The 54,988-nt window shown below is 70.4% G+C and carries 61 protein-coding genes (2 of these 61 cut by a window edge); 35 read left to right on the forward strand and 26 right to left on the reverse strand.

Translation table 11 applies throughout. The features are described from left to right. On the forward strand, positions 1–1,753 hold the 3' portion of the coding sequence (locus tag BCF44_RS19390) for a right-handed parallel beta-helix repeat-containing protein (RefSeq protein ID WP_147328541.1). The gene continues 437 nt to the left of window position 1, outside the view; 1,753 of the gene's 2,190 nt are visible here — the last part of the coding sequence; its start codon lies beyond the left edge, outside the window; it ends in the stop codon at positions 1,751–1,753. 57 nt (positions 1,754–1,810) lie between these two features. Here BCF44_RS19390 and BCF44_RS19395 read toward each other — a convergent pair whose 3' ends face one another. Then, positions 1,811–2,635: an alpha/beta fold hydrolase gene (locus BCF44_RS19395; protein ID WP_211353106.1), complete on the reverse strand. Its 825-nt coding sequence runs from the start codon at positions 2,633–2,635 to the stop codon at positions 1,811–1,813. A gap of 469 nt (positions 2,636–3,104) precedes the next feature. Here BCF44_RS19395 and BCF44_RS19400 point away from each other — a divergent pair, with 469 nt between their 5' ends. The 4 genes from BCF44_RS19400 to BCF44_RS19415 all read left to right on the forward strand — a co-directional run bounded on the left by BCF44_RS19400 (position 3,105) and on the right by BCF44_RS19415 (position 9,251). Next, a complete protein-coding gene (locus BCF44_RS19400; RefSeq protein WP_116175727.1) occupies positions 3,105–4,778 on the forward strand; it encodes an NAD-dependent malic enzyme in 1,674 nt (557 codons plus the stop codon). Next, the gene (locus BCF44_RS19405; protein ID WP_116175728.1) at positions 4,775–6,271 is read left to right on the forward strand and encodes a class II fumarate hydratase; all 1,497 of its coding nucleotides are present in this window, start codon (positions 4,775–4,777) and stop codon (positions 6,269–6,271) included. The genes BCF44_RS19400 and BCF44_RS19405 overlap by 4 nt, the downstream gene beginning before the upstream one ends. 119 nt (positions 6,272–6,390) lie before the next feature. Continuing rightward, positions 6,391–7,992 (forward strand): FAD-dependent oxidoreductase, encoded by a 1,602-nt coding sequence (locus BCF44_RS19410; RefSeq protein ID WP_116175729.1) that lies wholly within the window; start codon positions 6,391–6,393, stop codon positions 7,990–7,992. A 17-nt stretch (positions 7,993–8,009) separates the two neighbouring features. Next, positions 8,010–9,251, forward strand: coding sequence for a cytochrome P450 (locus BCF44_RS19415; protein ID WP_116176009.1), 1,242 nt, complete (start codon positions 8,010–8,012; stop codon positions 9,249–9,251). A 16-nt stretch (positions 9,252–9,267) separates the two neighbouring features. Here the strand turns inward: BCF44_RS19415 and BCF44_RS19420 are convergent, their stop codons facing one another. Continuing rightward, positions 9,268–12,387: a TIM-barrel domain-containing protein gene (locus BCF44_RS19420; protein ID WP_116175730.1), complete on the reverse strand. Its 3,120-nt coding sequence runs from the start codon at positions 12,385–12,387 to the stop codon at positions 9,268–9,270. Positions 12,388–12,553: 166 nt separating this feature from the next. Here BCF44_RS19420 and BCF44_RS19425 point away from each other — a divergent pair, with 166 nt between their 5' ends. Both BCF44_RS19425 and BCF44_RS19430 read left to right on the forward strand, forming a co-directional pair. Continuing rightward, complete coding sequence (locus BCF44_RS19425; RefSeq protein WP_246015283.1) at positions 12,554–13,111, forward strand: hypothetical protein; 558 nt, start codon at positions 12,554–12,556, stop codon at positions 13,109–13,111. 88 nt (positions 13,112–13,199) lie between these two features. After that, complete coding sequence (locus BCF44_RS19430; protein WP_116175732.1) at positions 13,200–14,540, forward strand: M20/M25/M40 family metallo-hydrolase; 1,341 nt, start codon at positions 13,200–13,202, stop codon at positions 14,538–14,540. Between the two features lie 134 nt (positions 14,541–14,674). Here the strand turns inward: BCF44_RS19430 and BCF44_RS19435 are convergent, their stop codons facing one another. Beyond that, positions 14,675–15,115 carry a hypothetical protein gene (locus tag BCF44_RS19435; protein WP_116175733.1) on the reverse strand — a complete coding sequence of 147 codons (441 nt, stop codon included), beginning with the start codon at positions 15,113–15,115 and terminating at the stop codon, positions 14,675–14,677. Positions 15,116–15,377: 262 nt separating this feature from the next. Here BCF44_RS19435 and BCF44_RS19440 point away from each other — a divergent pair, with 262 nt between their 5' ends. Beyond that, positions 15,378–15,608, forward strand: a complete 231-nt coding sequence (locus tag BCF44_RS19440; RefSeq protein WP_116175734.1) for a hypothetical protein — start codon at positions 15,378–15,380, stop codon at positions 15,606–15,608. Between the two features lie 5 nt (positions 15,609–15,613). Here the strand turns inward: BCF44_RS19440 and BCF44_RS19445 are convergent, their stop codons facing one another. The 3 genes from BCF44_RS19445 to BCF44_RS19455 are packed head-to-tail and all read right to left on the reverse strand — an operon-like array spanning position 15,614 to position 17,047. Continuing rightward, positions 15,614–16,111 carry a tetratricopeptide repeat protein gene (locus BCF44_RS19445; protein WP_246015284.1) on the reverse strand — a complete coding sequence of 166 codons (498 nt, stop codon included), beginning with the start codon at positions 16,109–16,111 and terminating at the stop codon, positions 15,614–15,616. Then, positions 16,108–16,749: a YidC/Oxa1 family membrane protein insertase gene (locus BCF44_RS19450; protein ID WP_116175735.1), complete on the reverse strand. Its 642-nt coding sequence runs from the start codon at positions 16,747–16,749 to the stop codon at positions 16,108–16,110. The genes BCF44_RS19445 and BCF44_RS19450 overlap by 4 nt, the downstream gene beginning before the upstream one ends. Before the next feature lie 46 nt (positions 16,750–16,795). Then, positions 16,796–17,047 carry a DUF6412 domain-containing protein gene (locus tag BCF44_RS19455; protein WP_116175736.1) on the reverse strand — a complete coding sequence of 84 codons (252 nt, stop codon included), beginning with the start codon at positions 17,045–17,047 and terminating at the stop codon, positions 16,796–16,798. Positions 17,048–17,133: 86 nt separating this feature from the next. On the opposite strand from BCF44_RS19455, the gene BCF44_RS19460 reads away from it, so the two are divergent. After that, positions 17,134–17,988: an alpha/beta fold hydrolase gene (locus BCF44_RS19460; protein WP_116175737.1), complete on the forward strand. Its 855-nt coding sequence runs from the start codon at positions 17,134–17,136 to the stop codon at positions 17,986–17,988. On the opposite strand, the gene BCF44_RS19465 is transcribed toward BCF44_RS19460, so the two are convergent. The 3 genes from BCF44_RS19465 to BCF44_RS19475 are packed head-to-tail and all read right to left on the reverse strand — an operon-like array spanning position 17,985 to position 20,256. Beyond that, on the reverse strand, positions 17,985–18,209 hold the full coding sequence (locus tag BCF44_RS19465) for a DUF5703 family protein (RefSeq protein ID WP_116175738.1): 225 nt from the start codon (positions 18,207–18,209) through the stop codon (positions 17,985–17,987). The two genes, BCF44_RS19460 and BCF44_RS19465, sit on opposite strands and share 4 nt — an antisense overlap. Next, positions 18,206–19,264 (reverse strand): YncE family protein, encoded by a 1,059-nt coding sequence (locus BCF44_RS19470; RefSeq protein ID WP_246015285.1) that lies wholly within the window; start codon positions 19,262–19,264, stop codon positions 18,206–18,208. The genes BCF44_RS19465 and BCF44_RS19470 overlap by 4 nt, the downstream gene beginning before the upstream one ends. Before the next feature lie 35 nt (positions 19,265–19,299). After that, on the reverse strand, positions 19,300–20,256 hold the full coding sequence (locus tag BCF44_RS19475) for an aldo/keto reductase (protein WP_116175739.1): 957 nt from the start codon (positions 20,254–20,256) through the stop codon (positions 19,300–19,302). Between the two features lie 73 nt (positions 20,257–20,329). Here BCF44_RS19475 and BCF44_RS19480 point away from each other — a divergent pair, with 73 nt between their 5' ends. Together BCF44_RS19480 and BCF44_RS19485 are read left to right on the forward strand one after the other, a co-directional pair. Continuing rightward, entirely contained in the window at positions 20,330–21,376 is a 1,047-nt protein-coding gene (locus BCF44_RS19480) for an LLM class F420-dependent oxidoreductase (protein WP_116175740.1), read from the forward strand. 45 nt (positions 21,377–21,421) lie between these two features. After that, complete coding sequence (locus BCF44_RS19485) at positions 21,422–22,114, forward strand: histidine phosphatase family protein (protein WP_116175741.1); 693 nt, start codon at positions 21,422–21,424, stop codon at positions 22,112–22,114. A gap of 71 nt (positions 22,115–22,185) precedes the next feature. Here BCF44_RS19485 and BCF44_RS19490 read toward each other — a convergent pair whose 3' ends face one another. Beyond that, positions 22,186–23,757 (reverse strand): M4 family metallopeptidase, encoded by a 1,572-nt coding sequence (locus BCF44_RS19490; RefSeq protein WP_116175742.1) that lies wholly within the window; start codon positions 23,755–23,757, stop codon positions 22,186–22,188. Between the two features lie 175 nt (positions 23,758–23,932). On the opposite strand from BCF44_RS19490, the gene BCF44_RS19495 reads away from it, so the two are divergent. The 10 genes from BCF44_RS19495 to BCF44_RS19540 all read left to right on the forward strand — a co-directional run bounded on the left by BCF44_RS19495 (position 23,933) and on the right by BCF44_RS19540 (position 33,178). Further along, positions 23,933–24,673, forward strand: a complete 741-nt coding sequence (locus BCF44_RS19495) for an alpha/beta fold hydrolase (RefSeq protein WP_211353107.1) — start codon at positions 23,933–23,935, stop codon at positions 24,671–24,673. Continuing rightward, on the forward strand, positions 24,670–25,965 hold the full coding sequence (locus BCF44_RS19500) for an amidohydrolase family protein (protein ID WP_116175744.1): 1,296 nt from the start codon (positions 24,670–24,672) through the stop codon (positions 25,963–25,965). The genes BCF44_RS19495 and BCF44_RS19500 overlap by 4 nt, the downstream gene beginning before the upstream one ends. Positions 25,966–25,983: 18 nt before the next feature. Next, a complete protein-coding gene (locus BCF44_RS19505; RefSeq protein WP_116175745.1) occupies positions 25,984–27,162 on the forward strand; it encodes a macrolide family glycosyltransferase in 1,179 nt (392 codons plus the stop codon). Position 27,163: 1 nt separating this feature from the next. Beyond that, positions 27,164–28,267: a macrolide family glycosyltransferase gene (locus BCF44_RS19510; RefSeq protein WP_116175746.1), complete on the forward strand. Its 1,104-nt coding sequence runs from the start codon at positions 27,164–27,166 to the stop codon at positions 28,265–28,267. Between the two features lie 143 nt (positions 28,268–28,410). Further along, entirely contained in the window at positions 28,411–28,593 is a 183-nt protein-coding gene (locus BCF44_RS19515) for a hypothetical protein (protein WP_116175747.1), read from the forward strand. Between the two features lie 257 nt (positions 28,594–28,850). Continuing rightward, positions 28,851–29,789 (forward strand): hypothetical protein, encoded by a 939-nt coding sequence (locus BCF44_RS19520; RefSeq protein ID WP_246015342.1) that lies wholly within the window; start codon positions 28,851–28,853, stop codon positions 29,787–29,789. A gap of 35 nt (positions 29,790–29,824) precedes the next feature. Next, a complete protein-coding gene (locus tag BCF44_RS19525; protein ID WP_211353108.1) occupies positions 29,825–30,619 on the forward strand; it encodes a pentapeptide repeat-containing protein in 795 nt (264 codons plus the stop codon). Between the two features lie 134 nt (positions 30,620–30,753). Next, positions 30,754–31,860: a type III polyketide synthase gene (locus BCF44_RS19530; RefSeq protein WP_116176013.1), complete on the forward strand. Its 1,107-nt coding sequence runs from the start codon at positions 30,754–30,756 to the stop codon at positions 31,858–31,860. Beyond that, entirely contained in the window at positions 31,857–32,777 is a 921-nt protein-coding gene (locus tag BCF44_RS19535; RefSeq protein ID WP_116175749.1) for an aldo/keto reductase, read from the forward strand. The genes BCF44_RS19530 and BCF44_RS19535 overlap by 4 nt, the downstream gene beginning before the upstream one ends. Next, a complete protein-coding gene (locus tag BCF44_RS19540; protein WP_116175750.1) occupies positions 32,774–33,178 on the forward strand; it encodes a nuclear transport factor 2 family protein in 405 nt (134 codons plus the stop codon). The genes BCF44_RS19535 and BCF44_RS19540 overlap by 4 nt, the downstream gene beginning before the upstream one ends. 13 nt (positions 33,179–33,191) lie before the next feature. On the opposite strand, the gene BCF44_RS19545 is transcribed toward BCF44_RS19540, so the two are convergent. Continuing rightward, on the reverse strand, positions 33,192–33,749 hold the full coding sequence (locus BCF44_RS19545) for a TetR/AcrR family transcriptional regulator (protein WP_170217617.1): 558 nt from the start codon (positions 33,747–33,749) through the stop codon (positions 33,192–33,194). A gap of 114 nt (positions 33,750–33,863) precedes the next feature. Here BCF44_RS19545 and BCF44_RS19550 point away from each other — a divergent pair, with 114 nt between their 5' ends. Further along, positions 33,864–34,301, forward strand: coding sequence for a nitroreductase family deazaflavin-dependent oxidoreductase (locus tag BCF44_RS19550; protein WP_116175752.1), 438 nt, complete (start codon positions 33,864–33,866; stop codon positions 34,299–34,301). A gap of 35 nt (positions 34,302–34,336) precedes the next feature. After that, positions 34,337–35,242 carry a GNAT family N-acetyltransferase gene (locus BCF44_RS55545; RefSeq protein WP_170217618.1) on the forward strand — a complete coding sequence of 302 codons (906 nt, stop codon included), beginning with the start codon at positions 34,337–34,339 and terminating at the stop codon, positions 35,240–35,242. On the opposite strand, the gene BCF44_RS19560 is transcribed toward BCF44_RS55545, so the two are convergent. After that, entirely contained in the window at positions 35,229–35,714 is a 486-nt protein-coding gene (locus BCF44_RS19560; RefSeq protein ID WP_246015286.1) for an AAA family ATPase, read from the reverse strand. The two genes, BCF44_RS55545 and BCF44_RS19560, sit on opposite strands and share 14 nt — an antisense overlap. A 79-nt stretch (positions 35,715–35,793) precedes the next feature. Between BCF44_RS19560 and BCF44_RS19565 the strand changes: the two genes are divergently transcribed. The 3 genes from BCF44_RS19565 (at position 35,794) to BCF44_RS19575 (ending at position 37,661) form a co-directional block, all read left to right on the forward strand. Next, positions 35,794–36,372 (forward strand): TetR/AcrR family transcriptional regulator, encoded by a 579-nt coding sequence (locus BCF44_RS19565; RefSeq protein ID WP_170217619.1) that lies wholly within the window; start codon positions 35,794–35,796, stop codon positions 36,370–36,372. Positions 36,373–36,384: 12 nt separating this feature from the next. After that, on the forward strand, positions 36,385–37,200 hold the full coding sequence (locus tag BCF44_RS19570; RefSeq protein ID WP_116175754.1) for an SDR family oxidoreductase: 816 nt from the start codon (positions 36,385–36,387) through the stop codon (positions 37,198–37,200). A gap of 173 nt (positions 37,201–37,373) precedes the next feature. Then, on the forward strand, positions 37,374–37,661 hold the full coding sequence (locus BCF44_RS19575) for a hypothetical protein (protein ID WP_116175755.1): 288 nt from the start codon (positions 37,374–37,376) through the stop codon (positions 37,659–37,661). 106 nt (positions 37,662–37,767) lie between these two features. Here BCF44_RS19575 and BCF44_RS19580 read toward each other — a convergent pair whose 3' ends face one another. Continuing rightward, entirely contained in the window at positions 37,768–38,991 is a 1,224-nt protein-coding gene (locus BCF44_RS19580; RefSeq protein WP_116176015.1) for a CynX/NimT family MFS transporter, read from the reverse strand. A gap of 101 nt (positions 38,992–39,092) precedes the next feature. Between BCF44_RS19580 and BCF44_RS19585 the strand changes: the two genes are divergently transcribed. Both BCF44_RS19585 and BCF44_RS19590 read left to right on the forward strand, forming a co-directional pair. Beyond that, entirely contained in the window at positions 39,093–39,929 is an 837-nt protein-coding gene (locus BCF44_RS19585; RefSeq protein ID WP_116175756.1) for a helix-turn-helix domain-containing protein, read from the forward strand. A 45-nt stretch (positions 39,930–39,974) separates the two neighbouring features. Further along, a complete protein-coding gene (locus BCF44_RS19590) occupies positions 39,975–40,469 on the forward strand; it encodes a DinB family protein (protein WP_116175757.1) in 495 nt (164 codons plus the stop codon). On the opposite strand, the gene BCF44_RS19595 is transcribed toward BCF44_RS19590, so the two are convergent. The 4 genes from BCF44_RS19595 to BCF44_RS19605 all read right to left on the reverse strand — a co-directional run bounded on the left by BCF44_RS19595 (position 40,445) and on the right by BCF44_RS19605 (position 43,093). Further along, entirely contained in the window at positions 40,445–41,395 is a 951-nt protein-coding gene (locus tag BCF44_RS19595; protein WP_116175758.1) for a phosphotransferase family protein, read from the reverse strand. The two genes, BCF44_RS19590 and BCF44_RS19595, sit on opposite strands and share 25 nt — an antisense overlap. Positions 41,396–41,414: 19 nt before the next feature. Continuing rightward, positions 41,415–41,591 (reverse strand): hypothetical protein, encoded by a 177-nt coding sequence (locus BCF44_RS55550; protein WP_170217620.1) that lies wholly within the window; start codon positions 41,589–41,591, stop codon positions 41,415–41,417. Positions 41,592–41,659: 68 nt separating this feature from the next. After that, a complete protein-coding gene (locus BCF44_RS19600; RefSeq protein ID WP_116175759.1) occupies positions 41,660–41,872 on the reverse strand; it encodes an antitoxin in 213 nt (70 codons plus the stop codon). Between the two features lie 84 nt (positions 41,873–41,956). Next, positions 41,957–43,093, reverse strand: a complete 1,137-nt coding sequence (locus tag BCF44_RS19605) for a coiled-coil domain-containing protein (RefSeq protein ID WP_147328543.1) — start codon at positions 43,091–43,093, stop codon at positions 41,957–41,959. A gap of 282 nt (positions 43,094–43,375) precedes the next feature. Here BCF44_RS19605 and BCF44_RS19610 point away from each other — a divergent pair, with 282 nt between their 5' ends. The 3 genes from BCF44_RS19610 to BCF44_RS19620 are packed head-to-tail and all read left to right on the forward strand — an operon-like array spanning position 43,376 to position 45,315. After that, a complete protein-coding gene (locus tag BCF44_RS19610) occupies positions 43,376–43,618 on the forward strand; it encodes an LppA family lipoprotein (protein ID WP_170217621.1) in 243 nt (80 codons plus the stop codon). 12 nt (positions 43,619–43,630) lie between these two features. After that, on the forward strand, positions 43,631–44,170 hold the full coding sequence (gene pyrE, locus BCF44_RS19615) for an orotate phosphoribosyltransferase (protein ID WP_116175762.1): 540 nt from the start codon (positions 43,631–43,633) through the stop codon (positions 44,168–44,170). After that, entirely contained in the window at positions 44,167–45,315 is a 1,149-nt protein-coding gene (locus tag BCF44_RS19620) for a tyrosine-type recombinase/integrase (protein WP_246015287.1), read from the forward strand. The genes pyrE and BCF44_RS19620 overlap by 4 nt, the downstream gene beginning before the upstream one ends. Here the strand turns inward: BCF44_RS19620 and BCF44_RS19625 are convergent. Genes BCF44_RS19625 through BCF44_RS57640 form a run of 5 tightly spaced genes read right to left on the reverse strand, consistent with a single transcriptional unit; the run spans position 45,312 to position 50,310 of the window. Then, positions 45,312–46,580, reverse strand: a complete 1,269-nt coding sequence (locus tag BCF44_RS19625) for a tetratricopeptide repeat protein (RefSeq protein ID WP_116175763.1) — start codon at positions 46,578–46,580, stop codon at positions 45,312–45,314. The genes BCF44_RS19620 and BCF44_RS19625 overlap by 4 nt on opposite strands. Further along, positions 46,577–47,785 (reverse strand): NB-ARC domain-containing protein, encoded by a 1,209-nt coding sequence (locus tag BCF44_RS19630; RefSeq protein ID WP_116175764.1) that lies wholly within the window; start codon positions 47,783–47,785, stop codon positions 46,577–46,579. The genes BCF44_RS19625 and BCF44_RS19630 overlap by 4 nt, the downstream gene beginning before the upstream one ends. 20 nt (positions 47,786–47,805) lie before the next feature. Then, positions 47,806–48,978: an MFS transporter gene (locus tag BCF44_RS19635; RefSeq protein ID WP_116175765.1), complete on the reverse strand. Its 1,173-nt coding sequence runs from the start codon at positions 48,976–48,978 to the stop codon at positions 47,806–47,808. Next, a complete protein-coding gene (locus tag BCF44_RS19640; protein ID WP_116175766.1) occupies positions 48,975–49,562 on the reverse strand; it encodes an ArsR/SmtB family transcription factor in 588 nt (195 codons plus the stop codon). Before BCF44_RS19640 ends, BCF44_RS19635 begins: the two co-directional genes overlap by 4 nt. Positions 49,563–49,605: 43 nt before the next feature. Then, complete coding sequence (locus tag BCF44_RS57640) at positions 49,606–50,310, reverse strand: VOC family protein (RefSeq protein ID WP_116175767.1); 705 nt, start codon at positions 50,308–50,310, stop codon at positions 49,606–49,608. A gap of 56 nt (positions 50,311–50,366) precedes the next feature. Here BCF44_RS57640 and BCF44_RS19650 point away from each other — a divergent pair, with 56 nt between their 5' ends. Beyond that, positions 50,367–50,792 carry a PPOX class F420-dependent oxidoreductase gene (locus BCF44_RS19650; protein WP_211353109.1) on the forward strand — a complete coding sequence of 142 codons (426 nt, stop codon included), beginning with the start codon at positions 50,367–50,369 and terminating at the stop codon, positions 50,790–50,792. Then, positions 50,792–51,445, forward strand: coding sequence for an HAD family hydrolase (locus BCF44_RS19655; protein WP_116175768.1), 654 nt, complete (start codon positions 50,792–50,794; stop codon positions 51,443–51,445). Before BCF44_RS19650 ends, BCF44_RS19655 begins: the two co-directional genes overlap by 1 nt. Here BCF44_RS19655 and BCF44_RS19660 read toward each other — a convergent pair. Beyond that, positions 51,426–51,761, reverse strand: a complete 336-nt coding sequence (locus tag BCF44_RS19660) for a VOC family protein (protein ID WP_116175769.1) — start codon at positions 51,759–51,761, stop codon at positions 51,426–51,428. The two genes, BCF44_RS19655 and BCF44_RS19660, sit on opposite strands and share 20 nt — an antisense overlap. Positions 51,762–51,835: 74 nt before the next feature. On the opposite strand from BCF44_RS19660, the gene BCF44_RS19665 reads away from it, so the two are divergent. Next, on the forward strand, positions 51,836–52,726 hold the full coding sequence (locus tag BCF44_RS19665) for a sigma-70 family RNA polymerase sigma factor (protein ID WP_116176018.1): 891 nt from the start codon (positions 51,836–51,838) through the stop codon (positions 52,724–52,726). A gap of 10 nt (positions 52,727–52,736) precedes the next feature. Here the strand turns inward: BCF44_RS19665 and BCF44_RS19670 are convergent, their stop codons facing one another. Next, the gene (locus BCF44_RS19670; protein ID WP_246015288.1) at positions 52,737–53,936 is read right to left on the reverse strand and encodes an RNA polymerase sigma factor; all 1,200 of its coding nucleotides are present in this window, start codon (positions 53,934–53,936) and stop codon (positions 52,737–52,739) included. After that, positions 53,933–54,307, reverse strand: coding sequence for a YciI family protein (locus BCF44_RS19675; RefSeq protein WP_116175771.1), 375 nt, complete (start codon positions 54,305–54,307; stop codon positions 53,933–53,935). The genes BCF44_RS19670 and BCF44_RS19675 overlap by 4 nt, the downstream gene beginning before the upstream one ends. A gap of 108 nt (positions 54,308–54,415) precedes the next feature. Between BCF44_RS19675 and BCF44_RS19680 the strand changes: the two genes are divergently transcribed. Then, positions 54,416–54,856, forward strand: coding sequence for a YybH family protein (locus BCF44_RS19680; RefSeq protein ID WP_116175772.1), 441 nt, complete (start codon positions 54,416–54,418; stop codon positions 54,854–54,856). On the opposite strand, the gene BCF44_RS19685 is transcribed toward BCF44_RS19680, so the two are convergent. Further along, positions 54,846–54,988, reverse strand: the end of a protein-coding gene (locus BCF44_RS19685; protein WP_116175773.1) for an FAD-dependent monooxygenase. The gene runs 1,330 nt beyond the window's last position; only the last 143 of its 1,473 coding nucleotides appear in the window; the start codon falls outside the window, past its right edge — the gene reads right to left on this strand; the stop codon is at positions 54,846–54,848. The genes BCF44_RS19680 and BCF44_RS19685 overlap by 11 nt on opposite strands.

Raw genomic sequence — 54,988 nt, forward strand, 5'->3', positions numbered from 1 at the left:
CGCGACCGCCACCGGCTTCCACACCACCGACCCGTCCTTCGCCCAGGTCACCAACCAGGGCGACGTCGAGGTGGTGCAGGAGAACAAGTGGAAGCACATGCGCTGCCCGCTGTCCGCGATCACCGGTGACGCCACCGGTTCCAACCTGGTCGTGCAGCCGCAGTGCTGGCAGGACAACAACACCGCCGTGATCAACAGCCAGTTCCCGTTCAACGGCAACGGACTGCCCAAGATGGACGGCGTCAGCTGGGTGGAGAACGCCTACCAGTTCCTGACCAAGCCGGGGCAGTGGTACCTCGACAAGACCGCCGGTCGCCTCTACTACATCCCACTGCCCGGACAGAACGTCAACCGCGCCGACGTCGAACTTCCCCTGCTGGACACGCTGATCTGCGCCAACGGCACGCCCGGCCACATCGCGCCGGTCGACGACACCGCCGGCACGTACGGCGGGACCTGGCAGAACTCGACGATCCGGCAGCTCGGCGACTTCGGAGACGGCGTGCACGCCACCCAGGCCGCCGGCGCGTCGGTGAGCTACACGTTCAACGGCACCGGCGTCGACGTGCTCGGCGAGACCAACACCGACGGCGGCACGTTCACCGCAGCCGTGGACGGAAAGCCCGACACAGCAACGCATTCCGAGCACGGCGACGTGCGGCTGGCCCAGCAGGTCGTGTACTCCGTGCAGAACCTGCGCCCCGGCCGCCACACCGTCACCCTGACAAACGCCTCGGGCAACCTGCTCGTCGACGCCTTTGCCGTCACACCACAGGCTGTAAAGCCCGTGCACGACGTCAGCATCAGCGGACTCACCTTCACCGGCACCACCTGGACGCTGCCGTCCCACGTCGGCTACATCGACAACCAGGCCGGCGTGCAGTGGGCCGCGCAGGCTCCGCACGCCCCGATCCGGCCGCCGGCCGCGCTTGAGTTCCACCGTGGCAAGAACATCACCGTCACCGGCGACACCTTCACTCACCTCGGCGGCGTCGGCGTCGCCTTCGCCGACGGCACCCAGAACTCGTCGATCACCCGGAACACCATCACCGACACCAGCGCCGGGGGAGTGGCGGTCGGCGAGGTCGACGACTACTACCTCACCGATCCGTCGCGGATGACCCTGAACACCACCATCGCCGACAACACGATCTCCAACGTGGGCCAGGACTATCACGACGCCGTCGGCATCTGGGCCGGGCACGGCCGCGACACCGTCATCGACCACAACGAGATCGCCCACACCCCGTACTCCGGCATCTCGCTGGGCTGGGGATGGGGCTGGGCCTCGCCGTGCGAGCTCCAGGCCAAGCAGGGGCTGGCCGTGTGCCGGCGCGGCACCATCTACTCCGGCGACAACCACATCACCGGCAACAACGTCCACGACGTGATGCGGACCCTGCTCGACGGCGGACCGATCTACACGCTCGGCGGCCAGGACCCGACGGCCCAGAGCACGGTGATCGGCAACTGGGTGCACGACGCCCCGAACAACAACAACATGCTCTACCACGACGAGGGCAGCTCGTACTGGAACACCCACGACAACGTGGTGAGCAACCAGACCGGGCGGTGGGTCGGCATGTGGACGCCGACCATCCACGACATCACCATCCACGACAACTTCACCGACAACACCGTGGTGAAGAACCTCGGCACCAACGTGACGATCACCAACACCACGGTCGTCACCGGCGGCAACTGGCCGCCGGCCGCGCAGGCGATCATGGCGGCGTCCGGGCCTCGCAGGTAGGAGGGTGGAGTTGCCTGGCCGGCGGCGTGGTCCGGCCAGGCAACGCTCCCTCGTCGCTCAATGACTGCGGAGGAAGGTCAGCAGGTCGGCGTTGACCTGGTCCGCGAGCGTGGCGGTGAGGCCGTGCGGCGCGCCGGGGTAGTAGATCTCCTGGGCGCCGGGGATGAGCCGGGCCGACTTGCGGGCCGAGTCGTGGACGGGGACGATCTGGTCGTCCTCGCCGTGCATGACGAGCGTCGGCACCTTGATCCTGCGCAGGTCGTCGGTGAAATCCGTCTCGGAGAAGGCCTTGATGCTCTCGTAGGCGTTCTTGGCGCCGGCCTGCATGCTCCACAGCCAGAACTGATCCAGGATTCCCTGGGAGACCTCCGCGCCCGGCCGGTTCGCGCCGTAGAACTTGATCGCGAGCTCCCGGTAGAACTGGGAGCGGTCGCCGGCCACGCCCGCCCGCAGGCCGTCGAAGACCTCCAGCGGTAGGCCTTCGGGGTTGGCCTGGGACTTCAGCATGATCGGCGGCACGGCCGAGAGCAGCACCGTCTTGGCGACCCGCCCGGTCCCGTGCCGCCCGATGTACCGCGTGACCTCCCCGCCGCCGGTGGAGTGACCGACCAGCGCCGCGTCGCGCAGGTCGAGCGTGTCGATCACGGCGGCGAGGTCGTCGGCGTAGCCGTCCATGTCGTTTCCGGACGAGGGCTGGCTGGAACGGCCGTGACCGCGCCGGTCGTGCGCGATCACGCGGTGGCCCCGTTGCGCCAGGAACAGCATCTGGCCGTCCCAGGCATCGGCGTTCAGCGGCCAGCCGTGTGAGAACACCACGGTCGGGCCTTGGCCCCAGTCCTTGTAGTAGATCTCGGTGCCGTCCGCGGTGCTGATCGTACTCACGGGATCGGACCTCCTCTCCGCAGCGACGGCCTTCGCGTGAGCGATCCTCGGTCCAGGAGTCTCACGGCGACTGAATCTATCGGCAGATCCAGCCGGGCAGCTATCGGGCTGTCGGCGATTCACCATGGCCAGTCGCTGTCGTTGGCGGCGTTTGTCTCCGTAGTCATCATGCCGCGTGGGACCGCTGTTGCTCGGCGTGTGTGAAGCAGACGCTGTCGAACAAAATCCTTGTCCAGCCGGCGAGTGCGCAACCTGGACGTATCGCGCCCGGAGCCACTGTGCGCTACCGTCCGAATGGACTGACCATCGATCGCCTGTCCATAAGCGACACTCTGACATCGCTCTCGGGAACGATCCCTCTATCGCCGATGGGCAAGACAACCATTTCGACCGTGTTCGGAATCGGCGTCCTGGGCTCACTCGCCACGCCCCGACCGAGCACGGCAGCGGCTTCCCGAAGGAGATCACCATGACTGTGCCACGCGAAGCACCCGCGGCGCCGGATGTCCTGTCTGATCCTGTGCGCAATCGAGGTGTCGCGTTCACGCACTCGGAGCGGGCGGAGCTCGGTCTGATCGGACGATTGCCGTCCGCCGTGCTGACGCTGGACCAGCAGGCCCAGCGCGCGTACAGCCAACTACGCCGGCAGACCGGCGACCTGGCCAAGAACGTGTACCTCGAGCAGCTGCACGACCGCAACGAGGTGCTGTACTACCGGCTCCTGACCGACCACCTGGCCGAACTGCTGCCGGTGGTCTACGACCCCACCGTCGGGGCGGCGATCGAAACCTACTCCCACGAATACCGCCGTCCGCGCGGTGTCTTCCTGTCCATCGACCAGCCCGATTCGATTGCCACCGCGTTCGAGTCGCTGGGGCTGGGGCCCGACGACGTCGATCTGATCGTGTGCACCGACGCGGAGGAGATCCTCGGCATCGGCGACTGGGGCGTGGGCGGCATCCAGATCGCGGTCGGCAAACTGGCCGTCTACACCGCTGCCGCGGGGATCGACCCGCGCCGGGTGATCCCGGTGTCCCTGGACGTCGGCACGGACAACGAGACACTGTTGAACGATCCGCTGTACCTCGGCAACCGGCACGCACGCGTCCGCGGGGCGGCCTACGACGCGTTCATCGCCCGATACCTGGACACCGCCTCGACGCTGTTCCCCAACGCGCTGCTGCACTTCGAGGACTTCGGGCCGGGCAACGCCCGGCGGATCCTGGTCACCTACGGCGACCGGTACCGGATCTTCAACGACGACATGCAGGGCACCGGCGCGATCACCCTGGCCGCCGCGCTGTCGGCGGTGAAGGTATCCACAGTGCCGATGCGGGAGCAGAAGTTGCTGGTGTTCGGGGCCGGCACCGCTGGGGTGGGCATCGCCGACCAGCTGCGTGACGCCATGATCCGTGATGGCGCCACCGCCGAACAGGCGACAGCGCAGGTGTGGCTGGTGGACAAGCAGGGACTGCTCACCAGTGACATGACCGATCTGCGTGACTACCAGCAGCCCTACGCCCGCGACCCGGCAGAGGTCAAGCACTGGGGCGTCGACAGTGGGCCGATCACCCTGCTCGACGCGGTTCGGCACGTGAAGCCGACGATTCTGCTGGGTACCTCAACGGCGCACGGCGCGTTCACCCGGGAGGTCATCGAGACGATGAGCGCCGGCACGCGGCGGCCGATCGTGTTCCCGATCTCCAACCCGACCTCCCGGATCGAGGCCATGCCCGCCGACGTCATCGCCTGGTCGCGGGGCAGGGCGTTGGTCGCGGTCGGCATCCCGGTCGCGCCGGTGGAATACGAGGGGGTGACCTATCAGATCGGCCAGGCCAACAACGCGCTGCTGTATCCGGGGCTGGGCCTGGGCACGATCGTCGCCGGCGCGTCGAAGGTGACCGCGGGCATGCTGCTGGCCGCGGCCGAGGCGGTGGCCGGCCAGGTCGATGTCGGCATGCCCGGCGCGGCCCTGGTGCCGCCGGTGGAGAACCTGCGCGCGTCCTCGGCGACCACGGCCGTCGCGGTGGCCCGGGCCGCGGTCGCCGACGGCGTCGCGACCAAGACGCTGGACAACCCCGTCCAGGCGGTGCAGGACGCGATGTGGCAGCCCGTCTATCCCGCCGGAGGACAGACGTCATGACCGACACCGGCGATCCAGCACCGCCGATCCTGGATGTCCCCATCGGCATCGCGGCCACCGGGACCCGCAGGGAGTCCGACAGTCTCGGCGAGGTCGAGGTGCCGGCGGATCGATACTGGGGCGCACAGACCCAGCGCAGCCTGAAGCACTTCGCGATCGGTCGAGACCGGATGCCGAAGGAGGTCTATCACGCCTACGGATACGTGAAGAAGGCGGCAGCCGCCGTGAACACCAAGGCCGCGCGGCTGCCGGCGTGGCAGGGCGGGCTGATCGGCCGTGTCTGCGACGAGGTGATCGGCGGCGCCCTGGACACCGAGTTCCCGCTGTACGTGTTCCAGACCGGCTCGGGCACCCAGTCGAACATGAACGTCAACGAGGTCATCGCCAACCGGTGCATCCAGTTGGTGGGCGGCACGCTGGGCACCAAGCGGCCGGTGCACCCCAACGATCATGTGAACATGGGCCAGTCGAGCAACGACACCTTTCCCACTGCGATGCACATCGCCGCGTATTCGATGACGACGGACCGGACGCTGCCCGCCCTCCGACGGCTGCGGGACGCGATCCAGGACAAGGCCTCGAGGTGGGCGGACGTGGTCAAGATCGGCCGCACCCACCTCGAGGACGCGACGCCGCTGACCGCAGGCCAGGAGTGGTCCGGATACGCCGGCGCGCTCGACGACGCGATCGACGAGGCCGAACACGCCACCGCCGGGCTGCTGAAGTTGGCGATGGGCGGCACCGCCGTCGGGACAGGGCTCAACGCCCCGCCCGGATTCGGCGCCGAGGTCGCCGCGGAACTCGCGTCGATGACCGGCGCGCCGTTCACGACCGCGCCGAACAAGTTCGCCGCCCAGGGCACCCTGGATGCGATGGTGCGCGGGCACGCCGGGCTGAAGGCGGTGGCCGTGACCCTGTTCAAGATCGCCAACGATCTGCGGTGGCTGGGCTCGGGGCCGCGGACCGGGTTGCACGAGCTGATCCTGCCCGCCAACGAGCCTGGCTCCTCGATCATGCCCGGCAAGGTCAACCCCACCCAGGCCGAAGCCATGCTGATGGTGGCCGTCCAGGTCATCGCCGCCGACGTCGCGGTGACGATGGGTGGCGCCGAGGGCAACTTCGAGCTCAACGCGTTCCGCCCCGTCCTGATCAGCAACTACCTGCACTCGGCGCTGATCATGGCCGACATGTGCGACCACTTCCGCCAGTACATGATCGAGGGCGCGGAGCTGAACCGGGCCAGGCTGGCGGAGAACATCGACCGGTCGGTGATGATGGTGACCGCGCTGTCGCCGCTGATCGGATACGACCGGGCCTCGATCATCGCCCACCACGCCATCGACCACGACCTCACCCTGAAGCAGGCCGCGCTGGCCAATGGCGTCGGCGAGGAGTTGTTCGACCGGGTCGTCGACCCGCTGGCGTTGACTCGAGGCGGGAGCGCCGACATGTCCTCCACCCCCCGAACCGCAGGGGGCGATCCGCGTCAGTGACGTCCATGCGCCGTGCACGACGTGGCCGCGGCTGGACGCCTGGGCGGATGCTGGACTTGATCGTGTCGCGATTCGTCCGAAGGAGCGGGCGTCGTGGAGGTTCGGGATCGGAGGTCTTGATGAAGGTCATCGTGGACCTCACCCGGTGTCAGGGATACGCGCAGTGTGCGTTCGCCGCGCCAGAGGTGTTCGCCATGCGGGGGGACGAGGCGTTGCTGTACGACTCGGATCCGGGCCAGGGCCAGCGGGAGAGGATCGAACGGGCGGTGGCCGCCTGCCCGGTCCAGGCCATCCTCGTCGACCGGGAGGGCGGGCGGCACCGCCTGTCGCCCGAGACCTCGCGCGGCCTCGGCGAGGAGATGGAGCGCATTGGGCGCATCGTCATCGTCGGCGCCTCGCTGGCCGGCCTGCGGGCCGCCTCGGTGCTGCGCCGGGAGGGCTTCGCCGGCTCGCTGACCATGATCGGCGACGAAGCTCATCCGCCGTACGACCGGCCGCCGCTGTCCAAGCAGGTCCTGATCGGCCGCGCCTCGGCACAGGGCACCGTGCTGCCCCGCCATGACGAGTTCGATGTGCGCTGGCGGTTGGGGGTCCCGGCCACGGGTCTCGACCTGGGCGGCAAGCAGGTGATCCTGGCCGATGGCCAGCGCGTGCGATTCGACCGGATGCTCATCGCGACCGGGTTGCGGGCCCGCGCGTGGCCGAAGGAGACAGCGGCCGGACTCGACGGGGTGTGCACGATCCGCACCCCGGAGGACGCGGAGGGACTGCGCAGGCGACTGGCCGCCGGCCCCAGCCGGGTGCTGGTCATCGGCGCCGGGTTCACCGGCTGCGAGGTGGCTGCCGCGTGCCGCGAGCTGGACGTGCTGGTCACCATGGTCGACCGGGGACCCGCGCCGCTGGCGGGGGCCCTGGGCGCGGTGATCGGCCGTATCGCGGCCCAGATGCATCGCGACCACGGGGTCGACCTGCGCTGCGGCGTTCAGGTCGAGGCGCTGGAAGGCGACCGGGACGGGCGGCTGCGGCGGGCCCGACTGTCCGACGGCACCACGATGGAGGTCGATGTGGCGGTGGCCGCGCTGGGCAGTGTCCGCAACGTCGAGTGGCTGGAGGGCGCGGGGCTGGCGGCGGGGCCGTGGGGTGTGGCCTGCGACGCCGGCTGTCGGGCTGTCGATGCCAACGGTGTCGTCACCGACGATGTGTTCGTCGCCGGCGACGTGGCGCGCTTCCCCCATCCCGTCTACGGCTTCCAGTACCTCGCCCTCGAACACTGGGGAAACGCCGTCGCCCAGGCGGAGATCGCCGCCCACAACATGATCAGCCCACAGAGCCGGCGCTGGGCGCACCTGGCGCTGCCGGAGTTCTGGTCCACGCAGTACGACGCCGAGATCAAGTCGGTCGGCGTCCCGACCTACGCCGACCAGGTCGTCATCCCCCAGGGATCGGTGGCCCAACGCCGCTTCGTCGCCGTGTACGGCTACCGCGGGCGCATCACCGCCGCGGTCGCCTTCAACCAGTCCAAGTGGCTGGAGTTCTACGCGGGACTGATCAACCAGGCGGCCCCGTTCCCGCCGTCCTTCCGCACTGTCGACCAGCCTCCCGACGTGCACCCGGTGCCGGCCGAGGTGCCGGTGCGGCCCACCTATCAGGCCACCGTCGTGGTCACCGGCCACACCCCTGGCCAGCGGCGGGCCACGTTGGTACGCCGACCGTACCTGTGACACCGGAGATGCCGACCATGACCGGAAGCAGCGTCTGGCAGCAGATTCTCGACCACTCCCACCGCGCCGACCCGTACCCGCTCTACACCGAGCTGCGCAAGACACCCGTGCGGCAGGTCGAGGACGGCAGCTACGTGGTGAGCACCTACCCGGAGATCGTCGCCCTGCTGCACGACCCGCGGCTGAGCTCGGATCTGCGCCATCTTCCCGAGATGGGCACCGTGTCCGGCGAAGGCCCTGGGCTGCCGCCGAGTTTCATCCGGCTCGACCCACCCGAGCACGACCGGATCCGGCGCCTGCTGACGTGGGATTTCGGGCCTCCGCACCGCCCCGGTCGCGTCGACGGCATGCTGCCCGACATGCGGGTGATCGTCACCGGCCTCATCGACGACCTGGTGGGCAAGACGCGGGTGGACATCGTCGACGAGTTCGCCTATCCGTTCCCGGTCACGGTGATCTGCCGGCTGTTGGACGTGCCTCGCGAGGACGAACCGCGCTTCCAGGCGTTGTCCGACGCGCTCATCCAGGTCGCCGACCCGACCACCGGATCGATCACCGAGCGGGACCGCCAACGGAACAAGGCCATGGCGAACCTGGGGCAGTACTTCGGCGGGCTGCTCGACGCCCGCGCCGACCAGCCCGCCGGCGACGACCTGCTCTCCGGACTGTTGCGGGCTTCCGGTGGCGACGAGCCGATGACCCGCGCACAGGTGCTGGCCAACGCGGCACTGCTGCTCGTCGCCGGCCACGAGACGACCGTCAACCTCATCACCAACGGCATGCTCACCCTGCTGCGGCACCCCGAGGTGCTCGACCGGCTCCGTCGCGGCGAGGAACCCGATCTGGCCGCCCGGGTGGTCGAGGAACTCCTGCGCTACGAACCACCCGTGCACCTCCTGCCCGAAACCCGCAACACCCTCGACGACATCGAGATCGCCGGTGTCACCATTCCCGCGGGGTCACGAGTGACACTCGTGCTCGCCGCCGGCAGCCGCGACCCGGCGTTGACCCCTGACCCGGATCGTTTCGATCCGGACCGCGCGCACAACGAGCACCTGGGCTTCGGCGGCGGCGTCCACTACTGCTTCGGCGCCCCGCTGGCCCGTCCCGAGACCCGGATCGCCCTCACCGAGCTCGCGCAGCGGCTGCGCAACCCCCGACTCGTCGCCGACCCGCCGCCCTACCGGGCGAATCCCGGCCTGCGCGGTCCTCGGCACCTCTTCGTCGACATCGACGCCGTCGACCCCGCCCGGCCATGATCTGACTCGTCCGTTGTCATCGGTAGGAGACGACCAGCGGCTGTCCGGTCGACTGGGTGGGGGCGGTGACGGTGATCGTCCGCGTGGTGGCGTTCCAGGTGAAGGAACTACTCCGCCCGTTGACGGAGACGCTGCTCGGTGCCGACGCGTTCGTGAAGGCCACGGTCCACTGGCGCTGCGTGACCTGCCCGGCGAAGCTGCCCATGGCCGGCCCGATCCGGACCTGGTGCTGGCTGTCCGTGTACTGGATCGGCGTGGACGCGCTGTGCTTGGCGTCGGTGCCGTTGTCCTCGTACAAGGCAGTCTGGCCGTCGGCGCCGCCGGACGCAGTCACGGTCGCCTTGGTCAGCGGGTTCTGCACGTCGTTGGCGACGTTCGACGTGCGGGTGGTGACGATGCCGCCGGAACGCACGAACACCGGCATGGTGCTGAGGTCGGTGCTGACGTTCTGCGTCGTGCCGCCGGCGTAGGTCTTGCCGGTGAAGTAGTCCGTCCAGCTGCTGCCGGGCGGGAACCAGACCGACGTGGTCGCGGTGCTGCCCGGCGTCGTCACCGGCGCCACCAGCACATCCGGCCCGTACAGGTACTCGTTGCCGTCCTGGGCGTACGCGTCCTGCTCGTTCGGGTACTGGAGGTAGAGTGGCCGCACCACCGGCAGCCCGCTGGTGGCCAGCGTGTACGTGTACGGGACGAGATCCTCGCGCAGGTTCAGGAACTTCTCGGCGGAGTTCTTCGCGTCCGTGCCGTACTGCCAGGGCAGACGGTCGCTGTGGTTGCCGTGCAGCCGGTCGATCGGCTGGAACGTGCCGAGCTGCACCCACCGGGCGTAGAGGTCGTCGGGATCCTTGGTGCTGCCCGGTTCCGAGCCGGCGGCCTGCGTGCCGTCGTTGTTGAAGCCGCCGATGTCGTGGCTCACCGCGGAAAGGCCGGTCGCCGCCGACTCGCCGGGGGTGTAGCCGACTTCCCACTTCAGCACCGACCAGTTGGACGTGGTGTCACCGGTGAAGTGCATGGTGGTCCGCTTGTCGGCCCACGGCCCGGTCGGCAGCCCCGCCTGCCCGCTGTAGCCGCCGGCCTGGAGCGACCCGTACGCCCGGGAGAACGCGAAGCCGCGGCCGATCAGCTTGTCGCTGTCGGTGGCGTACTGCTGGTTGATCCACGCGTCCGGCGTGACGCCCGGCAGCGACGAGAAGGAGTTGTCGCAGCACCAGTCCAGCCACCAGAAGTCCGCGCCCTGCTGCTCCATCGCCTGGTGCAGGTCGAAGTAGGCCTTGAGCTGGTCGGGCTGGCCCCAGTCGAAGACGTAGGTGTCGCCGGACTTGGCGAGCCCGTTGTGGGCGGTGGCCTGTGCCTGCGCGAACTGGGGGTCGTTCGGCACGATGCTGGAGTGGATGTTGAGGGTGTTGTGCAGCCCCTGCGCCGCCGACCAGTCGAAGAAACCCTGGGGATCGGGGAACTTCGCCGGATCCATCTCCCAACCGTCCCACGTGCTCGGGGACTTGAAGTCGGTGTCGGTGACCAGCACGTCCAGCGGCACGCCGTCGGCGCGGAACTTCGGCAGGATGGTGTTCTCGTACTGGGCGGCGGTCCGGTCGTAGTACTCGGAGTACCAGACCCCGTAGGCCCAGCGGGGGAGGAGCTCGGAGGGGCCGGTCAGCCGCGCCAGGTCGGACAACCCGCGCTGGTAGTCGTGGCCGTAGCCGAAGACGTAGCCGTCCTGGTAGGGGAGCCCGCTGTGGCCGGGCCGCTGGCTGACGGTTCCGTTGCTGTACAAGGCCGACGTGGTGTCGTCGAGCAGGCTCCAGCCGTCCTGGTACAGAAGGCCGGGCGTGGTGACCGCGTAGCCGTTCACGCCGTCGAGGCCGCGGCGGTAGCCGCCGAGCGGGGCGTGCGGGGCCAGCAGCGGAGAGCCGGTGGGCGTCACCGCGACGGTGTCGATGTTCAGCTGGCAGCTGTTGGCGTCCGGACATCCGATCGCCACGTCATTTGCGCCGGCTTGAAGCGTGACCGGGGTGGCGATCGTGCGCCAGGCGTCCCAGCTGCTGGTGGTCGGCAGCGACACGGGAGTGCCCTGCACGGTCACCGGCCGCGGGGCCGGCTGGGCGTTGGAGTACCGCAGCTGCAAGGCATACGTGCCGGCTGCCGGCACGCCGGTGACGTGGATCGTGTCGCTGGCGCCGGTGCCGAGACCGGCGACGAAGCCGCTGCCGGAGAAGTCGTTGTGGTCGGTGGCCAGCGACGCCGAGCCGCCGAACGCGCCGGCCTCCGCCTCGCACACGCCCCCGTACGCGCAGGTGCTGGCCGCCGGTGGGGGAGGAGCGGGGTAGCCCGCGCCGGGGGTGACCAGCGCGAGGCTGTCGATGTTCACGTTGCCGGAGTCGTTGGGGCCACGGGCGATCGTGACGTTGTGCGTGCCGGCCGTCAGCGTGAGGGTCGTGGACACCAGCGCCCACGTGTTCCAGTCCGCAGTGGTCGGCAGGGTGAGGGTGTGCGCGACGCCGTCCGCCGAGGCGGTCAGCGTGCGGGTCGTGTTCTGCCCGTCGCCGCCGGTCGCGTTGGCGTAGCGGGCGTCGAGCTGGTAGCTGCCGTCGGACGGCACCGTCACCTGGAACGACAGCGAGTTGCCGGTTCCCTGGAAGCCGGCGGCGAAGCCGCGGCCCGTGTAGCCGGTGTGGTCGTTGGCGACGGCGATGCCATTCAGCGTCAGGTCCTCGGCCTCGCAGAGCACGCCGGGGGAGCAGGAGGGGACCACCCACGGCCGTCCGGTCACGGTCTGCGCGCCGGCCTTCAGCTGCACCTGGAGGTTGTCGCTGCTGAACGCGCCGGAGCCGGTCCTGTACCGCAGCGTCAGCGACCCCGTGTCGATGGTCAGCCAGCCGTTCGCGGTGGAAGTGCTGAACTGGGTGTTGGGGAAGCCGTCCCGGCCGATCGCGTTGAACGTCGGTGCGTCCACGAACTTCGTGTCGCCGGCGTACTCGGTGCGGATCAGCGTGGGCGAGAGGACCTCGAATCTGGCGTTGCCCGACGTCACGGCGTGCACGCGGGCGCGAGGCGCGGCTGAAGCCGCTGGTAGTTGGACGGACGTCGCGACCAGCAGCAGGGCCAGACCCGTCGCGACGCTGCGAACAGAGCTCATGGTCACTCCTCGGCGGCAGGGTTCGAGGTGACGCTCTGAATCGGTTCTACGGCCTCGACACAACGTTGTAAAGCATCTTGTCCACCATGGACACGGGGTTGACGTGGGGGAAATGTCAGGGACGTCCCGGATGCGAGGGCACGTCGCAACGGCGAAGGTGGCGGACGTGACGACATCCGATGACCAGCAGGTGGCCGAGCTCGAGGCGTTCGCGGCCGCGTACCGCGCCGCGGCGGCCGGCGTGAGCTACTCCGGGTGGCATGCCGGCGCGCGCACCGCTGGCAACAGACTGTTGGCCTATCACGACTCCGGCGCCGAGGCGGAGGTCGTCTTCCGGCCGGGGGAGCGGCCCCTGTTCAACATCATGCAGAACGGGCACCGCCGGCCCGACGACGACCGGCCGTTCACGGTGTGGAGCGTGACGCCGGCGATCTGCGGCACGGTCGAGCCGGGGGTGCGCCGGCTGGAGGTGATCAGCGGGACGGGCGCGGTCGTGCCGGCGGACATCGTGGCCCACACCTTCGCGGTGGACCTCCAGTTGGCCCCGCCGCCGGTGCTGCCGGACACGGCGTCGATCGACGACCGGCTGGACGAGGTCTGGGGCCTGAACGGGCAGGCGCACGAGCTTGCGCGGCGGCTGACGGCGCGGGTCCACGGCGACGACGGGCTGCTGTACGAGGGTTCTCTTCTGAACCTGAAGCACTATAACTTCAGTGACGACTGAAAACAGTCCGACCGGAAGGGCCGGAGCCAACAGCGGCCAGGAGTCCCGAAGATCGGGACGGGGCCGCCGCCGATGGTAGGAATGGCGGGTGAGCGAGCTCCAGAAGACGGATGACGGGTTGCGGCTGGCCGAGCGGGAAGCGGTGGAACTCGCCAGTGAGCTGATCCAGATCGACACCACCAACACCGGGGATCCCGCGACGCTGGTGGGGGAGCGGGCGGCCGCCGAGTACGTGGCGGGCAAGCTCGCCGAGGTCGGCTACGAGACGACGTACGTGGAGTCGGGGGACCAGGGGCCCGGCCGTGGCAACGTGGTCGTGCGCCTGGCCGGCGCGGATCCCAGCAGGGGAGCGCTGCTGGTGCACGGCCACCTGGACGTGGTGCCGGCGGACGCGTCGGAGTGGTCGGTGCACCCGTTCTCCGGCGCCGTCCAGGACGGCTACGTGTGGGGCCGCGGCGCCGTCGACATGAAGGACATGGTGGCGATGAGCCTGGCGGTGGCCCGCCGGCTCAAGCGGGACGGCATCGTGCCCCGGCGGGACATCGTGTTCGCCTTCCTGGCCGACGAGGAGGCCGGCGGGCAGCAGGGGGCGAGCTGGCTGGTGGACAACCGGCCGGAGCTGTTCGAGGGCTGCACGGAGGCGATCAGCGAGGTCGGCGGCTACTCGATCACGCTCAAGGACGGCGTGCGGGCGTACCTGGTGGAGACCGCCGAGAAGGGCATCGCCTGGCTCAAGCTGCGGGTGCGCGGCCGCGCCGGGCACGGCTCGATGGTGGCGGAGGACAACGCCGTCACCAAGCTGTCCGAGGCCGTGGCCCGGCTCGGCCGGCACCGATTCCCGGTGGTGCTCACGGATTCCGTGCGCGAGTTCCTCGCCGGCGTCACCGAGCTGACCGGCCTGGAGTTCCCCGAGGACGATCTGGACGGCGCGATCGCCAAGCTGGGCGGCATCTCCCGGCTCGTCGGCGCAACGCTGCGGGACACCGCCAACCCGACCATGCTCAACGCCGGCTACAAGGCGAACGTGATCCCGTCGGTGGCGGAGGCGGCCGTCGACTGCCGGATCCTGCCGGGCCGTGAGGAGGCGTTCGAGCGGGAGCTGGCCGAGATCCTGGGGCCGGACGTGGAGCGGGAGTGGCTGAGCCTGCCGCCGGTGGAGACGACGTTCGACGGGGCCCTGGTGGACCGGATGCACAGCTCGATCCTGGCCGAGGACCCGGGGGCGAAGCTGCTGCCGTACATGCTGTCCGGCGGCACGGACGCGAAGTCGTTCCAGCGGCTGGGGATCCGCAACTTCGGCTTCGCGCCGCTGAAGCTGCCCGACGACCTGGACTTCACGGCGCTGTTCCACGGCGTCGACGAGCGGGTCCCGGTCGAGGCCCTCGAGTTCGGCACCCGCGTCCTGGATCGCTTCCTTCGAGAGGCATGATAGTACTATAGCTTCAGTGGCGACTAAAACTAATCCCACTCGCCACAACACAAGCCAAACCGCTGAAGAGCGAACCCGGCCGCGTCGCACCGAGTCCCAGGCGCGGCCGGGCAGTGGAGGTCGGACTCGCCGGGTCAGAAGGTGATCTCCGCGAAGGGGTCGGCCGGGATCACACCCTCCGGCATGACGAGTCGGGCCCGCTCGGTGATCGCCTCGAAGCGGTTGTACTGGTCAAGCAGGTTCTGATGGCTGGACCAGTCGGCGCTCAGGCCGGTCACCATCTCCGGCACGGTCCGGATGATCCTGACCAGCTCGCTCAGCTGTGAGGTCACCCGCCACTGGGCGCCGAAGTCGGCGGCGGCCAGGTCCACGGCCGCCGAGTAGGCGTCGTTGTGCCGGCTCATCTCCAGCACCCACGCCTCGCCGGCGACGGGGTTGGTGCCGACCAGGGCGTGCGTGGCCTGATCCACCTGGGTCACCTGGGCGAGATCCTGGGTCGAGAGGAAGCTGAGCGCCTTCTCCTTGACGTCCAGCGTCAGCGAGCTCCACACCCGGTCCGGGTCGTTCGGGTTCACGTGTCCTCCTGGGGTCTCGGCCGTTCGGGCCGTAGCACACGTGGGGCGCGGCGCCGTCCAGATACCGGCCGGCCGAGACCACCGGGTCGGCGCCACCCGACTGGCGTCAGGGTCACGTCGGAATTCGAAATGGCGACATGGCCGACCGGTTGTCCACCGCCATTGTTCGCCCCTCGGGCAATATCGCCTTCACCATTGATCGCGCGGCGGGCGTTGTCGCGGTTGTTGAGTACGGTGATCCCTGTCGAGAGAATGGATGAGGATGACTCGGAAACTCTTCGTCGCCGGCCTGACGGCCCTGGGATTGCTGGCGTTCGCGGGCGCGGCGTTGGCCGAGGCCCAGGCCGAGCCGCCGAAGTTCATCGGGACGTACAGCCGGGCGGCCTGCATCGGGACGGCGTCGTACCTCAATCTGCATTCGGAGCCGCCGTTCGATTATTACTGCGTGAACCGGCCCGGCGGCAGGTCCGACCTCTATCGGAATCAGGGCTGAGGATTTCAGGACCAGACGCGGTCCAGATCCTCGGCGTAAAAGGTGATGGCCCGGTGGTAGCGCTGGATGTCGGGGTCGGAAGTGGTGTCGGCGAGCAGGGTGAGCAGCGACGCCACCGCCTCCTTGGCGTCGCCGGCGTTGTACCGGGCCATTGCGAGGAACACGGCAAGCGCGCGGTCGCCCGGGAACTCGGCGGCGCCGGCCGCCAGCACGCCGACGGCCTCGGCGTACATGCCGAGCGACCGGTACGTGCTGCCCAGACCGAGCGTGGCGCCGCGGCGCTCGGCGGCGGAGAGTCCGTCGCCGTCGAGCGCCCGCACGTAGAACGGGACGGCTTCGCGTTCGAGGCCGAGCAGGTCGTGCACCCACGCGGTCTGGTAGGCGACCTGGACGTGGTCGGGCGCGACCGTCGACAGGTGCAGCAGCAGGTCCCGGGCCTGGTCCAGCGAGCCGGACTCGCGTAGCGACACGGCCCGGGCCAGCTGCTCCTCGACATCGATCACACGGTGACCTTCTCACGCCGTTGGAGCAGCGCGCGCTCGGCGGCTGTCCACGCGGTGGTGGTGAGCAGGTAGATGCCGGCCGCGAGCGGCACGAACATCGCGAACACGACCGTGCCGAAGGGCAACGCCCGCAGCAGCTTGGGGCCGGTCATGCGCATCGCCGTCCACGTGGCGACGCCGGCCATCAGCGCGAACAGACAGACGGCGGCGAGGCTCGGCGAGGTGAGGAACACCGTGCTCAGGGGCGTGCCGAGCAGTGTGTGGGTGAGCAGCAGGTTGGGGTGGCCGCCGACGGTCGGCGACAGGAACAGCCGGTACATCACGGAGAAGATCGGCAGCTGGATGAGCATGGGCAGGCAGCCGGCGAACATGCCCTTGCCCTCGCCGCCGTAGAAGGCGGCCAGTTCCTGGTTGAGGCGGTCGGGGTTGTCGCGGTGTTTGTCCTGGATCTCCTTGAGCTTGGGCATGACGGCGGCACGGGCCTTCTCGCCGCGGACCTGGATGCGGGCCAGCGGGTGCAGGCAGAGTCGGATGATCATGACGAAGGCGACGATGGCGCCGGCGGTGCCGGTGAGCGGCGCGAGCCAGTTGACCAGGTGGTAGGCGGCGTCGATGAACGGGTCGAGAAAGGACAGCATGAGGGGGCCCTTCAGCGGAGGGTGAGAAATAGGTGCCTGGGGTGGGTCAGGCCGCTGAAGGTGCTCGGGATCGGGTGTGTCCGGGCGCGTCCGGGTCGAGTTGGCGCAGCACGCGGCGGCTGCGGGCCTGCTCGCGGTGGGCCAGGCCGACGGTGCGGCGGACCGCGTGGTCGGCGTGGCGGGTGGAGCAGAGGTGGATGGCCAGCGCGGCGATGAGGACGCCGGCGAGCAGGACGAGGCTCGCGAGGCCGGGGCCGGCGGTCATGAGGGTGGTGAAGGTCGTGACGAGTTCGTGCACGATCCATCCCCTCCTACGGCGCGGTCACTACTCCAGAGGGTACGACATCGGTCGCAGGTGTCCTGACTACATGACACGATCCTTGAATGGTGGACGAGCTCTTTCCGCTGGAAGACGGAGTCGGGCTGAACGTGGTTCGGGCCGGCGCTCCGGACGCACCGGTGACCGTGGTGCTGGCGCACGGTTACGCGTTGGATCACCGCAGCTGGCATCGGGTGATCCCGGAGTTGGCGCACGACGAGTTGCAGGTCGTGGCCTACGACCATCGCGGCCATGGGCAGTCGGGGCCGGCGACGCCGGAGACGGCGACGATCGAGCAGCTCGGTGACGACCTGGCCGAGCTGATCGAGCGCGGTGTCGACTCGGAGCGGGTGGTCGTGGTGGGCCACTCGATGGGTGGCATGGCGACGATGGCGCTGGTGGAGCGGCATCCGCGGCTGTTCGCGCGGCGGGTGTCGGGGTTGGCGTTCCTGTCGACGGCGGTGGGTCGGCGGGGCGAGTCGTCGCTGGCGTGGCCGCAGGCCGTCGGGAAGCTCGTGGAGGAGTTGGAGAAGGTCTTCGGGCCGGTGGTGCGGCATATCCGGGGGCGGATCGAGCCGGCGAAGGCGGCGGGCCTGAAGTGGTGGCTGTTCGGCGACGACGCGGACGAGGACGACGCGGCGTTGACCGCGGAGATGGTGGCGGAGCACTGGCCGGCGACGGTGGCGCTGTTCCGTCCGGCCTTCGACCGGTACGACCGGGAGGCGGCGTTGACGGTGGCGGCGCGGGCGCCGGTGGTGGCCGCGGTGGGGGAGAAGGACCGGTTGTGTCCTTCGTCGAACGCGCAGGCTCTGGTGAAGGCGGTGGGGGCCGGGGACGCGGTGGTGCTGCCGGGCGCCGGGCACATGCTGCCGCTGGAGCGTCCTGACGAGGTGGTGCGGTTGGTGCGGGGTCTGGTCTAGCTGATGGGGCCGGGTGCGAGGCTGTCGGCTCGGCGCTTGCGGCGGAGCCAGACCTTGCGGGTGCCGTCGCCGTAGAGCAGGACCCGGGAGAGTTCCCAGCCGGCGAATTCGGCGTGGATGGCGAGCTGGGTGGCGGCGGTGCGGCGGGAGACGCCGGGCGGCAGTCGCAGGCCGCGGTACTCCCAGTCGCCGTCGACCACCTCGTTGGTGGCTGCTGTCATGGTGTGATCACCTGGACTCCTCCGCCGTCGGCGGACGCGACGAGCACGCGTCCGGTGTTGGGGTCGGCCGCCACCGAGTCGGGTTGGCGGACGGTGTTCAGGCGGTGGCGTTCGACGGGTTCGCCGCCGGCGATGTCGTAGCCGACCACCTGGTTGGTTGCGGTGAGGGTGACCCATGCGAGGTCGTGGGCGGGGTCGTAGGCGATCCCGTAGGGCGCGCCGGGCACGGGGTAGCGCTGGAGTTCGACGAGGGTGTCGGGTTTGTAGACGAGGAGTTCGCCGCCGCGGCTGTCGGTGACGAGGACCCGGCCGTACTTGTCGGTGACGGCGTTGGTGGCGCCGTCGCCGGCGCGCAGGCCGGCGCCGATGGTGCCGGCGGCGGGGTCGAGGTCGAAGACGGCGGTGCGGAGGCGGTCGAGGACGACGGCCTTGTCGCCGACGGGCAGGGCTTGGTCGGCGCTGGCGAGGCCGGTGATGGTGCGGTCGGTCTTGTCGCCGGTGAGGACGGCGACGGATTTCGTGTCGTGGAGGGCGACGAGGGTCTGGTCGCCCCGGGTGTTGGCGGCGACGGGGCCGCCGGTGAGTGTGATCTTGTCCACGGCGCCGGTGGGCAGGGTGATGCGTAGGAGGGCGTTGGCCGTGCGGACGGGGGCCAGCACGGTGTCGCCGGAGGTGCTGAGGTTGTCGACCCGGCCGGGCAGGTCCAGCGTCTTGGGTGGGGTGTTGAGGCTGGTCAGGTCGTAGAGGCGGAGCCCGGGCGGGTTGTCGACGGCGACGACGGCGGTGTGCTGGGCGGCGTCGACGGCGATGGCCGTGGCGTGCTGGCTCAGGGGCAGCACGGTGCCGGCGGGTGTGGTGGCGGGGGCCGGTGAGTTGGCCGGGGTGGCGGCGGTGACGGTGTCGGCGACCTGGAGGTCGTCTCCGCTGTTCTGGCCGGAGGAACACCCCGTGACCAGGGCGGTTCCGGCGATCAGGACGACGGCGAGCCGGCGCAACGGGGCCTCCTCGTGGTGCTGTGCTGCCTCCAGCATCCCCGACTGGCGCTTCGTGGTCACGTGGGGGTCACTTGCGTGTCATGTACAACACTCGGTCAGCCGAGCGGTCTTTCCGGATAGCCGAGTTCGATATCGCTCACGTCGTCCAGAGCGGCACGAATCGCCGGCGGGAGGACGAGGTCCTCGGCGGCGAGGCTGGCTTGCAGTTGGCCGGTGTCCCGTGCGCCGACGACGGGGGCGACGACGCCGGGCCGGTCGCGCACCCAGGCCAGGGCGACGGCGAGGGGTGTGGTGCCGAGGCCGTCGGCGGCGGTGACGACGGCTTGCACGATTCGGGCGGCGCGTTCGCTGCGGTGGTGTTCGACGTAGGGGGCGTAGTGCGGGGAGGCGCCGCGAGAGTCGCTGGGGGTGGCGTTGCGGTATTTGCCGGTGAGGACGCCGCGGCCGATGGGGGCCCAGCAGAGGATGCCGACGCCGTGGTGGTCGGCGGCGGGGGCGACCTCGCGTTCGATGCCGCGTTCGAGCAGGGAGTACTCGACCTGGGTGGAGACGATGCGGCTGGGGCTGGTGGCGGCGGCGGTGGCGAGCTGCCAGCCGGTGTAGTTGGAGACGCCGGCGTAGCGGATCTTGCCGGCCTGCTGGGCGGCGTCCACGGCGGACAGGGTCTCCTCGAGCGGGACGGTGTTGTCCCAGGCGTGCAGCTGCCAGAGGTCGATGTGGTCGACGGCGAGGCGGCGCAGCGACCCGTGCAGGGCCGTGAGCAGGGCGCCGCGGCTGGCGCCGCCGCCGAAGGGGCCGTCGTCGCGGCGGGCGACGGCCTTGGTGGCGATGATGACGTCGTCGCGTTCGACCACATCACCCACGAGCGCGCCGAGCATTTCTTCGGCGTCGGTGTAGACGTCGGCGGTGTCGACGAGGGTGCCGCCGGCCTCGATGTAGGCGGTGAGCTGCCTGGTGGCCTCTTCGGCGTCGGTGTCCTTGCCCCAGGTCATGGTGCCCAGCGCCAGCCGGGAGACCCGAAGGCCGCTGCGGCCGAGGTGTCGATGCTGCACGGGTGCGAGCCTATTCCGATCTTGGCCGCTAGGCCTGTTGCCGTAGAGGTTACTGACCGGTAGGGTCCGGCTCGTGCGACTTGGGCTGAACCTCGGATACTGGGGCGCGGGGAACGACGCGGACAACCTGGAGCTGGCGAAGGAGGCCGAGCGCCTGGGCTTCGCGGTGGTGTGGGCCGCCGAGGCCTACGGGTCGGACGCGCCGACGGTGCTGTCGTGGGTGGCCGCTCACACCTCGACGATCGACGTGGGCAGCGCGATCCTGCAGATCCCGGCGCGGACGCCGGCGATGGCGGCGATGACCGCGGCGACGCTGGACACTCTTTCGGGTGGTCGGTTCCGGTTGGGCCTGGGCGTGTCGGGGCCGCAGGTGTCGGAGGGCTGGCACGGGGTGCGGTTCGACAAGCCGCTGGCGCGCACCCGGGAGTACGTCGACATCGTGAAGTCGGCGCTGCGGCGGGAGAAGCTGCGCTACGAGGGCAGGCACTACACGCTGCCGCTGCCGGACGGCCCCGGCAAGGCGCTGACGCTGACGGTGCACCCGGTGCGGGAGCAGATCCCGATCTACCTGGCCGCGGTGGGGCCGAAGAATCTGGAGCTGGCCGGGGAGATCGCGGACGGCTGGCTGGCGGTGTTCTACTCGGCGGAGTTCGCGTCGGAGTCGCTGGCGCAGGTGCGGGCGGGTCGGGAGAAGGCCGGCAAGACCCTGGACGGGTTCGACGTGGTGCCGACCGCGCCGCTGGTGCTGGGTGAGGACTGGAAGACCGCCGCGGACCAGGTGCGGCCGTACGCGGCGCTGTACGTGGGCGGGATGGGCAGCCGGGAGAAGAACTTCTACAACAACCTGGCCTGCCGGATGGGCTTCGAGGCGCAGGCGGCCGAGGTGCAGGAGAAGTACCTGGCGCGGGACTACGCCGGGGCGATGGCGGCGCTGCCGGTGGAGTTCCTGGACGCGACGTCGCTGCTGGGGCCGGTGGAGCGGATCGCCGACGGCATGCAGGCGCTGGCCGGGGCCGGGGTGACGACGCTGACGGTGTCGCCGATGCACTTCGACCTGGACCTGAACGTGAAGGCGCTGCGCGCGGCGGCGGAGGCGCTGGACAAGTCGGGCGTGGCCTGACGGCCTACGGACTTCACGAGCGTGACCGGACCGTAGGCTGCGCGTGTGGCGACTCTGATTCTGCTGCGACACGCGCAGTCCACCGCGAACGGTTCCGGGGTGCTGGCCGGCCGGTCTCCCGGCGTGCAGCTGGCCGAGGCCGGGCAGGCGCAGGCGGCGAAGCTGGTTGCGCGGCTGGCCGGCGTGGAGTTGGCGGCCGTGGTGTCGTCGCCGCTGCTGCGCTGCCAGCAGACGATCGCGCCCCTGACCGGTGAGCGGGGGATCGAGCCGGTCATCGAGGACGACCTGTCCGAGGTGGACTACGGCGAGTGGACCGGCAAGGCGATCAAGGATCTGTTGAAGGAGCCGTTGTGGACGGTGGTGCAGCAGCACCCGTCCGCGGCGGTGTTCCCCGGTGGCGAGGGGTTGGCGTCGGTGCAGGCGCGGGCGGTCGCCGCGGTGCGCCGGCACGACGCGCGGATCACCGCCGAGCACGGGGACGAGGCCGTTTGGCTGGCGTGCAGTCACGGTGACGTGATCAAGGCGGTGCTGGCGGACGCGTTGGGCACGCACCTGGACTCGTTCCAGCGGATCGTCGCGGACCCGTGTTCGGTGTCGGTGGTGCGGTACACGAAGACGCGGCCGTTCGTGGTGCGGGTGAACGACCACGGGTCGGAGTACGCCGCGATCGTGCCGGTGAAGCCCAAGGAGGACGAGAACACCTCCGACGCCGTGGTCGGCGGTTCCACCGGCCCTTGATAACCGGAACGTCCACTCCGTATGCTCGAAGGCCCCGGTCCGCTGGACCGGGGCCTTCGACTGGGGACGGGTCAGTTCACGTTGACGCCGGACCAGGCGGCGGCCACGGCCTTGTACTCGGCGCTGGTGGCGCCGTACAGGTCGGAGGCGGCGGCCAGGGTGCCGGTGCGGGCCTGGGCGTACTTGGTGGTCGAGGTGAACTTGGTGGTCAGGGCGCGGAACCAGATGGCGGCGGCCTTGTCGCGGCCGATGCCGGTGACGGCCTTGCCGTTGGCCGTGGGGGAGTTGTAGGTGACGCCGTTGATGGTCTTCGTGCCGCTGCCCTCGGACAGCAGGTAGAAGAAGTGGTTGGCGACGCCGGAGGAGTAGTGCACGTCCTTGTTGCCGACGGTGGAGGACCAGTTGTCGGCCGAGTTGCCGTCCTTGGAGGGCTGGTCCATGTAGCGCAGCGGCTTGCCGTTGCCGAAGATGTCGATCTTCTCGCCGATCAGGTAGTCACCGACGTCGGAGGAGTTCTTGGCGTAGAACTCCACCATGGTGCCGAAGATGTCGCTGGTGGCCTCGTTGAGGCCGCCGGACTCGCCGGAGTAGACCAGGCCCGCGGTGGCGGAGGTGACGCCGTGCGACATCTCGTGCCCGGCGACGTCCAGCGCGGTCAGCGGGCGGGCGTTGCCCGAGCCGTCGCCGTAGGTCATGCAGAAGCAGGAGTCGTCCCAGAAGGCGTTGACGTAGCCGTTGCCGTAGTGGACCTTGCTCAGCGCGCCGACGCCGTTGTTCTTGATGCCGTTGCGGCCGAAGGTGTTCTTGTAGAAGTCCCACGTCTCGGCGGCGCCGTAGGCGGCGTCCGCGGCGGCGGTGTTGGTGGTGGCGGCCTTGCCGTCGCCGAACACGTTGTTCGCGCTGGTCACCAGGGTGCCGGTGCCGGAGCCGTGGTTGAGGGTGTTGACCTGCTGGTTGCCGCGGCTGCCGTCCTTGAGCTGGTAGGTGCTGCCGGACTGCGTGGTGGTCAGGGGGACGGTGCCGGAGTACTCGGTGTTGCCGGTTCCGGAGGCCTCCTCGATGCCGTTGTAGGAGTACAGCACCTTGCCGGTGGCGGCGTCGGTGAACACGTGCTGCTGGATCGGCGTCTGGTCGGCCTGCACGCCGGTGACCACGGTCTCGTAGGCCAGGGTGGGCGTGGTGTCGACGGCGTAGACGACCAGTTGCGGCGCGGACTTGGCCAGGTTGGAGCCAGTGACGGACGCGGCGGCCTCGCCGGCGGCGGCATTGGCCGACAGCTTCGGGGTGGTGGCCGGGGCGATGCGGTCGCGGGTGGCGTAGGTGACCGCCTGGACCGTGCCGGCGGCGTTCTCGTCGACGATCAGGTCGCCGCCGATGACCCGCAGGCCGGCGTAGGTGCGGTCGTAGCGCAGGTGGCGGGCGCCGCTGGCGTCGGTGACGACGTCCTTGACGACCAGCTTCTCCTGGCTGCCGAGCCCGAGCGTGCCGGCCAGCGCGGACGCCTGGTCGGCGGCCGCCGCGAGCGCGGCCTGCCGGGCGAGCAGCGGATTGGCCGGCGCGGCGGTGGCCGTGGTGAGCCCGGCGGTGGTGCCCAGCAGGGCCATCGTCACGGCCGCGGCGCAGCACAGGGTCACACGTTTCATCGACTCTCCTGGTTCCTGGGGCAGGGGTGTCCAGAAATCCACTGTTTCCGACGGATCGGACATCGGGAACGAGTTCGATCCTGCCGAGTCGCGAACACGGAACGTAATAGGGAAATCCCTTGCTCCGGCCATGGGACGTTGACTGTTAAGGACGTCCGACAGAAGGGGGAACACGGTGCGTAGTGTCGAGGTGGGGCCGGACGGGGCCCGGATGCGCTGGGTGGAGCTGCCCGGCGCCGAGCCGACGACGGTCTACCTGCACGGCCTGGGCTCGTCCGGCCCGGCCTATTTCGCCGAGGTCGCGGCGGCCACCGGCCGTCGGTCGCTGCTGGTCGACCTCCTCGGCTTCGGCCTGAGCGACCGGCCGGCGAGCTTCGGCTACACGATGGAGGACCACGCCGACACGGTCGCGACGCTGCTACGCAGCGTGGATCTGGCCACTGTGCGGGTGGTGGCGCACAGCATGGGCGGGGCGATCGCGATCCTGCTCGCGGAGCGTCACCCCGAGCTGGTCGGCGAGCTGATCCTGGCCGAGGCGAACCTGCGGCCGGTCGGTCGCCCCGTGCTCAGCGCGCGGATCGCCGCCTACGGCGAGCAGGACTACGTGCAGACCATGCACCAGCGCATCCTCGGCGTGGTCGGCAGCGAGTGGGCGGCCACCGCGCGCCACGCCGATCCGTTGGCGATGCACCGCAGCGCGGTGTCGCTGGCCAGCGGCGAGCGGGAGCGCTGGTACGTGCACAGCCTGTGCGCGCTGACGATTCCCCGCACCTTCCTGCGCGGTGAGCTCAGCGACCGGCCGGCCGACGAGGCGGCGCTGGTCGAGGCCGGCGTGACCGTGGCGGTGATCCCCGGCGGCGGCCACAACATGATGCTGGACAACCCGAAGGCGTTCGTGGAGGCGCTCACCCGATGAAGACCCTGCTCACCGGCGGAACCGTGCTCACCATGGACGGCGGCGACCTCGCCCGCGGCGACGTGCTGATCGAGGACGGCGTGATCGTCGAGGTCGCCGAGCACATCGACGCCCCGGACGCGGACCGGATCGACGCCACCGACCGGATCGTGCTGCCGGGGTTCGTCGACACCCACCGCCACACCTGGCAGACGGCCTTCCGCGGCATCGGCGCCGACTGGACGTTCGCCGAGTACCGGGTGGCCATGCACGGCACGCTCAAACCCCACTACACACCCGAGGACATCTACCTCGGCAACCTGCTCGGACGCCTGGAGGCGTTGAGCTCCGGCGTCACCACGATGCTGGACTGGTTCCACGCCGCGCAGAGCCCGGAGCACACCGACGCCGCGATGGCCGCCCTGCGGGACGCGCCGGCCCGCTCAATCTTCTGCTACGGCGGGGGAATGGGCGGCGACCCCGTCGACGACGCCGAGCTCCGTCGCATCCGGGACCAGATCCCCGACGGCCTGGTGACGATGGCGCTGGGGCTGCGCGGCCCGCAACTGACCACAATGGACGTTGTCGCCGCGGATCTGAAGCTGGCCGGCGAACTCGGCCTGCGGTCCAGTGTGCACGTCGGCTCAGGTGGGGCTCGCGGCAGCCGGCCGATCGCCGCGTTCCACGAGCGCGGCCTGCTCTCGGACGCCATCACCTTCGTGCACGCCAACGGCGTCGACGACGACGAGCTGCGCATGGTGGCCGACGCCGGCAGTTCGGTGTCGATCAGCCCGGACGTGGAGCTGAAGATGGGCTTCGGCTGGCCGATGACCGGCCGCATGCTCGCCGCCGGCGTGCGGCCCACGTTCTCCATCGACGACTGCCCCTCGGCCGGCGGCGACATGTTCGCCACGATGCGCACGGCCTACGCGGTGCAGCGTGGCCTCGACGGCGGCCTGCGAGCCCGGGATCTCCTCGAATTCGCCACCGTCGACGGCGCCGGCGCGTGTGGAATGTCCGCCCTAACGGGCAGTCTCACGCCCGGCAAGGACGCCGACATCATCCTGCTGCGCGCCGACGACCTGAGCGTGTTCCCGTTCAACAATCCGGCCGGCACGATCGTCGCCGCCGGCCATCCCGGCCTGGTCGACACGGTTCTGGTGGCCGGCCGCGTGGTCAAACGCGACGGCGCGCTGGTCGGCGTCGACCTGCCGGCATTGAAATCGCGGCTGCTGGAATCGCGCAACCGGATTTCCGCGGCGGCCGGCATTCCGCTCGACGGATCGTGGCGTCCCCCGACAGAATCGGAGTAACAGGACTGGGGGATTCACATGCACATCGCGTTCATCACCGTGCCCGCGCCCGGCCACTTGTACCCGACGCTGCCGCTGGTGCAGGAGCTGACCCGGCGCGGCCACCGGGTCAGCTACGCCACCTCGGCGGCGTTCGCCGACATGGTCGCCGCCTCGGGCGCGGAGCTGTTCCCGATCGACTGGACGCCGGGCCGGGTCTCGGCGTCCAAGGGCGGGCAGACCACCGGCGAGCTGTCGCAGATGCTGCTCATGAGCGTCCGCTCCACCCGGCGCGTGCTGGCGGGCGTGTCGGACTGGCTGGAGCGGGACCGGCCCGACGTCATCGTGCACGACATGATGACCGTGCTCGGCGCCATGACCGCGCACAGGCTCGGCATCCCCGAGGTGACCACGTACCCGAACTTCGCCGGCAACGACAAGTTCAGCCTGGCGGAAGTGTTGGTGCCCAAGGACTTCGACGCGGCGCACCCGACATTCCAGGAGTACCTGGCCGAACGCGAGCAGCTGGCGGCCGAGTACGGGGTGCCGGTGGAGGTCATCGCCGGCATGCTGCCCACCGCGAAGCTGAACCTGGTGTTCGTGCCGCGCGAGTTCCAGATCCGGGGCGAGGTGTTCGGCGACGACTTCCGGTTCATCGGCCCGTCCTTCGGCATCCGCGACGCCGAGGACGACTGGCAGCCGCCGGCCGGCAAGAAGGTGCTGTACGTGGCGCTGGGCACCGTCGTCAACGACCGCGCCGACTTCTTCGCCATGGTGATCAAGGCTTTCGGCGGCAGCGACTGGCACGTGGCGATGGCCGTCGGTCACCAGGTCGACGTCGCCGAGCTGGGGGAGATCCCGGCCAACGTCGAGGTCCGGCCGTTCTTCCCGCAGCCGACGGTGCTGCGGCACGCCGACGTGTTCCTCTCGCACACCGGCATGGGCTCCACCATGGAGGCCCTGATGCGGCAGGTGCCGATCGTGTCGTACCCGCAGATCCCGGAGCAGGCCGCCAACGGGCGGCGGGCGCAGGAGCTCGGACTCGGCCGGCAGTTGGACATCGGCGTCGACGTTGACCCGGACGAGCTGCGCCGGATGGTCGAGGAGGTCGCCGCGGACCCCGAGATCCGCGCCAACCTGGCCGTGATGGCCGAGCACATCCGCGCCGCCGGCGGGCCCGCGGCCGGCGCCGACGCCATCGAGGAGCTGGTGCGCTGAGATGGCCCACATCGCGTTCGTGGTGCTGCCGGCGGCCGGGCACGTCAACCCGACCCTGCCGCTGGTGGCCGAACTCGTCCGACGCGGGCATCGCGTCACCTACGCCGGAGCCGGCGCGGCCGTCGACGCGGTCACCGCCGCCGGCGCGACCGCGCTGCCCGGCGCCGGCAGCTTCGTCCGACCCACCGCCGACTTCAACGAGATGCTGCTGGGCAGCGTGGAGTCGTGCCGGACCGGGGTGCCGGCGCTGGAGCGGGTGTTCTCCGCCGACCGGCCCCACCTGATCTGCTACGACGCCCTCACCGCACACGGCTGGCTGCTGGCCCGCCGGCTCGGCGTGCCGACCGTCACCACCTCGCCCACGCACGCCGCCGAGGGCGCCGACCTGCGGAAGCTGCTGTTCCCGCCGGACTTCGACCCGAGCGACTACCTCGCCGCGTGGGCGAAACTCGTCGCCGAGCTCGGCGTCCCCGCCGAGCCGCCCACCCCGCGCCGGCGCATCGTGTTCCTGCCGCGCCGGTTCCAGCTCGGCGGCGACGGCTTCGGCGAGGACTACCTGTTCGTCGGCCCCACCCTGACCGACAAGCACGAGGACTGGCGGCCACCGGCCGGGCGGCGGGTGCTGTTCGTGTCGCTGGGCACCGTGTTCAACGACCGGCCGGACTTCTTCACCGCCGTCACCGCCGCGTTCGCCGACACCGACTGGCACGTCGCGATGGCGGTCGGCGACCAGATCGACCCCGCGACGCTCGGCGCGATCCCGGCCAACGTCGAGGTGCGGCCGTTCTTCCCGCAGCAGAACGTGCTCAAGTACGCGGCGGCGTTCCTCACCCACGCCGGCATGAACTCGGTGATGGAGGCCCTGGTCCGGCAGGTGCCGATGATCGCCTACCCGCAGACGATCGAGCAGACCGCCAACGCCGAGCGGGCCGCCGAACTCGGCTTCGCACGGATGCTGACCGACCTGGACGGGCTGCCCGACGTCGTCACGGAAGTGGCCGCAGACCAAGGGATTCGCGCCAACCTCGCCGCCATGGCCGAGGAGCTGCGCGAGGCCGGCGGCGCGGTGGCCGCCGCCGACGCGGTCGAGGAGGCCCTGAACTGAGCGGCCGTCGGTAACCGCCCCAACCCCACGTGCAGGGCGGTTACCGACCTCCCCCTTCCCCCACGGTCAGCCGACGAACGTCGCTAGCACGAGGCCGATGGCGGCGCCGAGGACGTGGCGAAGGCCGCGTAGCCGACCGGGCGATGCCACGGGCGAAGAACGCCGCCGGCGACGTGCGTGCCGGCATGGGGGCGGCGGGCTGCGTGTTCACCAGCTCGTCGATCGGGGTGGCCCACCACGTGACCGCCAGGCACAGCAGACCGGCCGCGACGAACGCCGCGAGCAGGCCGTACCCGAGCTTGTGGCCAGCCACCGCCGGCGGGTGACGGTGTGGTTCCACACCAGGCTGTGCGTGCCGGCTGCCGGCCGAGATCCGACACCTCGTCACCACCCAGGCCGACGTGATCCGCGCCACGGCCCGTGACCGCTGCAACGCGGCGCTGCCGGCATACGTGACCATTGCGTCGAGTTGACCCCTGGCCCGAACGGGCATCTCTACGCTGACGAATGATCACCACGGATTCACGCCGCCTTACATTGACCTCGGACCTCGAAAAAAGCTTGGAGCGACAACGTGAAGAGAATGTGGGCCGCGGCGGTCGCCGTCACCAGCAGCGTGGCAGCACTCGCCGCCACCAGCGGAGTCGCCGGCGCGGAAACCCTGAACACGGCCGCCGGCGCGGTCACCGTGCCCGACGGCATTTCCACCGGATTCGTGGTCTACGACCGCGACACCGGCGATTCCACCCTGTCCTACAACGCGCACAAGCAATTCCGGTCGGCCTCGGTCGTGAAACTGCTCATCGCGCTGGACTACCTCGAGTCGCACGGGCCCGACTGGCAGATCCCGCAGCACGACCTCGAGCAGCTCCAGCCGATGCTGCGCTCCAGCGACGACACCGCCGCCAGCTGGCTGTGGGTCAAGGACGGCTGGGAGACCATCGTCCAGCGCATGATCGCCAAGATCGGCCTCACCGACACCGCGCCGCCGGCCGACCGCGGCATCTGGGGCTACACCGCGATCAGCGCCGCCGACGTCGTCAAGATCTACAACTACATCCTCGACCGGGCCGACCCGCGCTACCGCGACTTCATCATGAGCAACCTGCGCCAGTCCACAAAGTGCGGCGACGACGGCTTCGACCAGTCCTTCGGCATCCCCAGCGCGGTGCCGCGGCCGTGGGGCGTCAAGCAGGGCTGGTCCGGCTTCGGCGACGGCCCCGCCGCCGGCCACGAGTGCAGCCCCGCCAACCCCGTCCCGCCCGACCCCGACGGCGCCGACGCCCGGACGCTGGCCGCGATGCGCGTCGGCGCGGAAGCACCAGCCGGCGCGGCCGCCACCGGCGGCCCCGACATCGACACCACCCGGCGCGCCATGCACACCACCGGTGCCGTCGGCCCGCACGACAACAAGATCGTCGTCGTGCTGACCCTGGAGCCGGTCGACACCACGTGGGAGACCTCCGCGGCCCGGATCACCGCGCTGACCTCCGTGCTGTACGACATCAGCCAGTACCTGTGACGCCGGCGCGGTCGGCGTGCTGTTGACTGGTCACCGTGACCGACGACCTGCGCGCCGACTGCTCCAACTGCTTCGCCCTGTGCTGCGTCGCGCTGCCCTTCACCGCCTCGGCCGACTTCCCCATCACCAAGAACGCCGGTACGCCGTGCCGCAACCTGCTCGCAGACCACCGCTGCGGCATCCACTCCGACCTGCGCGCCAAGGGCTTCCGCGGCTGCACAGTGTTCGACTGCTTCGGCGCCGGCCAGAAGGTCTCGCAGCACACCTTCGCCGGCGTCGACTGGTGTGGTTCCGGGCCCCGCATGTTCGAGGCCTTCGGCATCATGCGGCAGCTGCACGAACTCCTGTGGTACCTGGCCCAGGCGCGGACGCTGCCGGCCGCCAAGTCCCTGCACGGTCGGATCACCGCCGCGTACCAGCTGATCGAGCAGGTCACACTGTCCACACCGGACACTCTGCTCGCCGTCGACGTCGCCGAGCACCGCAAGGACGTCAACGAACTCCTGCTGCGGGCCAGCGAACTCACCCGCGCCACCGTCAAGGGCAAGCGCCCCGACCGCCGCGGCGCCGACCTCATGGGCGCGAAACTCAAGGGCGCCAACCTCGCCGGGGCCAACCTGCGCGGCGCCTACCTGATCGCCGCCGACCTCCGGGAGGCCGACCTGCGCCTCGCCGACGTCATCGGCGCAGACCTGCGCGACACCGACCTGCGCGGTGCCGACCTCACCGACGCCCTCTTCCTCACCCAGTCCCAGATCAACGCCGCCCGCGGTGACGGGGCCACCCGCATCCCCAGCACGGTGAGCCGCCCCGGGCACTGGTCGACGTAGTCACTGGTGACAGACGTGGCGCGTTCGCGGCGGTGGCGTCGGATGGCCTGGCGTAGCTACTGACCTGGGGACTTGCGGGTCCTAGCCTGGCGATGACGGTCACGTGAACCCTCACCCTCAGTAGGGGCGCCATGATGCCAGTCCTCTGTCGCCCCGCGGTCGACGTCCCCGAGCACGCCATCACGCTGGAGGAGACGCTCGACCTCGCCCGTCGCCTCCACCACGACCACGACAGCCTGCCGCTCGCGCTGCGGTTGATCTCGCACACCGAGGTGCGCACCCGGCACCTGGTGCAGCCGATCGAGAAAACGCTGAGCCATCCCGGTTTCGAGGAGCGCAACCGCGTCTATGTGGAGGAGTCCAGGAAACGGGTGCCTCCGGTCGTCACACGGGCGCTGCGGAACGCACACCTCACCGTCGGTCAGATCGACGCGATCGTCTACGTCTCCTGCACGGGGTTCACCATGCCGTCGATGACGGCATGGATGATCAACAACTTGGGATTTCGCACCGACGTTCGGCAGTTGCCGATCGCCCAGCTCGGCTGCGCGGGTGGTGGCGCGGCCATCAACCGCGCGTTGGACGACTGCCGTGCCCACCCGGGGGCGAACGTGCTCATCGTGGCCTGCGAGTTCTGTTCGCTGTGCTACCAGCCGACCGACACGACGGTGGGAAACCTCCTGGCCAACGGCCTGTTCGGCGACGCGGTCGCCGCCGCGGTCACCCGTTCCGCAGGCGGCAGCGGAATCGATCTCGAGCGTAACGCGTCACGGTTGGTGCCGGACACGGAGGACTGGATCTCCTATGCCGTCAAGGCCACCGGATTCCATTTCCTGCTCGACCGGCGGGTGCCGCGGACGATGGAGCAGCTGGCGCCGGTACTGCGAGAAGTCGCCGGTGAGCACGGCTGGGACGCCAGCGCACTGGACTTCTACGTCATCCATGCGGGCGGCCCTCGCATTCTGGACGATCTGTCGAAGTTCCTCATGGTGAACGCCACCATGTTCGAGCACAGCCGCGCCACGCTGACCGAGTACGGCAACATCGCGTCGGCCGTCGTCCTCGACGCGCTGCGGCGCACGTTCGAGGCTGCCGACCTCCAACCGGGCGCGCGCGGTCTGGTCGCCGGATTCGGCCCGGGAATCACCGCCGAAGTCACGCTCGGCCGATGGACGGCCGACGACTCGACACCGGCCCCGCCCGGCGACCGTGTCCAGAACCGGCGGAGAAGCCTTCCATGAACGACACCACCCACATCCGGATCGGCCGGGATCTCGAGGTCCGACGACTCGGCTACGGGGCCATGCACCTCACCGGCCCCGGTGTCTGGGGCGAACCGGCCGACCCCGACCACGCGATCGCCGTGCTACGGCGAGCGGTCGACCTCGGCGTGACGTTCATCGACACCGCGGACGCGTACGGACCGGGCACCAACGAGGAGATCATCCGCCGCGCCCTGCACCCCTATCCCGCCGACCTGGTCATCAGCACCAAGGGCGGCATGCTGCGCAGCGGACCGGACGACTGGAACCACGAGACGCCGCTCTACATCATGCCGCTCGGCCGCCCGGAGTACCTGCGCCAGCAGGTCGACCTGAGCCTGCGCCGCCTCGGCGTCGACCGCATAGACCTGTACCAACTGCACAGCATCGACCCGACCGTGCCGCTCGCGGACCAGATCGGCGAGCTGGTCCGCCTCCAGCGGCAGGGGAAGATCAACGAGATCGGTGTGTCCGACCAGCCCGGAGTCAGCGTCGACAACCTTGCCGAGGCCCGCCGCCACGGAACGATCGCGGCCGTCGAGTGCCTCTACAACATCGTGGATCGGGCGCACGACGACGTGCTGGCCGTCGCCGAGCGCGAGCACATCGCGTTCATCCCGTACTTCCCACTCGGACACGGAGACCTGGTCGGTCCACTCGCGACGGTCGCGAAGGAGTACGGCTGCACCGTGTCCCAGCTGGCGCTGGCGTGGTTGCTGCACCGGTCGCCGGCCACCCTGCTCATCCCCGGCACGACGTCGTTGAGCCACCTGGCGGAGAACATGGCCGCCGCCGACATCACGCTGGCCGAGTCCGAGATGGCAGCGATCACCGCGGCGGTCGACGACCTGGCGCTGCCGACGTTCCGGCCGACCAAGTCGGCGAGGCAGACATGACCGCGGTTCATCCCAACGTCGAAACCCTTCGTGCGGTGTACCGGGATCTCACGTGCATCGGCGACCACCTGGACGAACACGCCGTCCTGCACCCGGCCACCAGGGCCGTCGACCCCGACGCCGGTGAGGTGCGGGGCGCGGCGGCGGTGCAACGCTGGGAGGTCGATCTCGTCGACTCGACCGACGCGACGTTGGTGATGGACGTGCAGCACATCACAGCGAACGATCACTTCGGGGCCGTCCTGGGGACTCTGCGGGCCCGCTTCGGCGATCAGGAGTTCACCGAGGCGTTCTGCGGCCTGTGGCGGTTTCGGGACGGCCGCATCGTCGAGCACTGGGAGAACATCTACGATCCGCGGCGCCTGGCGGCGATCGCGAGTGCCGACCGCCGCTCGGGCTGAGCGAGTTCGCGGGTCAGCGCCGGGGGAGCAGCCGCTTCACGGCGCGGGCCAACACCTCGCGCGCCTCGTCGTCGCCGAGCTCCGGCAGCGCCGAGATGGCGTCGCTGACCACGGCGATCGCCCGCACGGCCAGCAGCTGGTCCGGCGTCGGGTGCTCGCCGTACAGGACCTCGGCCGCCTGGCCGAGCAGATCGTCCATGCGGCTCGCGGCCTTCATCCGGCCGTGCATCACCGGATCCGCCGCCAGCACGCTGATCGTCGCCCGCCGGCCCACGGTCAGATCCGCGAAACCCTCGGCCACCACGTCGATCCGCCGCTGCCGCGACGACTGCGCGGCCGCCGCCTCGATGATCGCCGACACCCGCGCGTACACCGGCTCGCAGATCGACTGGAGCAGCTCCAGCTTGCTCGGGAAGTGGTAGTACACCGCGGCCTTGGTCAACCCGAGCTCGTCGGCGATGTCCTGGAGCGACGTCGCGTCGTAGCCGCGCGTGGCGAACAGCGCCAGCGCCGTCTCCTGGATCGCGGCGCGGGTGCGGCGGGCCTGCTCGGCCCGGACTCCGGGGCTCACGGTCGCAATTCTCGCAATTTCACCTGCCGGTTGACAAGTGAGTCACTTGACGGTCGGCAGGTGAACGGGCCATGGTGGAACCGGTCAGCCCCTTCTCACAATGGAGCAGAAGCCATGCCGTTGCAGGGCGAGTACGAGCCGAGCCCGTCGGACTGGGTCCGCGAGCAGGTCGACAAGTACGAGAAGTCGGGTGGCGCCGAGGGCACCGAGCTGCGGGGCGTGCCGGTCGTGGTGATCACCTCCGTCGGCGTGAAGTCGGGCAAGCTGCGCAAGAACCCGGTGATGCGCGTGGAGCACGACGGCGTCTACGCGGCGGTCGCCTCCCAGGGCGGCGCGCCCACGCACCCCGTCTGGTATCACAACTTCAAGGCCAATCCGCTGGTGGAACTCCAGGACAAGGACGTCAAGAAGGACTACCGCGCCCGCGAGTTGGCCGGCGAGGAGCGGGACCTGTGGTGGGACCGGGCCGTGCAGGTGTGGCCGGACTACGCCGAATACACCACCCGCACCGACCGACAGATCCCGGTGTTCGTCCTCGAGCCCGTGAACTGAGGAAACACCCCGGCCGATCCCGCTAGGGTGATCGCATGATCACCGTGCGCGCCGTGGGCGTCGACGACTGGGCCACCTGGCGCGAGCTGCGACTGGCCGCGCTCGCCGACGCCCCGCACGCGTTCACGGCCACGCTGGCCGACTGGCAGGACGCCGACGAGGCCCGCTGGCGCGAGCGGCTCGCCGCCGGCGCGCGGCACCTCGTCGCCGAGATCGAGGACAAGCCCGCCGGCATGGTCGGCGCGTTCGACAATCCCGACGGCACCGTCGAGCTGGTGTCGCTGTGGGTGGCCCCGTTCGCCCGCCGCCGCGGTGTCGGCGAGGCGCTGCTGGACAGCCTGATGGACTGGGCGGGGGAGCGGACCGTGCGGCTGGAGGTCTTCACCTCCGCCACGCCCGCACTGGAACTGTACCGGCGCAACGGTTTCGTCGACGACAGCGAAGTGGACGGTAAGTTGATCATGGTGCACGCCGGCCCCACCGCCCGCTACCTCACCGAGCTCAACGCCGACATCTGGGAGCCCTACCGGGCCGCGCACGCCGCCGGCGACACCGACGCCTTCCTCGCCCTGCACGCCCCCGAGCTCGTCCGCGCCGGCGGGCCCACGCGCAGCATCCAGAACCTCGACGAGTACGCCGCCGCCAGCCGCGCCTGGCGGGCCGACATGAACGAGCGCGGCAGCCGCGTCGCCATCGAGTTCCGGTTCACCGAGCGCATCACCGACGGCGAACTGTCCAGCGAACGCGGCGTCTACCGCCTCACCGGCACCCGCGCCGACGGCGACCAGAAGGTGTTCCACGGCCACTTCCACACCTTCGCCCGCAAGATCTACGGCCGCTGGCGCATCGTCGTCGACTACGACAACACCGACGCCACCGCCGCCGACTTCGACGCCGGCACCCACCCCGACGACTTCACCCCGTACCTCACGCAGGCGTGATCAGGGCGGCCGCCACGAGGTCCGCGGCCGCCGCCAGCGAGGTCCACTCGGGAATGAGCCGCTCCACCGGATCCCCCAGCAGGTCCCGCGTTCGATACCAGCGGCGCATGTCCTCGACCGAGAACTCCGCCGCCTCCGGCCGCGACGCGTGCCGGCGCGCGGTCTCCTCGAACGACACGTCGAAGTAGAAGAACGCCGCCGCGTTATCGCGGGCCAGGCCGCGCAGCATCTCCCCGTAGCGGCCGGCGTTGAAGATGCCCTCCAGCACCACGTGATAGCCGTGGTCCAGGGCATAGCGGGCCATCACGTCCAGCAGCCCGATGTTCGCCCCGCCGGCGACATCCCCCTCGTCCAGCACGTCGCGGCGAACCACGTCCTGCTGCACCAACGCCACCCGCGGCACCCGGGCCCGCACGGCGCGCGCCACCGACGACTTGCCCGAGCCCGAATTCCCCCGCAGCACGATCAACACCACACCAAACCTACACTGCGATCAAACCTACACTGAAACCAAACTTGCACGCAGTCCAAAGTTCTCCTACGGTGGACGAGTGGCCAACACCGAGGGCCTGCGGGCACGCAAGAAGCTCGAGACCTGGCGCACCATCCGGGCCGCCGCGTTCCGCCTGATCGAGGAGCGCGGCTACGAGGCCGTCAGCGTGGAGGAGATCGCGGCGGCGGCCAACGTCTCGCGCAGCACGATGTTCAACTACTTCGCCGGCAAGGAGAACATCGTGCTGGACCCGGACCCGGAGGCCCCCGAGGTCTGGCGGACGCTGATGCGCGACCGCCCGGCCGACGAGCCGCTGTGGACCGCGCTGCAGGAGGTCCTGCTCGGCTACCTCGCGACCTTCTCCGACGGCCTGGCCGTGCAGAAGCGCCTCAAGGCCGCATCTCCGAAACTCGCGGAGTCCACCCGCGACCACAGCGAGCGGTTCGCCGCGGAGTTCCGCGACTGGGTCGCCTCGCGCACCGTGCCGGGGCAGGAGGTCGCGAACACCCTGATGGTCAACACCGCCCAGGCGGTGATGGCCACGGCCTACACGATGTGGTCCCCCGACGACGGCTTCGACCGTCTGCTCGAGCTGGCCCGCGACTGCTTCGCGCGAGCCAGCCACGGATTCGACTGAAGGACACGCCCTATGAGCAAGGTCTGGTTCATCACCGGCGCCTCCCGCGGCTTCGGCCGCAGCTGGACGGTCGCCGCCCTGCAACGCGGCGACAAGGTCGCCGCCACCGCCCGCGACCTGGCCACGTTGAAGGACCTCGCCGAGGCCCACGGCGACGCGCTGCTGCCGATCCAGCTCGACGTCACCGACCGCGACGCCGACATCGCCGCCGTCAACCAGGCGCACGCCCACTTCGGCCGGCTCGACGTCGTCGTCAACAACGCCGGCTACGGCCACTTCGGCTACCTCGAGGAGGTCACCGAGGCCGAGGCCCGCGCCCAGTTCGAGACGAACGTGTTCGGCGCGCTGTGGGTGACGCAGGCCGCCATTCCACTGATGCGCGAGCAGGGCTCCGGCCACATCGTGCAGATCTCCAGCATCGGCGGCGTCGCCGCGTTCCCGGGCCTGGGCATCTACAACTCGTCGAAGTGGGCGCTGGAGGGCTTCACCGAATCGCTGGCCCAGGAGGTCGCCGGCTTCGGCATCAAGGTCACGCTGATCGAGCCCGGCGGCTACGCCACCGACTGGGGCGGCGCGTCCGCGGTGCACTCCGAGCCGCTGCCGCCGTACCAGGCGATGCACGACGCGATGGCCGCCCGCCGCAGCAGCGGCACCTACACCGCGCCCGGCCCCGACGCCACCACCGACGCGGTGTTCGCCGCCATCGACGCCGAGCAGCCGCCGCGCCGACTCCTGTTGTCCGGCACGGCTTTCGACATCGCGCAGCGCGTCTACGCCGACCGCGTGCAGACGTGGAAGGACTGGGAGGACACCTCCCGCTCCGCGTGAACCCTGTTCGCCGACGCCGCGACCATCGACCGGCCCCCGCCGTCGAGACGACACCCGTGGGCGGCCAGCGTCCCGGGCCGGTCGATGGTCGCGAGATGGAACGCCTCCGCTGATATCGCAACGGCGCTTGGATGGCGACGCCGTCTTGATGCTGCTGGTCTTAGAGTGCAGGGGTGGTCTGGAGGGAAGACTGGAGCGAAGAAGAGTACGTCGACTACCTGGCGGGGGAGCGTCGATGTTTTGCCTGGGTGATGCGGCGGTACGGCGGCCTGACTGAGATCCAGGCCGAGACAGCAGCGCTGGAGCGGTATCCGTACCAGGCTAGCGATGAACCATATCGAGGGTTGGTCTTCCATGACGAGGCATGGCACTGGGCGATGCTGAAGATCTACGGGGACTCGTATGTTGTGGACCATCCGGAGCTGGTTGAGCCGTCGCCTGAGTACCAGGCGTTGGACTGAGTTCTTGATGCTGCGGTGGTCTTGCTGGGGATCGGGCAGCCACCGGTGCACCATGTTGATCAACAGCTGGCGGATCTCCGATAACGCGTAGCCGATCATGCCCGCCTCACCGGCTCCGCAAGGAAGCGCGTTCGGGCAACGGCCGTTCCTCGGAGGCCCGCACCGTGCCCCGACCGGCGACGAACGACACCACCGTCTGCGCGGCGGCGGCCACGATCATCAGCATGATCGGCGCCCGCCAGCCCGAGCTGACGGTGTGCAGCAGGCCGACGATGACCGGACCGACAGCGGCCAGCAGGTAGCCGATCGACTGCGCCATCGCCGACAGCGCGCCGGCCGAGCTCGCGTCCTGGGCCCGCATGCCGAAGAACGCCAGGGCCAGCACGAGGCACGCGCCGCCGCCCAGGCCCAGCACGACGCTCCACAGCAGCGCGAGCCCCGGCGAGACGAACAACCCCGCGTAACCGACGAGCAGGATCGCCGAGCACACCGCCGCCAGCGCGCGCTGGTCACGGGCCTTGGCCCAGCGCAGCACCCCGGGCACCGCCAGGCTGGTCAGCACCGCCACCGCCTGGAACAGGAACAGCAGCCAGCCGGCGGCGGCCGGGCTCACCCCGTTGTCCTGGAAAACCTGAGGCAGCCACGTGACGATCACGTAGAAGCCAAGCGACTGAAGCCCCATGAACGCCGTGACCGCCCACGCCAGCGGCGACCCCCACGGCAGCCGGCTGCGGCGGATCGCCTGCGCCGCATGCTGCGGGGCCCGCATCTGAGGGATCCACAGCACGATCGACACCACCGCCAGCACGATCCAGCAGCCCAGCGCGGTGTACCAACCGCCGGGCGCGGACTGGCTGATCGGCACCGCCACCCCCGACGCGACCGCGGCCACACCGCCCATCACGGTGGCATACGCACTGGTCAGCAGCCCCATCTTGGCCGGGAAGTCGCGGCGGATCAGGCTGGGCAGCAGAACGTTGCCGACGGCGATGCCGGCCCCGATCAGCACCGTGCCCGCGAACAGCCCGACCGCCGACGGCAGCCAGCGGACCGCGATCCCCACCGTCAGCACCACCAGCGCCCCGCCGAGCAGCCGTTCGGCGCCCCAGCGGGCGGCAAGTCGAGGAACCATCGGCGACAGCAACCCGAACGCCAGCAGCGGCAACGTGTTCAGCAGGCCGGCGGCGGCCGGGGCCAACCCCAGGTCGGCCTGCACCTGATCCAGCAACGGGCCCACGCCGGTCAGGCTCGCCCTCAGGTTGGCCGCCACCACGAGCAGGCCGAAGACGAGCAGCGCCTGACCGGAACGGCGCGTCGACGTGTTCTCCATGCCCGCCATGGTGGTGGCGGGCGGCGGGCGCAACCAGGCCGTGCTCAGAGTGGCCTCGAGAGGGCGACCCTATGCGCGGCGCGGACCCGTAAGCTAGCAACGTGGGGACGCCGCTGGGAGACTTCGTTCGGGCGAAACGCGACAGCGTCCAGCCGGAAGCGATGGGACTGCCCGACCGCGGCCGCCGCCGCTCGCCGGGCCTGCGCCGACTGGACCTGGCGTCCGAGGCCGGCATCAGCGTGGAGTACCTGGCCCGCATCGAGCAGGGCCGCGACCGCAACCCGTCGCCGGCCGTCATCGACGCGCTGGCCAACGCGCTGCGCCTGATCCCGTCCGAGCGCAACCACCTGCGCTACCTGGCGAAGATCACCGGCGGCGAGTGCGCCACCTACGTCCGGCCCGTGCCGCCGACCCGCCAGGTGCGGGAGTCCGTGCTTCAGACGTTGCGCCTGCTCGAACCGGGCGTCGCCATCGTCACCAACCGGCTGGGCGACGTGCTCGCCCACACCAGCGGATACGCGGCGGTCACCGGCGGCACCGGGTTGCTCGACGGCTGCGCCCCCAACCTCATCCGCTATCTGTTCACCGACCCCCGGGCTCGGACGTTCTTCCTGGACTGGGACGACATCGCCGACGAGCAGGCGTTCGACATCTGGCTCGCGCCGTCGCTGGAGAACCTGGAATGGCTCACCGGCGAGCTCACCCCCATCGCCGGCGACGACTTCACCCGCCGCCTCAACCGCCACGCGGTGCCGCAGCGGGGTGTGCTGCGGCTGAACCACCCGACCGGGCCCGAGCTGCGCCTGCTCCGCGAGACGCTGGAACTGCCGACCGACGACCAGCAGCTGGTCGTGTTCCTGCCTGCCGACGAGCAGACCGCCCGGGCACTCGACCAGCTCCGGTCCGAGCCCTTCACCCGGCTGCGCTCCATCTCGTAGGAAATCGGTCGTGGGCGGCGGGCGGTGGCCGTAGCCTGCGGGGCCATGAGCGACATCGAACGGGAGTCACTGCTGGAGTTCCTGCAACGACAGCGCGACCTGGTGCCGTACAAGGTCCAGGGCGCCTCCGACGACGTGCTGCGCTCCGTGCGCACGCCGACCGGCCTCACCATCCACGGCCTGGTCCGGCACCTCACCAACTGCGAACGCGGCTGGTTCCGCTGGGCCTTCGCCGACAAGGCCGACCTGATGTTCGACCACACCGAGGAGGACGAGGACGCCGACTTCAAGGTGCCGGCGGACGTGTCGATGGCCCAGCTGCTGGCCGACTACAGCGCCGAGCAGAAGCACTGCGACGAGGTCATCCTCGCCGCCGAGTCGCTCGACCAGCAGGCCGTGCACCGGGACAGGTCGCTGCGCTGGATCCTGCTGCACATGATCGAGGAGACCGCCCGCCATCTCGGCCACCTGGACCTGCTGCGCGAGCAGGCCGACGGCGCGGCGGGGGAGCGGCCTCAGCGCAGCTCGGCCAGCACCTGAGCCATCTGCTCGTAGCTGGCGGGGATCTTGTCCGTGAGGCCGAGCCGATGCCGCTCGATGCGCACCGCGCCCATGTGCACGGCCCGGTACAGGTTCGCCCGCCACGCCGCGTTCGGGGATTCGTCGCGCTGGCCGTAGGTGTCCCAGAACGCGTCCCGGTCGGTGCCGGGGCGCGAGCCCGCCTCGTAGAGGCTCCAGTCCGCGGCCGGATCGCCCCACGACGCCCGGTCGTGGTCGAACACGCCGACGATCCGCCCGTTGTCCAGACGCACGTTGGGCACCCACAGGTCGCCGTGCAGCAGCCGCGGCTCGGTGATCTCGTCCAGCACGTCGGCGTTCTTCGCCGCCAGCGCCTGGACCTCGCGCACGTCGGAGTCGTCGAGGCCGGCGTCGCGCAGGTCTCTGGCGGTGTCGTCCAGTGTGGACAGCACGCACTCGCTCCAGGTGGCGAACGTCGGCCCCGCCGGCCGGCCGAACCGCTCGCCGCGCACCCCGTGCACGGTCCGTACGATCTCGCCCAGCTGCCGGAAGAAGTCTTTCTTGTCGGCGAGGTCCCTAAGGCCGTCCGGGCCGGCCACTCCGCCCAGCATCGTCTGGAACGTGTAGTCGCGGGGGATCAGGTCGTGGGTGAAGTCCACGAACAGGGTTCGTGGCATGAGGGCGGCGATGGGTGCGAAGAACGCCAACGAGGCGTGCTCGTGTCGCATGAAGTCCCGCTCGATCCGGTACGACCACGCCGGCGCGACCCGCAGGATCACCGGCTCGTCGAAGTCCACGCGGTAGGTCGTGTTGAACGAGCCGCCGCCCAGCTCCACGGCGCTTTCGGGCTCCCGCCCGAAGCCCCGGCGGCACGCCGCCTCGATCTGCTCGGCCGTCAAGGACTGCTGGAACGCACCGTCGGCGCGTGTGATCGACTCGAAATGCACCCGCCGACCATGCCATGTTTCAGCCGGCGGCGTTGCGGGCTCGGCAGGCGGCGACGTTCGCACGGTTGCCGCACGGCTCGGAGAAGCGCTCCGGCGGCGCCGCGGTGGCGTCCTGCCCGAACGGCGCGGGCAGCTCCGGTTCGTCAAGCTTGTCCGGGTGGATCGCGTACGCGCGCGAGTTGAGCAGGTCCACCACCGCGCGGGCCCTCCGGCTCGACGCTGTTCGCCATGGCCGGAGTGCACATGGACCAGACGTCGACGCCCCTACTGCTGTTGCTGGTCGCCGCCGCCCCAGTTGCGCAGGCCCTCCTTGGCCTTGTCCGTGCCCTGCCGGATCTGGTCCGAGTGCTTGTTGCCGGTCTTCTCGTCGACGAACTCCCCGGCGCGGTCCACCGCGCCGTCCGCCTTGTCGCCGTGCTCGCCGACCATCTCCTTGGCCTTGTTCTTCAGCTCGTTCAACTTGTCCGAGAGAGCCATCTCGCCTCCAGGTTGGACCGTCGTACCCATCCAGGCTGACCCCGGAGCAACCCTCGGAAACGCGAACTCACCACTTCGGGTGGGTCATCCCTGGACAGTCGGCTTTTCCACGAGCCGGGCGATGTGGTGGCGCAGGGCATCGAGGTCGCCGGCGCGCTGGAGGGCATCGGCCAGACCAGCCTCCAGACGTCGGTGTCGCAGCTCGGCCTCGCCGGCCGCTGAGGTCTGCCGGGCAAGGTCGCCGGCGAGGGTGGCCTTGTCCGTATGGAGGCGGCCCAGTTCGTCGGCGAAGGTGCGGGTGGCGGCCGCGAGGTCGCCGGTCAGCTTGTCGATGCGGGTGTCCGCCTCCTGCCGGAGGGCACGCTCGGTGGCGGCGAAGGCGTCCGCCTGAGCGGTCAGCCGGTTCTCGTACTCGGCGGTCAGCTCGGTCCGCAGGGCCTGTTCCGCCGCGGCCCGTTCGGCCTGGAGGTGGGCAATCCTGTCGACCGTGGCCACCCGCTCGCTGTTCAGGGTCTGCTGGAGGTCCGCAACCTGCCGCTGAGCGCTGGTCACCTGGTCCAGAGCCTGCTGGCGCTCCCGCTGTGCCTGGTCCCGAGCCGCCTCGGCCTCGCGCTGCCCCGCGACGGCGGCCTCCGCGGCGATCCTCGCCTGCTCGACCTGGGCGTCGGCCTCCTCGCGGGCAGCCCGGTCCGCCTCCGCCGCCGCGACCGCCGCATCGGCTTTGGCGAGCGCGTCGTCCCGCGCCGCCAAGGCTTCCGCCGTGGCGCGGTTCGCTTCGTCGCGGGCGGCCGCCGCCTCGTCGCTCGTGGCGATCGTCGCCGCCATCTGCTGGTTCAGGTACTCCTGCACAGCAGCCACCTCGTCCAGCAGCGGCCGCACCGCCGTCTGGACCACCGTCAGCCGCTCATCGAGGTTGCCGACGTCGAGCCGCGTCATCGGCTGGTCCGGGCCGTACAGGTGCACCCAGATCTCGCGCTGCTCGTCCAGCATCGCGCAGGTGATCACCTTCGCGCCCCAACTCCCGTACCGCTCCGGCTCCGCCGCGCAGTAGGGCGTAGGCCGCCCCCCTCTCGGCGACAACTCCGGCAACGCCCGCCCGCAGTACGCGCACCGCGCCCCGGTGCCCGCCGTCAACGCCCTCAGCGTCGCCTCGCGCCGTTCGTCCCGGCTCCCACGCCGCACCGGAGGGGACAGATGCCGTTCACCTGCGTCAACGCTCACCCAGGCGATCCTACAGCAATAGGTTTGAGAACCAAAACTACACGGTTAGAGAATCGAAACTAGAACATGTCGACAGGAGAGTCTGGCAGTAGTCATATGGATAAGTGAGATTATTGATATGACCTAGACCGAGGTGGTCGCGGGGCGGCCAAAGGTGATCACCAGGCCCGCGATCGTCACGGTGACGAAACGCGGCCGGGTGAATCTCGAGCAGACGGCCGAATGGGGGCGCATAGTGTGCACGGAGAGAGATCAACCGTGTGCCGAGGGTGGTGGGGGCGGATGACGGCCATCACCGACGCCCAGTGGGAACGGGCCCTGGTCATCATCGGCCAGGTCGCGCAGAAACAGGGCTTCGGCACCACACCGCAGCGCCTCAACGACTCGCCCGGCGACCACGACGAGGCCTTCCACAGCGTCGGCGACGACGGCCGGATCACGCTCGGCACAGCCAAGCACACGGTGCTGGGCCTGGACGTCGGCTGTCACCTGACCGCGGCGGCGAAGGCACGCGGCCACCTCTGACAGGATGATCGCATGCCGGACGCCGACCTCCTCGACCTCGCCCGTGACATCGACCGCTGCTGCCGGCTGCGGGGTTCCTTCACGCTGCGATCGGGCACTGTGGCGACGGAGTACTTCGACAAGTACCTGTTCGAGGCGGATCCCGTGCTGCTGCGGCGGATCGCCGAACGGATGACGGCCTTGATCCCCGACGACGCCCAAGCATTGGGTGGCCTGGAACTCGGCGGCGTGCCACTGGCGACGATGATCAGCCAGCTGACCGGCCTGCCGACGCTGTTCATCCGCAAGCAGGCCAAGGAATACAGCACCCGCCGCCTGGCCGAGGATGGTGTGGTCGAGGGACGGCGAGTCGTGCTCGTGGAGGACGTGATCACTACCGGGGGAGCGGTCCTCGCGGCAGCGCGGGCGCTGCGCGAGGGCGGGGCGACGGTCGACACGGTGGTGTGCGCGGTGGACCGCAGCGGCGGCGACACAGAACTGTTGACGGGCAACGGAATCGGCGTCCGATCGGTGCTGACCAAGGCGCTGCTCGACACGGTGGGTGCGGCGTGACGCTGGCCGTCATGGGCGAGGACAAGTCCGCCCGCGAACGCCTCCAGGAGTTCCTGCGCATCTACGCCTCGGTCAACACCCGCCTCGCCTACGCCACCGACCTCGGCATCCCGCTGGACTGGGTGCCCGGCTACACCCCGCCGGACCCGAACCGCCGGCGCGGGCGGAGGCGGGCGGCGCCGACGGGGCTGGAGTGGCTGAACTGGTGCGGCGCCAACGGGTTCACCTTCGCCGACGTCCGCGTCGAGCACGTGGAGCGCTGGCTGGACGAGCTCACCAGTGCCGGCTACAGCGACGCCACCAGGGGCCGGATGCTGTCGGCGGTGTCGGCGTTCTACGCGAAGTACCTGCTACGGGAGGGTCTGGCCACCCAGAACCCCGTGTCGCTGGTGGACCGTCGCGCCCAACACCTGAACAAGCCGGCGGGCACGCCGTCGACGACGAAGCGCTGGTCGTTCCAGGCCTGCCGGGCGCTGCTGATGGCGGCGTACCTGCTCGCCGAGCGCAGCCGCGACGGCGTCCGCGACAGGGCGATGGTGGAGATCCTGGTCGGCACGGGCGTCCGCGCGGACGAACTGGTCGGCGTGAACCTGGACGACTACCGCCGCGCCGCCCCTCACGACATCGGCATCCTGCGGGTGCACGGCAAGGGCGGCAAGGACCGCGAAGTCGCCCTCGCACCGCCGGTCGCCGACGCCCTGGAGCTCTACCTCGCCAATCGCGTGCAACCGACCGCTCCCGCGCTGCCGGGCCAGTTCGGCAACGCCGCCGCGCAGCCGATTTTCGTGACCAGCACGGGAAGACGCGTCCACACCTCGCACCTGCAAGCCCTGCTGACGAGGCTGTGCACCACCTTCACCTCGACGCCGAGGTCCCAACAGCTGCGGGACCTGCTCGCCACGCCCGAGGCGGAGTTCGTCGCCACCCACCTGGGCCCGCTGCGCGACACCATCCACCCGCACTCGGCCCGGCACTCCTACGCCACCCACGCCGTCGAACGAGGCGTGCCGCCACGGCAGGTCCAGCGCGACCTCGGCCACGCGGTGCTCACCACCACCGAGGGCTACCTGCACGACGAGGACAACGTCCGCAACTCCGCCGCCCACGAACTCGCCCCCGCCCTGCACCGAGGCTGGCTGCCCTAGTGCCCGGCTCCGCACGGGCATTCCAGCACTTCACGGCTCCCTGTCTCACGCCGACGCAGCCGGACCATCGGCGCGAGCCGGCGCACGACGGTCATGAGCTGCCGCGGCAACCGATGGACGCCGCCGGTCGTCTCCGTCCAGAAGAACAGCCAACCGCCCCGTAACGCCAACGGAACCAGGCCGAGCCACCGGCGGCGGCGCAGCTGCAGCATGAACAGCTCGGCCAGCAGCACCAGTTCCGCGCGCGGCCCGATGTGGTCGTGGCTGATCTTCAAGCCGTCGACTCCGGTCCGCTCCGCATGGTCGAACTCCCCGAGCCGCACGTAGAACCGCACCCAGGTGCCGCGGAGCACGGCGACGGCGATGCTCACCTCGCCGGCCTGCGTGAAGATCGCGTTGGCCTGCTCGATGTGATACCGGGCTTGCTCGACGGTGCCGTGCGCGACCAGCACCTCGGCCAGCCGTTGGTGGAAGAAGCCCTGGCCGGTGAGCATGTTGTCGGACAGGTGCTCCGCCCCGACGTAGAGGTGCAGCGCCGACCGGAGGTCGCCGTGATCGTGCGCGAGCCGCCCCAGGTAGTGGACCGCCGTCGCGACCGCCTGCCGCACACCGCGTTCCCCGAGCACCGGCTGGCCGAGCTCCACCGCCCGGTCGAAGTACCGCTCGGCGGCCTCGGTGTCGGCGTAGTAGTAGGAGATCCCGGTCGCAGTCTCCACGTCGACCACGTACTCGCTCGGTGCGTCGGCGGTGAGCAACCGCCGACATTCGTCCAGCCGACGCCGCGCCCGGCCGTAGGCGCTGACGTCGGTGTGGTACTTGGCCAGCGTCAACAGCGCGTGCACCCGCTCGACGTCGTTCAGGCTCGCCTCGGCGGCCTGCTCGATGAGCTTGCGTCGGCGCGGACTGCCGTTGGCGAGCCGGGCCTCGAAGCGGGCCGCCGCCAGCCACAGCGAGGTGGTGGAACTTCCGCGTCGGCGCAACTCCTCGATGATCAGCAGCGCGCTGTCGAAGAACTGCGCGTACTCACTGAAGCCGGGCCCGGCGCCTATGGTGAGCACCTTGTCGAACGACAGCGCGACCAGGGCGTGCAGCGTCTCGGACGGGATGCGGTCTCCGGTGACCACCGCGCTGCGCAGCAGCGTCGACAGTTTCGGCACATCCGCGGCGACCATGCCGGCCACGACCTGGGCGATCTCGGTCCCGAACCGCCGCTCGGCATAGCGCAGGCTGAGCTGCTGCCAGTCCGACAGCTGCGCGGTGGTCACTGGATCTCCCACGCCAGCGGGCACATGTACTGGTAGAGCAGGCTGTGGATGGAGTACAGCTCGTTGTGGTTGGACGGCCGGATCAGGCCCAGCCGGCAGGCCGTGCCCAGCACCTCGTCGAAGCCGTCCTCGATGCCTGCCGCCGCCTGGAGCGCGTCGTACGCCAGCGATCCGCCTCGGCTGGTCGCGCAGAACGCGTACAGCAGCCCCAGCGCATGCTCCTGGGACGACCGCGTGCGCAGCTCGTCCAGCGAGCCGTCGAACAGCCAGGCCCGGACCCGGCCACCGAGCCGATCGCCGGTCGCGCCGCCGAGCTCGGCGATCACGTGGTCCAGCGGGCGGCCGGTGACGACGAACCGGCGGGTGATCAGCTTGATCAGGAACGGGTTGCCCTCGGTGATCTCGTGCACCGCGGCCAGTTTGTCGTCGCCGGCGGTGGCGAGGTCGGAGTTCGTGTCGGCGGCCACCAGTCGCACCAGATCGCACGTCTTGGCCGGGGTCAGCGGCGGCACGACGAAGTCCCGCACGTCGAGATCGTCGCCGACGACCGACCACCGGGTCGTGGCTACGATCTTGTGGGGGTGCCGGAAACCCAACGCGCGCAACCGGTGGATCACCTGCTCGGCGGCGCGCACCATCTCCAGGTTGTCGACGACCACCAGCAGCCGGCCAGCCCTGAGCTCCGTGGCGACGAACCGCCTCAGCTCGTGCTCCCACAGCGCCTGGTTGGCGGGCAGCGGGCAGCCCAGCTGCGCGGCGATCATCCGGAGCACGTCGTGCCAGTAGATGGAGTCCAGGGATGCCTCGCCGGCTTCGGTGGCCGAGAACCGGGCGTTCTTCGCCGACGCCCACACGAGGTGGGTGAAGCCGCCGTCCTCGGCCACCGCGGACACGGCGGCGTGCGTGACGGCGGTCTTGCCCAGGCCGCCCTCGCCGGACACGGTGATCGCGGGGGAGTGCGTGCCAGCGATCTCGTCGGCGAGGCCGGCGACCAACTCCGAGACGTGGATCAGCCGCTGTGGCTCGACCAGCGCGTAGAACTCCCACCCACGCGGTGGCTTCGGTGTTTCGGTGGCCGATTCGGGTGGGGCGTTGTAGATGGTGACATGGTCGATACGGTGCGCCTGCACGCCGTGAACGCTCTCGGCCGTGTTCTCGGAGCGGCCACCAGTGTTCGACGATTTGCGGCGCCACCAACCGAACATGCCGACATGATGGCTGCTGGCTAGCGCCGGAACAACGCCGCGAGCCCGGCGGCCACCAGAAGTCCGGCCTGCACGTCCAGCAGCACCTCCAAGCCGACGACGCCGACCAGGTAGCCGGCGAGCAGGGTGCCGACAGCGTTGAGCCCGGCGATGCCGGCGAACACCGTCGCCAGTACGCGGCCGGCTTGCTCGTCGGGCACCCGCAGCTGGACGGCCGTCAACGCGCCCGTCGCCGCGACCACGGCGGGGGCGCCGACCAGGGCGAACAGCACGACGTAGACGCCGTAGGCGATGGTGACGTGCGGCAGGTTCCAGATCAGGGCCGAGCACACGCCCAACGACAGGATGCCGAGGCCCATCATCCGCACCGCGCTGATCCGGTTGGCCACGGCGGCGATCAGCAGGCCGGCGCCGATGCCGCCGACGGCCTGGATTCCGCGCAGCAGGCCGATCTCCGGGTCGCCGCCGTGCAGCGGGCCGGCCACGAACAGCACGAACAGGGTCAGGAACATGCCCTGTCCCAACGACATCAGCGCCAGCGTCACGCCGGTGGCCCGCAACTCCGGATCCCGGAACGCCCGGACGCCGTCGAGCCAGTCGCCGGTCGGCGTCTCGTGCGTCCGCTCCACGTGCACGCCGAACGACTGCACGAGCAGCACCGCCGCGAGGACCAGCGCCGTCAGGTAGCAGACGATCACCGAGCTGAAGCCCCACACGCCGAGCACGAGCCCGCCCAGCGAGAGGCCGGCCAGCCGGGCGATGTTGCTGTTGAAGCCCATCAGGCCGTTGGCCGACGCCAGCCGGTCCTGGCCGACGAGCGCCGGCACCAGGGCGTTGCGGGTCGGCTCGAACAGCGACGCCAGCGCCGACTGGGCCGCCATCACCACGTAGATCAGCGCGTGACTGCCGCCGGAGAACAGCAGCGGCACGCTGATCGCGGCCTGCCCCAGGCAGACGGCGAACAGCACTCGCCGCCGGTCGAACCGGTCGGCGATCACCCCGGCGGCCGGGCTGGCCAGCACCATCGGCACGGTCCCGACGGCGATCGCCACCGCCAGCGAGGTGTACGAGCCGGTGGTCCGGAATATGTACACCGGCAGCGCGAACTGGAGCATCCACTCGGCTGTCTCCGCGAACAGCCCCGACAGCCACAGCCGCATGAAGGCGGCGTGGCGCAGCAGCACCGTCGTCATGAGCTGAACGTTCCGTCGGCCTCGATGCGCGGGAACGACTTCCAGCTCCCGTGCACGGTCCGCGCCTCCGGCGGCGCATCGGTGCGGATCGTGGTGACATACGGCCGGACCAGCGCGTCGATCGCCGCATTCAAGGCCGCCAGCTCATCGGGGGAGAGCCGCAGCGAGTACGTGTTGAACGTGGCCACGCGCTGCCACTCCGGCGTGAGCTCGTCCACGGTGTCGACGAACCGCTCCGCCAGCTCGCGGTCGGTGGCCACGCTCGTGCCGACCGCCGCCAGCTGCGCCGTCCGCACGGCCAGGTCGCCGTCGAGGTCGCCGAAGTCCAGGCCGACCTGCGTGGCCCGCCAGGGTCGCTCCCGTCCGTCGGTCGCCTCGGCCCGTTCCACCAGGCCCCAGTTGCCCAGCTGGCGCAGGTGCCAGCTGCAGTTGGACGCCGTCGAGTCCACCGCCGCCGCGCACTCGCTGGCCGTGCGCGGACCGACCGCCATCAGGTAGTTCAGCAGTGCCGAGCGCAGTGGATGCGCCAACGCGCGCATCAGCTCGACGTCGCGGACACGCGTCCGCGACGGCAGTTCCGCCATGACCAGCCCCCAGAAGCGAAAGACACCTTTCGAAAGGTTCCTTTCAGATCGTACCGACGGCGGCAAGCCGCCGAACGTCGGCCACCCTCTCGCGCTGATCGGCGGTGAGGTCGAGCGTCTCGGCGCGGTCCAGGACCTGCCGGGCGGCCGCGGCGTCGTCGAGCCGGAACGCCAGCTCGGCGCGGTAGACCAGCGCCGCGATCAGGTCGGACACTGGCGCGTCGCCGGGGCGGGCCAGCGCCCCGTCAAGGATCTTCACCGCCTGGCGGACGTCGCCCTTCGACTCGCCGAGCACGACGGCGTTCTCCAGCGCCCGTGCGAGCGGGCCGCCCGGCTCCGGCTCGGATTCCGCACCGCCGCTCCGGAAGATGCGGATCCAGTTGCCGCCGGGGTCGACCACGGTGAAGCCCGCCGCGTCGCCGGTGTTCTTCCGCCGGCGCGGCCGCGTGATGCGGGGGATGCCCGACAGCGGGAGCTTGCCGCGCGCGGCGCGAAGACCGGCCGCGAACTGGTCGAACAGCGCAGCCGTGTCGGGCACGTTGATGATGCAGGAGCCGTAGGACTGCTCGGGATCGAACTCCGGCAGGCCGAAGAAGTGCAGCTGGATCTCCGCCAGCCGCAGTGCGACGTATGGGTTCGGGCGGGCCTGGCGGTAGACGACCTCGAAGCCGAGGGCCCGGTAGAAGTCGGCGATCTCGTCGGTGGAACGGCACGGCAGCAGCGGGATGGCGGACATGGAGGGTGCCATCCGGCGAGTGTCCCGAACCGGAAGCCCCGGCCGCACATGATTGGTACGGTGGCGAGGTGTCGGAAACGATCAAGCTGCCCGAGTCGCTGCGGGATCTGATCACCAGCGGCCCGATGGCCCACCTGAGCACCATCAACCGCGACGGCAGCCCGCAGGTCACCGTCGTCTGGATCGGCCTGGACGGCGACGACCTGGTCAGCGCCCACCAGCACCACGGTGTGAAGATCCGCAACATGCAGCGCGACCCGCGGGTGGTGCTGTCCTTCGACGCGCCCCGGCAGCCGGGCGTGTTCCTCGACCAGAACGCGGTGCTGCGCGCGCACGCCGTCGTCGAACGCAGCGACGACGCCTGGGACGTGCTGGACCGGCTGGCCAAGGTCTACATCGGACCCGAGGCGACGTTCCCGGTGGAGCGGCGGCCCGGCTTCGTCGTCCGCTACAAGATCCAGCGCATCGGCGGCGTCGGCCCCTGGGCGAGCTGATGCGGTTCGAGGTCGACGCGATCCTGTTCGACATCGACGGCACGCTGGTGGACTCCACCCCGGTCGTCGAGCGGACGTGGCGGACCTGGGCGGCCGAGCACGGCAGGGACGCGGACGAGATCCTGCGCGTCTGCCACGGCCGCCGCAGCGAGGACACCATCGCCGACCTGCTGCCGCCGCCCGAACGGGCGGCCGCGGTCGAGGAGCTGGCCCGGCTGGAACTGTCCGACATGGACGGCGTGATCGCGCTGCCGGCGGTGAAGTCCTTGCTGGACGGGCTGCCGAAGGACCGCTGGGCAGCGGTGACCTCCGGCTCGCAGGAGCTGATGCGGGCCCGCCTGGCCGTCGCCGGTCTGCCGGTGCCGGACGTGCTGATCGCCGCGGACGACGTCAGCGCCGGCAAGCCCGATCCGGAGGGCTACTTCAAGGCGGCCGCTGCCCTCGGCTACGACATCGCGCGCTGCCTGGTCGTCGAGGACGCGCCCGCCGGCCTGCGGGCCGGCCAGAATGCGGGCGCCCGCACGCTGGCCGTCGCGACCTCTCACGACGCGGCCGAGCTCACGGCGGACGCGGTCGTCGACGACCTCACGTCCTGCCGGGTCGACCGCGTCGCGGGCGGCCTCGTGGTGACGGTCAGTTCTGGTCCTGGATGAGACCGATCTCGTTGCCGTCCACGTCGAGCACGCTGGCGATGGTCCGGCCGTTGCCGACGCCCTTGGGCTCCTGCGCGACGGTCGCGCCCGCCTCGACCAGCGCGGCCAGGTTGGCGTCGAGGTCGTCGACGTGCCGGTAGCAGGCCGGGCCGTTGGTGCTGCCGTTGGGCACCAGGCCGATGTGCTGGCCCTCGCTGTCGTAGCCGACGTAGTACGGGGACTCGACGCTCGGCGCCACGCCCAGCAGCGCGGTGTACACCGGCGTGGCCTTCGCGACGTCGGCCACCGGGAACAGGATCGTCTTCAGGATCGCCATGATTTCCTCCTCGGTCACATCGGGCGCCTGCCGCCCGTCACTGCTATGACGGATGCCGGACGGAGGATGTGACCGTGAACGAAGAATGGCTGGCCGGACAGTTCGAAGCCAACCGCGACCACCTGCGCTCGGTGGCGTACCGGATGCTCGGATCGGCGAACGACGCCGAGGACGCGGTGCAGGAGTCCTGGCTGCGGCTCAGCCGCGCCGACACCAGCGAGGTGGAGAACCTCGGCGGCTGGTTGACCACGGTCACCGCCCGCGTGTGCCTGGACATGCTGCGCTCCCGCAAGTCCCGGCGGGAGGACCCCGTGGACGAGGTGCCGGCGCAGGAGGCGGTGGCGGCCGGTCCCGAGCAGGAGGCGCTGCTGGCCGACTCGATGGGACCGGCGCTGCTGGTGGTGCTGGAGACCCTGGCCCCGGCCGAGCGGCTGGCGTTCGTGCTGCACGACCTGTTCGCGGTGCCGTTCGACGAGATCGCTCCGATCGTGGGCCGCTCGACGGCCGCGACCCGGCAGCTGGCCAGCCGCGCACGGCGACGGGTGCAGGGCGCGGACCGGCCGGACTCGGACCTGAACCGGCAGCGCAAGGTCGTGGACGCCTTCCTCGCGGCGTCGCGGGACGGCAACTTCGACGCGCTGCTGTCGCTGCTCGACCCGGACGTCGAACTGCGGGCCGACGAGACGACCGTGGCGGCGTCGGTCGCCAACCACGACAAGGGCGCGCCGCTGCTGTCGGCCCGCATGACCGGCGCCCGCGAGGTCGCGACGGCGTTCTCCGGCAAGGCCCGCGGCGCGCTGCCGGCACTGATCGACGGCAACGTCGGCGCGGTGTGGATGTACCGGGGCGAGGTCATGGGCATGTTCGTCTTCGAGGTCGAGGACGACCGGGTGGTCGGGATCTCGCTCGTCAACGACAAGGAGCAGGTGGCCGCCGCCGAGGTGGAGGTGCTGCCCTCGCGCTGAGACCAGTACCTCAGCGGGCCCGCCCGCTGAGGTACTGCTGCTCGGGCAGGCTCAACGTCCGCCGCGCCGCCGACTCGTAATGCGCGCGGGCCGCCTCGTGGTCACCGGCCAGATCCAGCAGGTGCGCACGTACGGCATCGACCCGGTAGTGGCCGCCCAGCGCCGGTTCGGCCGCGGCGAGCTCGGCCAACGCCGTCCGGGGACCGCGGACCATCGCCACGGCGACGATCCGGTTCAGCGTCACCATCGGCCCGGGTGCGGCGGCGTTGAGCAGCTCGAACAGGCCGAGGATCTGCGTCCAGTCGGTGTCCTCGGCCTCGGTTGCCTCGTCGTGCACGGCGGCGATCGCCGCCTGGAGCTGGTACGGGCCGATGGTCGCGGTGGCCAGCGCGTCGGTGATCAGCGCCGTGCCCTCGGCGATCGCGGCCCGGTCCCACAGCGTGCGGTCCTGCTCGGCCAGCGGCACCAGCGTCCCGTCGGCCAGGGTCCGGGCCGGCCGGCGGGCGTCGGTGAGCAGCATCAGCGCCAGCAGGCCCGTCACCTCGCCGTCGTCCGGCACGCGCCGGTGCAGCTGGCGGGTCAGCCGGACCGCCTCGCTCGTCAGCTCCACGCGGTTCAGGGCGTCGCCGGAGCTGGTCGTGTGGCCCTCGTTGAAGATCAGGTACAGCACGGCCAGGACCGCCTTCAGGCGCTCGTCCCGCTCCTCGGCCGGCGGCGGCGCGAAGGTCGCCCCGGCGGCCTTGATCTTCGCCTTGGCCCGGCTGATCCGTTGGCCCACCGTCGATTCCGGCACCAGCAGCGCGCGGGCGATCTCGCCCGTCGTGAGGCCGCCGACCGCGCGCAGCGTCAGCGCCACCTGCGACACCCGGGTCAGCGACGGGTGGCAGCACAGCGTCAGCAGCGTCAGCGTGTCGTCCTCGGCGGACACCTCGGCGTCGTCCACTTGCGACGCGAACACCGCCTCCTCGCGCCTCCGCCGAGCAGCCTCACTGCGCCACACCTCCGTCAGTCGGCGCTGCGCCACCGTGATCAGCCAGCCCGTCGCGTTCGACGGGATGCCCTCCTCCGGCCACTGCTGGGCCGCCGCCAGCAGCGCCTCCTGCACGGCGTCCTCGCACGTGTCGAAGGATCCGTTGCGGCGCACCAGCACGCCGAGGACCTGCGGCGCCAACCGGCGCAGCAGGTCCTCGACCTCCGTCGTGACGTTCACAGGTCCAGCGTGCTCATGTCCAGCAGCGGCCGGACCTCCACCGCCCCGCCCAGCTGCGAGTCCGGCGTCTTCGCGGCCCATGCCAGCGCCTGCTCCTCCGTCTCGCAGTCGAGCAGCAGGAACCCGGCCACGTACTCCTTGACCTCCGCGAACGGCCCGTCGCTGGTCATCGTCTCGCCGTCCTGCACCCACACCCGCTTGGCCAGCGCCGGATCCGTCAGGCCGTTCGACACCACCATGTCGCCAGCAGCCGTGATCTCCTCGCTCAGCGCCATGTACCCCCGGCCGAACTCCATCCGCTGCTCATCGGTCAACGTCTCCCACAACGCCCGCGACCTCGGGTTGCTGTGGATCAGAACCAGGTACCTCACGTCTGCCTCCTGCGAGTCGCCGAAATCCTCTCACCGGCGCAGTGTCGAAGCCGGGCGAACGGCTTCGACACAGGGGCGACCAACGACCCGAGCAGAGGGGAGCGAGCCATGAGCGGCACCGACGAGGAGCAGATCCGCCAGGTCGTCCTGGCGTCCGAGGCGGCGATGAAGGACGGCGACGCGCAGCGGCTGATCGAGCGGTACACGGCGGACGTGGTGAAGTACGACCTGGCGCCGCCGCTGGGACGGCGGGGCGACGCGGCGAGGGACGTCGAGAGCCAGCAGGCGTGGTTCGCGACGTTCGATGGTCCGGTGGACTTCGAGGTGACGGGCCTGGAGGTGGAGGTGGGCGGCGACATCGCCTGGGCGCACTCGCTGAACCGGCTCTCGGCGACGCCGAAGGGCATGGACTTCGCCTTCGAGCTGTGGTTCCGCGCCACGTACGGCCTGCGCCGCACGGCGGACGGCTGGCGCATCGCCCACGAGCACACCTCGACGCCGTTCTACATGGACGGCTCGATGCGCGCGGCGACGGACCTCAAGCCGTAGGCGCGCCGAACCAGCGGGTCAGGGCGTCGACGAGCCCGTCGGCGGAGTCGCCGGCCCAGGCGACGAAGCCGTCGGGACGGATGAGCAGGGCGGGACCGTCGCCAGACACGACGTCGACGCGGTCCCGCCAGC

The organism is Kutzneria buriramensis, assembly GCF_003387475.1.
Classification (GTDB): Bacteria; Actinomycetota; Actinomycetes; order Mycobacteriales; family Pseudonocardiaceae; genus Kutzneria; species Kutzneria buriramensis.

Coding starts and splice junctions, on each gene's coding strand:
- BCF44_RS55545 (WP_170217618.1), top strand. CDS start 34,337: ATGATCACCGTGCGCGCCGTGGGCGTCGACGACTGGGCCACCTGGCGC.
- BCF44_RS19415 (WP_116176009.1), top strand. CDS start 8,010: ATGACCGGAAGCAGCGTCTGGCAGCAGATTCTCGACCACTCCCACCGC.
- BCF44_RS19405 (WP_116175728.1), top strand. CDS start 4,775: ATGACCGACACCGGCGATCCAGCACCGCCGATCCTGGATGTCCCCATC.
- BCF44_RS19570 (WP_116175754.1), top strand. CDS start 36,385: ATGAGCAAGGTCTGGTTCATCACCGGCGCCTCCCGCGGCTTCGGCCGC.
- BCF44_RS19520 (WP_246015342.1), top strand. CDS start 28,851: ATGTGGGCCGCGGCGGTCGCCGTCACCAGCAGCGTGGCAGCACTCGCC.
- BCF44_RS19440 (WP_116175734.1), top strand. CDS start 15,378: ATGACTCGGAAACTCTTCGTCGCCGGCCTGACGGCCCTGGGATTGCTG.
- BCF44_RS19660 (WP_116175769.1), bottom strand. CDS start 51,761: ATGGCGATCCTGAAGACGATCCTGTTCCCGGTGGCCGACGTCGCGAAG.
- BCF44_RS19630 (WP_116175764.1), bottom strand. CDS start 47,785: ATGTTCGGTTGGTGGCGCCGCAAATCGTCGAACACTGGTGGCCGCTCC.
- BCF44_RS19460 (WP_116175737.1), top strand. CDS start 17,134: ATGGTGGACGAGCTCTTTCCGCTGGAAGACGGAGTCGGGCTGAACGTG.
- BCF44_RS19680 (WP_116175772.1), top strand. CDS start 54,416: ATGAGCGGCACCGACGAGGAGCAGATCCGCCAGGTCGTCCTGGCGTCC.
- BCF44_RS57640 (WP_116175767.1), bottom strand. CDS start 50,310: ATGGCACCCTCCATGTCCGCCATCCCGCTGCTGCCGTGCCGTTCCACC.
- BCF44_RS19550 (WP_116175752.1), top strand. CDS start 33,864: ATGCCGTTGCAGGGCGAGTACGAGCCGAGCCCGTCGGACTGGGTCCGC.
- BCF44_RS19490 (WP_116175742.1), bottom strand. CDS start 23,757: ATGAAACGTGTGACCCTGTGCTGCGCCGCGGCCGTGACGATGGCCCTG.
- BCF44_RS19655 (WP_116175768.1), top strand. CDS start 50,792: ATGCGGTTCGAGGTCGACGCGATCCTGTTCGACATCGACGGCACGCTG.
- BCF44_RS19610 (WP_170217621.1), top strand. CDS start 43,376: ATGACGGCCATCACCGACGCCCAGTGGGAACGGGCCCTGGTCATCATC.
- BCF44_RS19400 (WP_116175727.1), top strand. CDS start 3,105: ATGACTGTGCCACGCGAAGCACCCGCGGCGCCGGATGTCCTGTCTGAT.
- BCF44_RS19465 (WP_116175738.1), bottom strand. CDS start 18,209: ATGACAGCAGCCACCAACGAGGTGGTCGACGGCGACTGGGAGTACCGC.
- BCF44_RS19500 (WP_116175744.1), top strand. CDS start 24,670: ATGAAGACCCTGCTCACCGGCGGAACCGTGCTCACCATGGACGGCGGC.
- BCF44_RS19535 (WP_116175749.1), top strand. CDS start 31,857: ATGAACGACACCACCCACATCCGGATCGGCCGGGATCTCGAGGTCCGA.
- pyrE (WP_116175762.1), top strand. CDS start 43,631: ATGCCGGACGCCGACCTCCTCGACCTCGCCCGTGACATCGACCGCTGC.
- BCF44_RS19505 (WP_116175745.1), top strand. CDS start 25,984: ATGCACATCGCGTTCATCACCGTGCCCGCGCCCGGCCACTTGTACCCG.
- BCF44_RS19410 (WP_116175729.1), top strand. CDS start 6,391: ATGAAGGTCATCGTGGACCTCACCCGGTGTCAGGGATACGCGCAGTGT.
- BCF44_RS19510 (WP_116175746.1), top strand. CDS start 27,164: ATGGCCCACATCGCGTTCGTGGTGCTGCCGGCGGCCGGGCACGTCAAC.
- BCF44_RS19580 (WP_116176015.1), bottom strand. CDS start 38,991: ATGGAGAACACGTCGACGCGCCGTTCCGGTCAGGCGCTGCTCGTCTTC.
- BCF44_RS19450 (WP_116175735.1), bottom strand. CDS start 16,749: ATGCTGTCCTTTCTCGACCCGTTCATCGACGCCGCCTACCACCTGGTC.
- BCF44_RS19600 (WP_116175759.1), bottom strand. CDS start 41,872: ATGGCTCTCTCGGACAAGTTGAACGAGCTGAAGAACAAGGCCAAGGAG.
- BCF44_RS19635 (WP_116175765.1), bottom strand. CDS start 48,978: ATGACGACGGTGCTGCTGCGCCACGCCGCCTTCATGCGGCTGTGGCTG.
- BCF44_RS19515 (WP_116175747.1), top strand. CDS start 28,411: ATGCCACGGGCGAAGAACGCCGCCGGCGACGTGCGTGCCGGCATGGGG.
- BCF44_RS19420 (WP_116175730.1), bottom strand. CDS start 12,387: ATGAGCTCTGTTCGCAGCGTCGCGACGGGTCTGGCCCTGCTGCTGGTC.
- BCF44_RS19530 (WP_116176013.1), top strand. CDS start 30,754: ATGCCAGTCCTCTGTCGCCCCGCGGTCGACGTCCCCGAGCACGCCATC.
- BCF44_RS19590 (WP_116175757.1), top strand. CDS start 39,975: ATGAGCGACATCGAACGGGAGTCACTGCTGGAGTTCCTGCAACGACAG.
- BCF44_RS19540 (WP_116175750.1), top strand. CDS start 32,774: ATGACCGCGGTTCATCCCAACGTCGAAACCCTTCGTGCGGTGTACCGG.
- BCF44_RS19640 (WP_116175766.1), bottom strand. CDS start 49,562: ATGGCGGAACTGCCGTCGCGGACGCGTGTCCGCGACGTCGAGCTGATG.